58 protein-coding genes (1 of these 58 only partly in view) are annotated in these 57,671 nt (G+C 32.3%); 32 read left to right on the top strand and 26 right to left on the bottom strand.

Annotated features, from left to right (window positions below; translation table 11 throughout):
• Nucleotides 1-1,498, bottom strand: partial view of a tetratricopeptide repeat protein gene (locus FLACHUCJ7_RS15255; RefSeq protein ID WP_180909477.1) — the 5' end (the start) only. It extends 1,517 nt beyond the left edge of the window; the window shows 1,498 of its 3,015 coding nt (coding positions 1-1,498); it begins with the start codon at nucleotides 1,496-1,498; its stop codon lies off the left edge, out of view.
• Nucleotides 1,499-1,707: 209 nt separating this feature from the next.
• Here FLACHUCJ7_RS15255 and FLACHUCJ7_RS15250 point away from each other — a divergent pair, with 209 nt between their 5' ends.
• Both FLACHUCJ7_RS15250 and FLACHUCJ7_RS15245 read left to right on the top strand, forming a co-directional pair.
• Entirely contained in the window at nucleotides 1,708-1,863 is a 156-nt protein-coding gene (locus tag FLACHUCJ7_RS15250; RefSeq protein ID WP_180909476.1) for a hypothetical protein, read from the top strand.
• 59 nt (nucleotides 1,864-1,922) lie between these two features.
• Nucleotides 1,923-2,606 (top strand): cell division ATP-binding protein FtsE, encoded by a 684-nt coding sequence (locus tag FLACHUCJ7_RS15245; protein WP_078229933.1) that lies wholly within the window; start codon nucleotides 1,923-1,925, stop codon nucleotides 2,604-2,606.
• Between the two features lies 1 nt (nucleotide 2,607).
• Here FLACHUCJ7_RS15245 and FLACHUCJ7_RS15240 read toward each other — a convergent pair whose 3' ends face one another.
• Nucleotides 2,608-3,429: a 2OG-Fe(II) oxygenase gene (locus tag FLACHUCJ7_RS15240; RefSeq protein ID WP_180909475.1), complete on the bottom strand. Its 822-nt coding sequence runs from the start codon at nucleotides 3,427-3,429 to the stop codon at nucleotides 2,608-2,610.
• A gap of 52 nt (nucleotides 3,430-3,481) precedes the next feature.
• Here FLACHUCJ7_RS15240 and FLACHUCJ7_RS15235 point away from each other — a divergent pair, with 52 nt between their 5' ends.
• On the top strand, nucleotides 3,482-4,372 hold the full coding sequence (locus tag FLACHUCJ7_RS15235; protein ID WP_180909474.1) for a glycosyltransferase family 2 protein: 891 nt from the start codon (nucleotides 3,482-3,484) through the stop codon (nucleotides 4,370-4,372).
• On the opposite strand, the gene FLACHUCJ7_RS15230 is transcribed toward FLACHUCJ7_RS15235, so the two are convergent.
• From FLACHUCJ7_RS15230 to FLACHUCJ7_RS15220, 3 genes are read right to left on the bottom strand one after another with little or no spacing between them, the layout of a single operon-like run.
• On the bottom strand, nucleotides 4,367-5,464 hold the full coding sequence (locus FLACHUCJ7_RS15230; RefSeq protein ID WP_180909473.1) for a glycosyltransferase family 4 protein: 1,098 nt from the start codon (nucleotides 5,462-5,464) through the stop codon (nucleotides 4,367-4,369). The genes FLACHUCJ7_RS15235 and FLACHUCJ7_RS15230 overlap by 6 nt on opposite strands.
• Nucleotides 5,461-5,865, bottom strand: a complete 405-nt coding sequence (locus FLACHUCJ7_RS15225) for a sugar 3,4-ketoisomerase (protein WP_031456252.1) — start codon at nucleotides 5,863-5,865, stop codon at nucleotides 5,461-5,463. Before FLACHUCJ7_RS15225 ends, FLACHUCJ7_RS15230 begins: the two co-directional genes overlap by 4 nt.
• Nucleotides 5,862-6,980: a glycosyltransferase gene (locus tag FLACHUCJ7_RS15220; RefSeq protein ID WP_180909472.1), complete on the bottom strand. Its 1,119-nt coding sequence runs from the start codon at nucleotides 6,978-6,980 to the stop codon at nucleotides 5,862-5,864. The genes FLACHUCJ7_RS15225 and FLACHUCJ7_RS15220 overlap by 4 nt, the downstream gene beginning before the upstream one ends.
• Before the next feature lie 32 nt (nucleotides 6,981-7,012).
• On the opposite strand from FLACHUCJ7_RS15220, the gene FLACHUCJ7_RS15215 reads away from it, so the two are divergent.
• Nucleotides 7,013-8,149, top strand: coding sequence for a glycosyltransferase family protein (locus FLACHUCJ7_RS15215; RefSeq protein ID WP_180909471.1), 1,137 nt, complete (start codon nucleotides 7,013-7,015; stop codon nucleotides 8,147-8,149).
• 152 nt (nucleotides 8,150-8,301) lie between these two features.
• Here FLACHUCJ7_RS15215 and FLACHUCJ7_RS15210 read toward each other — a convergent pair whose 3' ends face one another.
• From FLACHUCJ7_RS15210 to FLACHUCJ7_RS15175, 8 genes are all read right to left on the bottom strand, one after another.
• On the bottom strand, nucleotides 8,302-9,741 hold the full coding sequence (locus tag FLACHUCJ7_RS15210; RefSeq protein WP_180909470.1) for a hypothetical protein: 1,440 nt from the start codon (nucleotides 9,739-9,741) through the stop codon (nucleotides 8,302-8,304).
• Nucleotide 9,742: 1 nt separating this feature from the next.
• A complete protein-coding gene (locus FLACHUCJ7_RS15205) occupies nucleotides 9,743-11,119 on the bottom strand; it encodes a class I SAM-dependent methyltransferase (protein ID WP_180909469.1) in 1,377 nt (458 codons plus the stop codon).
• Nucleotides 11,120-11,305 (bottom strand): hypothetical protein, encoded by a 186-nt coding sequence (locus FLACHUCJ7_RS15200; RefSeq protein ID WP_078229922.1) that lies wholly within the window; start codon nucleotides 11,303-11,305, stop codon nucleotides 11,120-11,122.
• A gap of 289 nt (nucleotides 11,306-11,594) precedes the next feature.
• Complete coding sequence (locus tag FLACHUCJ7_RS15195) at nucleotides 11,595-12,872, bottom strand: O-antigen translocase (RefSeq protein ID WP_230408844.1); 1,278 nt, start codon at nucleotides 12,870-12,872, stop codon at nucleotides 11,595-11,597.
• Between the two features lies 1 nt (nucleotide 12,873).
• Nucleotides 12,874-13,995 carry a DegT/DnrJ/EryC1/StrS family aminotransferase gene (locus FLACHUCJ7_RS15190; RefSeq protein ID WP_180909468.1) on the bottom strand — a complete coding sequence of 374 codons (1,122 nt, stop codon included), beginning with the start codon at nucleotides 13,993-13,995 and terminating at the stop codon, nucleotides 12,874-12,876.
• The gene (locus tag FLACHUCJ7_RS15185; protein WP_180909467.1) at nucleotides 13,992-14,969 is read right to left on the bottom strand and encodes a GNAT family N-acetyltransferase; all 978 of its coding nucleotides are present in this window, start codon (nucleotides 14,967-14,969) and stop codon (nucleotides 13,992-13,994) included. Before FLACHUCJ7_RS15185 ends, FLACHUCJ7_RS15190 begins: the two co-directional genes overlap by 4 nt.
• A gap of 9 nt (nucleotides 14,970-14,978) precedes the next feature.
• Nucleotides 14,979-15,581: a trimeric intracellular cation channel family protein gene (locus tag FLACHUCJ7_RS15180; protein WP_031453788.1), complete on the bottom strand. Its 603-nt coding sequence runs from the start codon at nucleotides 15,579-15,581 to the stop codon at nucleotides 14,979-14,981.
• Nucleotides 15,582-15,681: 100 nt separating this feature from the next.
• Nucleotides 15,682-16,416, bottom strand: a complete 735-nt coding sequence (locus FLACHUCJ7_RS15175) for an RDD family protein (protein WP_180909466.1) — start codon at nucleotides 16,414-16,416, stop codon at nucleotides 15,682-15,684.
• A 20-nt stretch (nucleotides 16,417-16,436) separates the two neighbouring features.
• Here FLACHUCJ7_RS15175 and FLACHUCJ7_RS15170 point away from each other — a divergent pair, with 20 nt between their 5' ends.
• The 15 genes from FLACHUCJ7_RS15170 (at nucleotide 16,437) to FLACHUCJ7_RS15100 (ending at nucleotide 32,158) form a co-directional block, all read left to right on the top strand.
• Nucleotides 16,437-17,417, top strand: a complete 981-nt coding sequence (locus tag FLACHUCJ7_RS15170; RefSeq protein ID WP_031453786.1) for a stage II sporulation protein M — start codon at nucleotides 16,437-16,439, stop codon at nucleotides 17,415-17,417.
• A gap of 12 nt (nucleotides 17,418-17,429) precedes the next feature.
• Nucleotides 17,430-18,203 (top strand): hypothetical protein, encoded by a 774-nt coding sequence (locus FLACHUCJ7_RS15165; protein ID WP_031453785.1) that lies wholly within the window; start codon nucleotides 17,430-17,432, stop codon nucleotides 18,201-18,203.
• On the top strand, nucleotides 18,196-19,404 hold the full coding sequence (locus tag FLACHUCJ7_RS15160; RefSeq protein ID WP_180909465.1) for a DUF4350 domain-containing protein: 1,209 nt from the start codon (nucleotides 18,196-18,198) through the stop codon (nucleotides 19,402-19,404). Before FLACHUCJ7_RS15165 ends, FLACHUCJ7_RS15160 begins: the two co-directional genes overlap by 8 nt.
• Nucleotides 19,405-19,447: 43 nt before the next feature.
• On the top strand, nucleotides 19,448-20,461 hold the full coding sequence (locus tag FLACHUCJ7_RS15155; RefSeq protein ID WP_031453783.1) for an AAA family ATPase: 1,014 nt from the start codon (nucleotides 19,448-19,450) through the stop codon (nucleotides 20,459-20,461).
• Nucleotides 20,462-20,506: 45 nt separating this feature from the next.
• Nucleotides 20,507-21,106 (top strand): hypothetical protein, encoded by a 600-nt coding sequence (locus FLACHUCJ7_RS15150; protein ID WP_180909464.1) that lies wholly within the window; start codon nucleotides 20,507-20,509, stop codon nucleotides 21,104-21,106.
• Nucleotides 21,107-21,139: 33 nt separating this feature from the next.
• On the top strand, nucleotides 21,140-22,471 hold the full coding sequence (locus FLACHUCJ7_RS15145; protein WP_031453781.1) for a DUF58 domain-containing protein: 1,332 nt from the start codon (nucleotides 21,140-21,142) through the stop codon (nucleotides 22,469-22,471).
• 26 nt (nucleotides 22,472-22,497) lie between these two features.
• Entirely contained in the window at nucleotides 22,498-23,442 is a 945-nt protein-coding gene (locus tag FLACHUCJ7_RS15140; RefSeq protein WP_180909463.1) for a hypothetical protein, read from the top strand.
• A gap of 140 nt (nucleotides 23,443-23,582) precedes the next feature.
• Complete coding sequence (locus tag FLACHUCJ7_RS15135; RefSeq protein ID WP_078227840.1) at nucleotides 23,583-24,371, top strand: TrmH family RNA methyltransferase; 789 nt, start codon at nucleotides 23,583-23,585, stop codon at nucleotides 24,369-24,371.
• A 234-nt stretch (nucleotides 24,372-24,605) separates the two neighbouring features.
• Nucleotides 24,606-26,825, top strand: a complete 2,220-nt coding sequence (locus tag FLACHUCJ7_RS15130; RefSeq protein WP_078227839.1) for a RelA/SpoT family protein — start codon at nucleotides 24,606-24,608, stop codon at nucleotides 26,823-26,825.
• Between the two features lie 88 nt (nucleotides 26,826-26,913).
• The gene (locus FLACHUCJ7_RS15125) at nucleotides 26,914-27,372 is read left to right on the top strand and encodes a Fur family transcriptional regulator (protein ID WP_031453777.1); all 459 of its coding nucleotides are present in this window, start codon (nucleotides 26,914-26,916) and stop codon (nucleotides 27,370-27,372) included.
• Between the two features lie 94 nt (nucleotides 27,373-27,466).
• The gene (locus tag FLACHUCJ7_RS15120) at nucleotides 27,467-28,738 is read left to right on the top strand and encodes an adenylosuccinate synthase (protein WP_078227838.1); all 1,272 of its coding nucleotides are present in this window, start codon (nucleotides 27,467-27,469) and stop codon (nucleotides 28,736-28,738) included.
• A gap of 56 nt (nucleotides 28,739-28,794) precedes the next feature.
• On the top strand, nucleotides 28,795-29,376 hold the full coding sequence (locus FLACHUCJ7_RS15115; protein ID WP_078227837.1) for an NUDIX domain-containing protein: 582 nt from the start codon (nucleotides 28,795-28,797) through the stop codon (nucleotides 29,374-29,376).
• A gap of 58 nt (nucleotides 29,377-29,434) precedes the next feature.
• Nucleotides 29,435-30,385 (top strand): alpha/beta hydrolase, encoded by a 951-nt coding sequence (locus FLACHUCJ7_RS15110; RefSeq protein ID WP_180909462.1) that lies wholly within the window; start codon nucleotides 29,435-29,437, stop codon nucleotides 30,383-30,385.
• Between the two features lie 270 nt (nucleotides 30,386-30,655).
• Entirely contained in the window at nucleotides 30,656-31,537 is an 882-nt protein-coding gene (locus FLACHUCJ7_RS15105; protein WP_078227835.1) for a L,D-transpeptidase, read from the top strand.
• A gap of 117 nt (nucleotides 31,538-31,654) precedes the next feature.
• The gene (locus tag FLACHUCJ7_RS15100; protein WP_180909461.1) at nucleotides 31,655-32,158 is read left to right on the top strand and encodes a hypothetical protein; all 504 of its coding nucleotides are present in this window, start codon (nucleotides 31,655-31,657) and stop codon (nucleotides 32,156-32,158) included.
• 56 nt (nucleotides 32,159-32,214) lie between these two features.
• On the opposite strand, the gene guaB is transcribed toward FLACHUCJ7_RS15100, so the two are convergent.
• On the bottom strand, nucleotides 32,215-33,687 hold the full coding sequence (guaB, locus tag FLACHUCJ7_RS15095) for an IMP dehydrogenase (RefSeq protein ID WP_031453771.1): 1,473 nt from the start codon (nucleotides 33,685-33,687) through the stop codon (nucleotides 32,215-32,217).
• A 263-nt stretch (nucleotides 33,688-33,950) separates the two neighbouring features.
• Entirely contained in the window at nucleotides 33,951-34,817 is an 867-nt protein-coding gene (locus tag FLACHUCJ7_RS15090) for a hydroxymethylglutaryl-CoA lyase (RefSeq protein ID WP_180909460.1), read from the bottom strand.
• 211 nt (nucleotides 34,818-35,028) lie between these two features.
• Between FLACHUCJ7_RS15090 and FLACHUCJ7_RS15085 the strand changes: the two genes are divergently transcribed.
• Both FLACHUCJ7_RS15085 and FLACHUCJ7_RS15080 read left to right on the top strand, forming a co-directional pair.
• Nucleotides 35,029-35,643 (top strand): SatD family protein, encoded by a 615-nt coding sequence (locus tag FLACHUCJ7_RS15085; RefSeq protein WP_180909459.1) that lies wholly within the window; start codon nucleotides 35,029-35,031, stop codon nucleotides 35,641-35,643.
• Nucleotides 35,640-36,353, top strand: coding sequence for a DUF3307 domain-containing protein (locus FLACHUCJ7_RS15080; protein WP_180909458.1), 714 nt, complete (start codon nucleotides 35,640-35,642; stop codon nucleotides 36,351-36,353). Before FLACHUCJ7_RS15085 ends, FLACHUCJ7_RS15080 begins: the two co-directional genes overlap by 4 nt.
• Here FLACHUCJ7_RS15080 and FLACHUCJ7_RS15075 read toward each other — a convergent pair.
• Nucleotides 36,339-37,373, bottom strand: coding sequence for a quinone-dependent dihydroorotate dehydrogenase (locus tag FLACHUCJ7_RS15075; RefSeq protein WP_180909457.1), 1,035 nt, complete (start codon nucleotides 37,371-37,373; stop codon nucleotides 36,339-36,341). The two genes, FLACHUCJ7_RS15080 and FLACHUCJ7_RS15075, sit on opposite strands and share 15 nt — an antisense overlap.
• 416 nt (nucleotides 37,374-37,789) lie before the next feature.
• Here FLACHUCJ7_RS15075 and FLACHUCJ7_RS15070 point away from each other — a divergent pair, with 416 nt between their 5' ends.
• The 3 genes from FLACHUCJ7_RS15070 to FLACHUCJ7_RS15060 all read left to right on the top strand — a co-directional run bounded on the left by FLACHUCJ7_RS15070 (nucleotide 37,790) and on the right by FLACHUCJ7_RS15060 (nucleotide 40,909).
• The gene (locus FLACHUCJ7_RS15070; RefSeq protein WP_180909456.1) at nucleotides 37,790-38,926 is read left to right on the top strand and encodes a formylglycine-generating enzyme family protein; all 1,137 of its coding nucleotides are present in this window, start codon (nucleotides 37,790-37,792) and stop codon (nucleotides 38,924-38,926) included.
• Nucleotides 38,927-39,043: 117 nt separating this feature from the next.
• Nucleotides 39,044-40,321, top strand: a complete 1,278-nt coding sequence (gene pepT, locus FLACHUCJ7_RS15065) for a peptidase T (RefSeq protein ID WP_180909455.1) — start codon at nucleotides 39,044-39,046, stop codon at nucleotides 40,319-40,321.
• Nucleotides 40,322-40,909 (top strand): YdeI/OmpD-associated family protein, encoded by a 588-nt coding sequence (locus FLACHUCJ7_RS15060; protein ID WP_180909454.1) that lies wholly within the window; start codon nucleotides 40,322-40,324, stop codon nucleotides 40,907-40,909.
• Nucleotides 40,910-41,228: 319 nt separating this feature from the next.
• On the opposite strand, the gene yajC is transcribed toward FLACHUCJ7_RS15060, so the two are convergent.
• From yajC to FLACHUCJ7_RS15045, 3 genes are all read right to left on the bottom strand, one after another.
• On the bottom strand, nucleotides 41,229-41,507 hold the full coding sequence (gene yajC / locus FLACHUCJ7_RS15055; RefSeq protein WP_180909453.1) for a preprotein translocase subunit YajC: 279 nt from the start codon (nucleotides 41,505-41,507) through the stop codon (nucleotides 41,229-41,231).
• A 41-nt stretch (nucleotides 41,508-41,548) separates the two neighbouring features.
• On the bottom strand, nucleotides 41,549-42,460 hold the full coding sequence (gene nusB / locus FLACHUCJ7_RS15050) for a transcription antitermination factor NusB (protein WP_180909452.1): 912 nt from the start codon (nucleotides 42,458-42,460) through the stop codon (nucleotides 41,549-41,551).
• A 224-nt stretch (nucleotides 42,461-42,684) separates the two neighbouring features.
• Complete coding sequence (locus FLACHUCJ7_RS15045) at nucleotides 42,685-43,791, bottom strand: Glu/Leu/Phe/Val family dehydrogenase (RefSeq protein WP_031453760.1); 1,107 nt, start codon at nucleotides 43,789-43,791, stop codon at nucleotides 42,685-42,687.
• Nucleotides 43,792-43,994: 203 nt separating this feature from the next.
• Here FLACHUCJ7_RS15045 and FLACHUCJ7_RS15040 point away from each other — a divergent pair, with 203 nt between their 5' ends.
• The 5 genes from FLACHUCJ7_RS15040 to FLACHUCJ7_RS15020 all read left to right on the top strand — a co-directional run bounded on the left by FLACHUCJ7_RS15040 (nucleotide 43,995) and on the right by FLACHUCJ7_RS15020 (nucleotide 49,972).
• On the top strand, nucleotides 43,995-45,773 hold the full coding sequence (locus FLACHUCJ7_RS15040; protein ID WP_031453759.1) for an ABC transporter ATP-binding protein: 1,779 nt from the start codon (nucleotides 43,995-43,997) through the stop codon (nucleotides 45,771-45,773).
• Nucleotides 45,774-45,842: 69 nt separating this feature from the next.
• Nucleotides 45,843-46,211, top strand: a complete 369-nt coding sequence (locus tag FLACHUCJ7_RS15035) for a PUR family DNA/RNA-binding protein (RefSeq protein WP_078227816.1) — start codon at nucleotides 45,843-45,845, stop codon at nucleotides 46,209-46,211.
• A gap of 87 nt (nucleotides 46,212-46,298) precedes the next feature.
• On the top strand, nucleotides 46,299-48,563 hold the full coding sequence (locus tag FLACHUCJ7_RS15030; RefSeq protein WP_230408843.1) for a glycoside hydrolase family 3 N-terminal domain-containing protein: 2,265 nt from the start codon (nucleotides 46,299-46,301) through the stop codon (nucleotides 48,561-48,563).
• A gap of 11 nt (nucleotides 48,564-48,574) precedes the next feature.
• Nucleotides 48,575-49,405: an alpha/beta hydrolase gene (locus tag FLACHUCJ7_RS15025; RefSeq protein WP_180909451.1), complete on the top strand. Its 831-nt coding sequence runs from the start codon at nucleotides 48,575-48,577 to the stop codon at nucleotides 49,403-49,405.
• Between the two features lie 21 nt (nucleotides 49,406-49,426).
• The gene (locus tag FLACHUCJ7_RS15020) at nucleotides 49,427-49,972 is read left to right on the top strand and encodes an RBBP9/YdeN family alpha/beta hydrolase (protein WP_180909450.1); all 546 of its coding nucleotides are present in this window, start codon (nucleotides 49,427-49,429) and stop codon (nucleotides 49,970-49,972) included.
• Between the two features lie 46 nt (nucleotides 49,973-50,018).
• On the opposite strand, the gene FLACHUCJ7_RS15015 is transcribed toward FLACHUCJ7_RS15020, so the two are convergent.
• On the bottom strand, nucleotides 50,019-50,354 hold the full coding sequence (locus tag FLACHUCJ7_RS15015) for a tRNA-binding protein (protein WP_180909449.1): 336 nt from the start codon (nucleotides 50,352-50,354) through the stop codon (nucleotides 50,019-50,021).
• Nucleotides 50,355-50,482: 128 nt separating this feature from the next.
• On the opposite strand from FLACHUCJ7_RS15015, the gene FLACHUCJ7_RS15010 reads away from it, so the two are divergent.
• The 3 genes from FLACHUCJ7_RS15010 (at nucleotide 50,483) to FLACHUCJ7_RS15000 (ending at nucleotide 52,805) form a co-directional block, all read left to right on the top strand.
• Nucleotides 50,483-51,376, top strand: coding sequence for an alpha/beta fold hydrolase (locus FLACHUCJ7_RS15010; RefSeq protein WP_180909448.1), 894 nt, complete (start codon nucleotides 50,483-50,485; stop codon nucleotides 51,374-51,376).
• A 123-nt stretch (nucleotides 51,377-51,499) separates the two neighbouring features.
• Complete coding sequence (locus tag FLACHUCJ7_RS15005; protein WP_180909447.1) at nucleotides 51,500-52,054, top strand: thioredoxin family protein; 555 nt, start codon at nucleotides 51,500-51,502, stop codon at nucleotides 52,052-52,054.
• A gap of 355 nt (nucleotides 52,055-52,409) precedes the next feature.
• Nucleotides 52,410-52,805, top strand: coding sequence for a GreA/GreB family elongation factor (locus FLACHUCJ7_RS15000; protein WP_180909446.1), 396 nt, complete (start codon nucleotides 52,410-52,412; stop codon nucleotides 52,803-52,805).
• A 103-nt stretch (nucleotides 52,806-52,908) separates the two neighbouring features.
• On the opposite strand, the gene FLACHUCJ7_RS14995 is transcribed toward FLACHUCJ7_RS15000, so the two are convergent.
• From FLACHUCJ7_RS14995 to FLACHUCJ7_RS14970, 6 genes are all read right to left on the bottom strand, one after another.
• Nucleotides 52,909-53,184: a cytochrome c gene (locus FLACHUCJ7_RS14995; protein ID WP_230408842.1), complete on the bottom strand. Its 276-nt coding sequence runs from the start codon at nucleotides 53,182-53,184 to the stop codon at nucleotides 52,909-52,911.
• Nucleotides 53,185-53,316: 132 nt separating this feature from the next.
• A complete protein-coding gene (locus tag FLACHUCJ7_RS14990) occupies nucleotides 53,317-54,249 on the bottom strand; it encodes a peptidylprolyl isomerase (RefSeq protein ID WP_180909445.1) in 933 nt (310 codons plus the stop codon).
• 46 nt (nucleotides 54,250-54,295) lie between these two features.
• A complete protein-coding gene (locus FLACHUCJ7_RS14985) occupies nucleotides 54,296-55,447 on the bottom strand; it encodes an MFS transporter (protein WP_230408841.1) in 1,152 nt (383 codons plus the stop codon).
• 132 nt (nucleotides 55,448-55,579) lie between these two features.
• A complete protein-coding gene (locus tag FLACHUCJ7_RS14980) occupies nucleotides 55,580-55,930 on the bottom strand; it encodes a cupin domain-containing protein (protein ID WP_078227807.1) in 351 nt (116 codons plus the stop codon).
• Nucleotides 55,931-56,019: 89 nt separating this feature from the next.
• Nucleotides 56,020-56,553 carry an NADPH-dependent FMN reductase gene (locus FLACHUCJ7_RS14975; protein ID WP_078227806.1) on the bottom strand — a complete coding sequence of 178 codons (534 nt, stop codon included), beginning with the start codon at nucleotides 56,551-56,553 and terminating at the stop codon, nucleotides 56,020-56,022.
• Nucleotides 56,554-56,641: 88 nt separating this feature from the next.
• Nucleotides 56,642-57,508 carry an archaemetzincin gene (locus FLACHUCJ7_RS14970; RefSeq protein WP_078227805.1) on the bottom strand — a complete coding sequence of 289 codons (867 nt, stop codon included), beginning with the start codon at nucleotides 57,506-57,508 and terminating at the stop codon, nucleotides 56,642-56,644.
• Nucleotides 57,509-57,671 lie beyond the last annotated feature (163 nt).

The following is a 57,671-nucleotide window of genomic DNA, read 5'->3' as shown; positions in this document are numbered from 1 at the left end:
ATTCGTCAGTTGTTTTTGCAGCAGCTAAACCTGCGAATTGTTTGTAACTCAATAATGCATTTCTAAAATCATCCGTTACGTATTCAGATTCTGCTTTCCAGAAAGTCGCACGGGCAGTAAATTCTGGGTTCTTTTGTTCTTTAACAGCACCATTGAACATTTTTAAAGCCTCAGCATAATTAGATTCGTTGTATAATTCTAAACCTCTGTAAAAAAGCACTTTTTGATAGGCCAATTTATTTTCCGGAGTTCTGTTTTTCTCCAGTAACACCAAAGCTTCTTTGTAATTTTTAGTCGAAATATAAGAATCAACCAATAGTTTTTCTACTTCAGAACGGCTAGAATTGTTTGGATATTTTTTTAAGAAATCAAGCAAAATACCAGGAACAGTTTGATACGCATTCCCAATTTCGTAACTTAATTTTGCATAATTTAAAGCAGCATCTTCCTGAATTTGGGCATTAAAATCCATTTCAGAAGCATTTTTAAACGCATTCAAAGCTTCTTGTTTTTTACCTGTGTTCAGATAAGCCAAGCCCAAATGATAATAGGCATTCTGCGCAACAAAATCTTTTCCTTCAATAATTTTATTGAATTGTGAAATCGCTTTTTCGTATTCTTTTTGTTCGTAATAAGCATAACCTAATTGGTAGAAATCGGTATTATTCCATTTTCCTTTTCGTCCTGCATATTGCTCTAAAAACGGAGTCGCTTTGCCGTATTGCTTTAAATTGAAATAACTTTCTCCGATAATTTTATTTAATTCTGATTTTTCAACAGCATTTGATTTAGCCATTGCAGCTTGTCCTAATTCAATTGCTTTTTGAAAATTCCCCAGTTTAAAATTCATATCAGCCTGAAAATACGAAAGCTTTTCCTTGTATTTTTCTTCGCCGGAAACCTCATCAAAATATTTGGTGGCTTCTTTGTAATCATCGCCTTCATAAGCCATAAAACCTAAATAATATTTGGCTTGCGAACCAAACTCTTCTGAATTTACTACTTTGTTAAAATACGTTGTGGCTTCTTTTTTCTTTTTGGCATTGAAATAACTATACCCTTTTTGGAAATTAAACTTATCCAAATCAGATTTACTCATGTAACTTTCGTCAACCTTGTCAAACCATTGTAATGCTTTTGGATAATCTCCCTGTTCGAAGAAATAATGAGCAACCTCAATATAAGCCTTATTTTGTTTGGTACTTGTTGGATAATCTTCAACAAATTTTTCCATTAATTCGTCAGCATTTGACTGATTGGTTCTTATGGCACAATTGGCAATATAATAAGCACAATCTGATTTAATTTCTTCTGTCGTGGCCTGATTTTTTACATATTCAAAAATATGTTGGGCCGAGGCATATTGTTTGTCATTATATAAAGTCAGTGCTTTATCAAAATCCTTTAAGTCGTAGGTATATATAGCTGATTTTTGTGCCGAAACCATAGCCGAAAAAAGGACTAATGGTATTAAAAAGAACCAGGAAAGTTTACGCATTTTTATTATGTTTAGTATTCAAATGTATCATTTTATACCGTTTATAACGAAACGTTTTGCGCTTTTATTATCAACAAAAATTCTAACTGATGTGATTTAACAGCTTCTTAAGACTTAAAATATTGGTTCTCAAAATTCTTTAAAAACAGAAACTGTATGATTCCCTTAAGGTTATTTATTACAATCCGATCTTTGAAAAACAAAATACGATGATTACCGGAGATCGCATTAAGGATGGAAGCGGCATCCTTTTTGCGGCTCCTTTAGCCGGAAAAAGATATAGCGGACAGCCTGACCCGCTTTTTCTGCGGGGAATGCCCAAAAATTCCAATAAGTTATCTTACCTTACATTTTCTAAGAAATGATTAAAATTTATTTTGAATCCAATCCTTAACTTATTACTTTTACATTCAAATCAATTATTATGTCACAAACCGTACTATCTCTTAAAGATGTCACTATATTTCAGGAAGGAAGAAAAATTTTATCACATATCAATTTAGAAGTTGAACATGGAGAATTTATCTATATAATTGGAAAAACCGGTTCCGGGAAAAGTAGTTTCATGAAAACTTTGTATGGTGATTTACCCCTTTCTGAAGGTGAAGGACATATTGTTGAATTTGATTTGTCTGCTTTAAAGGAAAGTGAGATTCCGTATTTGAGACGTAAAATAGGAATCGTGTTTCAGGATTTCAAATTACTTCCGGACAGAACTGTAAAAGACAACATGCTATTTGTACTTAAAGCAACAGGCTGGGTAGAAAAAGAAGCTATGCAGCATAAAATCGACGAAGTTCTGGATAAGGTTGGCATGAAAGATTTCCTGAACAAAATGCCACATCAGCTTTCCGGAGGTGAACAACAAAGAGTTGCCATTGCAAGAGCTTTGTTAAACGATCCTGAATTTATCCTTGCCGATGAACCAACAGGAAACCTTGATCCTCAAACAAGTTCTGAAGTTTTAGAAGTATTAAAAAAAATCAACTCCAACGGAAAAACCATTATCATGGCTACCCACGATTATGCATTACTGATGAAATTCCCATCTAAAACACTGAAATGTGAGGATGAGCGAATTTTTGAAGTTGTACAACGATCTGTTTAAATTATTTCTTGTAAACATGTGGATTTTCTTTAATGCCTTTTTTGAATATTCTCCTAATATTCATTCTTAAGAAAGTATCCATTTTCAAAAGTATATCGGTAAACTTGTGTTCAGGTCTTGCTCTAAAAGAAGTTACGTGAAATTTATCCGTTGCTAAAACCGGGGTTTTTGAAAAATAATAATTCGAGATACAGCATCTAAATCCATCATATACAACCGGTGAAACTGAATGTAACGATTTATTATGAGTAACCATTACCGCCAATCTGTTGAACTTACTATGAATTGTAATTTGTTTTTTTTGCAAACCATTAGGCCATAATTCAAGATTACCTCCATATTCTTCTTTCCAGTTGGGAGTTACATAATATAGTAAATTCAATACACGCCAGCGTTCACGGTCTTTATCATGTGAATTATCCAAATGCGGATTCAGGAATTGTTTGTTTCCCATCATAGAAAGCCCTCCTGCATAAAGAAATTCATCCGGAATTGGATCTTTAATTTGACAAATTTCACCAATTAGCTCTACAATTCTTCTATCCTGAAAAGCATAAATAATTTCTTCTAAAACAGGATTATATAAATTCATTTGAACCGCAACAAATTTATCTTCCTTAATGCTCTTTTTCAGAACCATTTGGTCCTGTTTAGGAAAAACTTTATGCAAGTCAGCTGCCATTTCTTCAGGAAGCAAATTATCCAGAAAAAAATAGCCTATCGCTTCTTTTGATTCTGCAAACTGCTTTGAAAGATGAACTTTTTCATCATTAACTCTTTTATAAATAATTTCAGCAAGCTCAATTCTATTTATAAATTCCATATTTTTGAATGTTTTATTGCGTTACAAATATATCACTAAATAGTTTTCATTAATGCTGTCTATTCTTATTCCGACCTATAATTACAATGTTTATAATCTGGTTTTAGAATTACACAAACAATGTATGGAATTAGGGATTACTTTTGAAATTATTGTAATTGATGACGGGTCAAATACAAGTATTTTAGAAAATGAAAAAATAAATACTTTACAATATTCTCGCTACGAAATGTTACACTCTAATATTGGGAGAAGTAAAATCCGGAATTTATTGGCTCAAAAAGGAAATTATCAATGGTTACTTTTTCTCGATGCAGATGTATTTCCTAAAAACAAAAACTTTATCTCAGCTTACATTCAATGTATAAATAATGAAGAGAAAACAGTTAATGGAGGTTTATTATATCCTGAAAAAAAACCAGAAAGAAACAAACTTTTTCGTTGGATCTATGGAAAGAGAAGAGAAGCATTACCCTTCGAAAAAAGAAAAAAAAATCCTTATTTAAGTTTCTTAACACTCAATTTTTTAATAAATAAATCTGTTTTTGAAAAGGTTTCGTTTAATGAAACTATTCCAAATTTACGACATGAAGACACTTTGTTTTCGTATAACCTGATGCAAAAAAACATTACAATTGAACATATTGGCAACCCTGTATACCATTATGGAATGGATGATTTTGAAATTGCCATCAGAAAGGAAAATGAATCCTTAACCGCTTTAAAATACTTAATCGATAATAAGCTGATATCAAAAGATTACGTTCGGATTTCTAAATTATTTTCGAAGATTAAGAAATTAAATCTAACTCCTATTCTTGTATTATTTCATAAATTGACCAAATACCTTTTTCTAAAAAACCTGGCCGGCAAAAATCCATCATTATATATTTTTGATTTATATCGTTTGGGATATATGTCTAAGCTTGAAAAAAAATTATGATGTTTTCTTTAAATCTTCAAAAAGAGCAATCCAGGTATTCATTATTAACTGAATTTCATATTGTTCTGTAGTTTTTTTTGCGTTTTTACCAAGTTCTAAACGCAGGTCTTCATCTTTGATTAAAAGTTCTAATTTCTCCACAAATAAATCAATATTGTCATCTTCAATTAGAAATCCGTTTTGGTTATTTTGGATAATTTCTCCAGGACCAGAATTACAATCATAAGCCAGACATGGTAAACCACAATTCATGGCTTCTAAAAGAACCATAGGAAATGCTTCTGAACGGGAAGTCATTAAAAAAACGGATGACTGCTTGTAGCAATTTTCAATATCAGCAACAGGAGAGATGAAATTTACATTATTAGAAATTTTTATTTTCTCAGCAATTTTTTGATACTTTAAATCCGCATCCCACTGCCCATATACATCAAGAATCCAGTCTGGATAATTTTTCAGTACTTCTTTCCAGATCAACAATAATCTGTCTAAGCCCTTTTCATAACTATGTCTGCAAACAGCTATTGCCTTTTTGTTTTGTAGACTTGCCTGACTTTCAGAAATAAAACTGACCGGATTTGGAATTACTTTAGAATTGTTAATCTTCCATTCCTTAGCTCCTTTTTCTGTTAGTACAATAAATTTGTCAAATTTTCTGGAGGTAATTCTTTTTAAGAATAAAATAATTTCAGATCTTACCTTATTTAAGAATCCTTTTTTCTGTATTTTTTTCAGATTAACAGAAACATGTGTTTCGAAAACTAATGGTGTTTTAGACTTTATTAGCCAAGGTATAAAAATCCACAAAACAGCATCACAAACAATCACGATATCGGGTTTTTGATCATAAATTGTTTTTTTGATTAACTGTAAATATCTCCACAAAAACAAGGCTTTATTTTTACTTTTATCAATCGTGAACCATTGTATTTTAGAGTCAAATTGATAAAAAAAATCTCCATTACAGTCATTTACAGTCAGAACATCAACCTTATAATTCAAAACTGAAACTAAATAATTCGCTTTTAAAGCAACAACCCTCGCAATTCCACCAGAGTTTTTGACATCTGGTGTTATATATAGAATTTTCATTTTTTAGACATTCGAAATTCATCAAAATCCCTTATGTAATCTTCTTCCTTAAATACATCTGAAGCAATAACTAAACATACTGCTCCTGAAGAAAAATTTTCTAATTCCCTCCAAATTCCTGTTGAAATATGCAATCCAATATTTGGTTTATTTAACAGAAATGATTTTTTAGAATTTCCGTCATTAACTGTAACTTCGAAACTACCGCTTAATGCAACTAAAATCTCCTCCTGATTGATATGTGAATGTCCTCCTCGAAAAGCATTACTGGGAACATCAAAAAGATAATAAATCCTTTTGATTTCAAATGGTAAAATATCATTTTGGATAAATGCTAAATTTCCTCTGGTATCTTCAACCACAGGAAATTTTATATGCTTTACATTGTTTAATATTGTCATTTTTTTAAATTAAGATCAATTTTCATTAAATCCAACCATTGTTTTCCTATATTGTCTAAAGAAAATTGCTGAATACTATCGAATGCGTTTTTTTTACAATAATTATATAATTTTTCGTTTTCTACAAACAAATTAATTGCTTCTGTTAATTTTTCAAGATTTTGATTTTCTACCAGTAATCCATTCTCATTATTTAAAATAATTTCTTTAGGCCCAGATAAACAATCAAATGCTATAACTGGTGTAGAACATGCTAATGATTCTAATAACACATTTGGAAATCCTTCGTTTTTACTTGACAAAACAGTAAAATAAGCATTCTTGTAATATGGAAATGGATTATCAATTTTACCTTTAAATATAATTAAATGTTCTAATTTAATTTCCCTGACATACTTTTCTAATTCACATCTGAAAACCCCTTCTCCTAAAATAATTAATTTTATATTTTTATTTACCAAATCTGATTTAGAATAACAATATATCAATTTATCAAACTGCTTGACCATATTTCCCATATTTCCAACAGCCAAAATGTATTGATCTGAAGAAAATATTTTACCATCAATCAATTTCCTGTTAATATAATCAAAATCAACAGGGTTATATATTGTTTTGACATTCTGATATTTATAGTCAAATTCTACTTTATTTTTAATTTTTTCAGATACGGTTACTATTTTATAACAATGCTTGTAAATGTATTTTGCCAGAAATTTAATATTTGGAAAATATAAATTAACCATATAACTATGAATGATCTGTATAAGAGGTGAAGAATATATATATTTAGAAATAAAAACCTCTTGAAAATTATGATTTTTGACTCTGGTGTCAATTATAAAATCAAATTTATTCTCTTTAAGGAACTTTTTCAATATATAAAATCTTTTAATTTTATTAAAAAAATCATTTCTTTTATTCTTTAGCTTTCCAAGATTGATAAGTTTTCCCGAAAATTCATATTCGACCTTATCTACAACAATAATATGATAAACATTTATATTATTTCTTTCAAAGAAAACAGAAAGCAATGCCGAACAACGTTCAGCTCCTCCACCTGCGAGCTGGTCAGAAACAATGCAAATACGTCTTTGCTTAGTTAATTTGTTCATTTATTACTATTTTAGCAACAAATATAATGATAATGAATATTTTACTTGTTGGAGAATATAGTTTATTACATAATTCCTTAAAAAGTGCATTAATTGAGTTAGGACATAATGTAACTTTAATTGGAAATAGCAACGGCTACAGATCATATCCTGTTGATTATGATCACGAAGCTAAATTTCTAACAAAAAAAATCTTTATAATTCCGCGAAAAATATTTTTCCGTTTATTTAAGTTTGAATTATTAGGTATCGAATATGGAATTCGCTTTTATCTTCATTTATCAAAATTGAAAAATTTTGATGTTGTTCAATTTGTTAATGAAGCCCCAATTAAAACTTCTAAATCTTTAGAATATTTTTTTATCAGAAAGATTTTTAATTCGAATAAAAAATGTTTTGTATTATCTGCAGGCATTGATTATTTGACTTTAAAATTTTACATGGAAAATAAAAATTACAAATCACTTATGATTCCTTTTTTTCAGAATCCAAAACTAAAGGAACATCTACAGTTTTTTGATTATTTCAGCAAAGGTCATATTAAGATCCACAATTTTATCACAACTAATTTTAACGGGTTGATACCAACTGATTTTGACTATGTCGAAGCAAACAGAAATAGTCCTATTTATAAAGGTTTTATACCCTATCCTGTTAATATAAAGAAACTGAAATTCGAAAAATTATTCATTGAAAATAAAATTGTGATTTTTCTTGGAATAGGCCGGTATAGTTACCACCAGAAAGGAATAATTTACTTTGAAAAGGCTTTGGAATTGATTAAAAAAAAATATGCTGAAAGAGTCGAGATAATTATCGTAAATACTATTCCGTATCCAGAATATATAAATCTTTATAACAAATCACATATTCTTTTAGATCAATGCACCTCTCGTGATCAGGGATATAATGCACTCGAAGCAATGGCTAAGGGAAAGGTAGTTTTTACAGGAGCTGAAACAGAATTTACGCAATATTATAATTTATCAGAAAGAGTTTGTGTCAATGCTATTCCTAATGTTGACTATCTGGTCAATGAATTGTCTTTTTTAATAGAAAATCCACAAGAAATAGTAGCTATGGGGATACGCGCCCGATCATTTGTTGAAAAAGAACATGACTATATAAAAATTGCCCAGAAGTATTTAAAAATCTGGGAAAATAATTAAATTTTAACAACTTTACTTCTCTTAAAGAGACGAACTTGATAAATATTTCCTTCTCCAGAATTACCTGTTTTTTGAAAAAAACAATAAAAAAGGTAATTATTATTCTTTAAGAAAATCATATGGAGTTCACAATAAACTAAAGAAATCTAAAATCATTCTATTGCTATATAAATTTTAGAGAAGTCATTAGGCTGATATAAATTATAACTTTTATCTGGCTGAAGATTTTTAAGCAATTCCTTGTCCTCACTCAAAAACGAAAATAAGACCCTGAATAAATTTACGGATGATTTTAATTTTGAATCATATTCTATATATTGGGAAGTATTCCATTTTATCGCGAGTTTAGCGCCAAAAATTGATTTTAAAAGAACTTTATCTGATATTTTTTTTGAAGCTTCTAAAGTATGGGAAAATCCAACAAAACCACCATGATCTGCTCCTATGATTATAATAGCATTTGAATCATTTTTTTCAATAAAAGAAACTGTTTCTTTTAACCACTTATTTGCTTCTCGCAATCTTTTTATATAAGATATTCTTTCTTTTTCAATACCCAAAGATTGTTGTTTATAAACTGATATATGATTAGGTGCAAATTTTTCAATAAAGAAAAAATTATTAGTACCTCTATTTTTTAATATTTGATGTTTTAAATCACTTAAAAGATTTCGTTTTGACTCAAAAACATTAAAATAAGGAACTTCGTCTGAATTAAAATTACAATAGTCATACTCAACATTTGGGCTATTAGCAAGTAAATAAGGACTTTCTGTTAAAAAAAATGTTTTATAAGTATTCTTTTTAAATATTTTTAAAACCGGATTTTTTCCTGTAATTAAATCTCTGGAATATTTAAAATTCGAATTTATATTATAATAATGATGCTTCATGAAAAAGCAAGAACTGTTTGACGTTAAAGTCGATTCATAATTACTTCTAAAATCATTATATAATGTAAATTTTTTTTCTTTTAACCATTCATCAAACTCTGAATTATCAAAACGATATAAAATACCTTTAAGGTTTTCGTTACTTGCATATCCATCTGGCTCAATGTAATATACATTAGGCTTCTTTTTAAAACTGGTATTAAGAATATAATCAGGCTGTTGCTGCCATGAAGCAGAATTTCTAAGATTGCCCCAAATTATTTCAGAAACTTTTAAAACTGGAATTACTGAAAGTAATAAAATAAAAACTATAATTTTTTTGTAATGCTTATAAAGCTTTAAAGAAATAAAGCAAACAAAAACTAACAATCCTAATAAAAGCTTTTTCTTAATTGTTAAAAAATATACTTGTGAAAAATAAGCAGCCGTTAATTCAACAACTACAACAAATAAAAAGTGTTTTCTGTAAAGCTGTAACTTTTTGAAGCGGATGAATAAATGATATAATAAAAATATACTGATTGATGGCAATATCAAAAACAAAAAAGAAAAGTAAACCACATGTCTTAATGAATTAATATCTTCAAAGTTATTTGAATAAAAAAAAACTAATGGATAAAAGCCCGATAAAAAACCAACCAAAAATGGGTAATCTTTATCATTATTTATAAAACCATCAAATTTCTCTTTTATATTCATTTTATAAATTGCGGGTTTTCAAACTATATAAAATTCTTTCAGAAGACTCAATTTTCTCTTTCTTTATGATTTCAAAATAAACAGTATATTCTTTTTCGAAATTTTCTTCGTTATAAAAGTCAAAATGACCTGCAAATTCTCTTTTACTGTCCAATAAAAACTGAACCCACGAATCTGTTCTTGTAGGGAATTCAATCAAAAGGTTCGAAGCCATTTTCGAGAAAAACTGAGCCGAAAATGAAAATGGAATATTTCCGGATAAAGTAATATGATGGATTACGGCCAAAACGAGGCAAGCATCAAGATTTTGCGCTTTCACTCTATCAACAAAAGAAAAACGCTCTGCGTTATTAAAACCATAATTTGCTACCGGATTTAATACATCTGCAACGAGCGGTAATATGCTTTTTTCTTTATTTTTTAGTACCTGCCTGTAATTTTGTTCTACTGCATTAGCGTCAACGTCTGCTACAATTAATAACTCAGCCTGCTCTTTTAACTCGCGCGAAAAGGTACCATCATTGCCTCCAATATCAATTAAAGATTTTCCTTTTATAGATAAAAACCAATCTTTGACAAACTCTTTTTTAAATTGATACGCAACATCATTATAATTGATCTGATTGTAATAATGATCCCATTCTGTTTTTTCGTTAACCGATAAATTTAGAATGTAATCATACAAACCGTCAATTAGTTTAATTTGAGAAGCTTTAGATAGATTATTGTTAACTGTTGTCTTGTCAGATTCGTATTTCTTGTCATATTTGGCTAACAAGTGAATATTCGTCAATAATGTAGGACTAAAATAACTTTTGACAGGTAGTAACAGTGACAGTTTTTGTAACGAAAGACCATCAAGGTTTTGAGACAGCATTTTTAAATGCTCCTGTCCAAAATATTTCGCCAATACTAAAGGGCCTAAAAAGTGCATTATAAACTGTTTGTAGGCCAGCCAGGGATTGTTTTCTTTATAAAAATCAAAAGACAGGGTGTCTATAAAAACAGGTTTTCCTTCATGAAAAGTGATGTTAAACGCTGAAGCATCTTTTAAAGTAAAATTATTTTCCAGAGACAGCTTTTGGATTTTCAAAGTCAGCAGAGCTGCATGTTTGTATTGTAAAAAACTCCATTCGTAAGGATAAGTTACAAAGAGAATTTTTTGTGCTTCTATAATGATCTGATTTTGATTTTCCTGAACTGTTTTGTGCGGAATTAAATATTTTTTTTCAAAAAGAGTATCATAGAAACCACTTTCCGTTAAAGATTTGTATTGACTGAAATAAACCGGTTTTATTATCCTTTTAATGCTTCCGTCTTCTATAAACACATATCCGGACGGATCCCTAAATGAAGAGGTCGTTCTTGTGTTTTCCATTTATTGCTGATCTTCCTTAGTATCGGTATCGTCCATTAAATCATCTTCTGCTTTGTTTTTAATTCCAAAAACAGATTTTATTTTATGTACAACTGTTCTGTAAAACAATAATACTCCTGCTACAGCAGCCGCTAAAAACTGAACAATCAAAGCGCCCGTTCCCGGATCAAAATATAATGGAATCATATTTACGTATTTTTTTTCAAAAATACCTAAATTTAAGTAAATTCATAATGTATATGCCTACAAATTAACTTATACTATTCTTTTTATTTTTTATATTTAATTAAAGCTAATTATTATTGGCATCTTATTTTATCCTGCCAATACCTGATAAATCTTCTTAGTATCAGAATTATTAAAAAGTTAATCTGCTAAAAAAGAAAATGTAATTTTCATGCACTATCTATGCTTTATCCATAAAGCTGTCTCGTCATAAAAGTGTGTTTTACTATTTACTGATAAATCTAAAAAACTATCCAAACAAACTTTTCCTAAAATAAACAGCTAACCCCAGCAGATAAATAAAGTTATCCAAAGCCTGTGCCATAATGATCCCTTTTATACCGAATATTACAACAAAATAATGACTCAAAAAATACAAAACAGCAAGTGAAGCTATTTCTGAAAGAATAAAAGCCTTTGTCATTTTTTTTGCAAAAAACTGAAATCCCAAAACCAATGCAGCAGATTTTAGAATATCGCCCGTTAATTGCCAAAAAAACAAGGTCGTAACTGGCAAAAAATCAGGAGTAAAGAGCAATTTTATAATAAAAAATCGAGCAAAGTAAATAACAGTTACCGCAAGTACAAATAGTGGCAAAATATTTTTATAAAAAGTCCGGAAAATATTTTGTGTCTCTTTGTTATTTTTGGCTATTGACAATTTTGGAAAAAAATAAACACTTAAAATTGTGGTAATAAACATCATATAATAAGTTGAAATCCTGGTCATCGTTTCCCAAAAACCGGCTTGCTCCAATCCTACCACTTCAATTATATTTTTTCGAATGACCAAATAAACTAATGGCCCTAACACAGAGGAAACCAAAGCCATAAGTGAATAAGATGATAACTTTTTTATAGTTTCAAAATCAAAATTTCGAAATTTAATTATTGATGAAAGACTAAGCTCTTTACTGATGAAATAAAACGTAACAAAAAACAATAATGAAGGTGAAATTACTATCGAAAGCAAAGCTCCCAAGGTTTTATAATTCCAAATCATGTAAAATGAAACCAACAAACCTATTGCATTCCCTGTGATATTTGTCCAAATTACTTCCTTAAACTTTCCCAGGCCATTAATAACCGAAAGCAAAAAAGCCGAAATTGCATACCAGGGTAATACTAAAGCTATCGCTTTAAAAATTATTTGATAATCAAAATTATTTCCAAAAATTTGTGTGTTCCAAAACACTGCTAAGAAGAACAAAATAAAGCTTGAAACAACAGCAACAAATAATAAGCTGATAAATGCCGTAGCAATTATTTTTTGAAGTTGCAACTTATCATTTTTGTGTTCAGCTACATATTTCACAACCCCATTTTGAAATCCAAGAGTAGTAATACTTTCTAATGATGATGAAAAATTTCGAAGATTACCGACTAAAGCCATTCCACTGGGACCAACAAAAACAGCCAGTAATTTTGAGGTAATCAATCCTATTCCAATCTTTAATAATACACTCAGACTATTTAAAGAAGTAATTTTAAACAGATCGGTTTGTATTATTTTCTTTATAAAGTTCAATTTAATATCGATTTAAAATTTCAATAACAAAACTCACCTCATCATTTCTCATTACCGGACTAATTGGCAAACTCAAAACCTCATTGTGTATTTTTTCAGTAACCGGAAAAGATAACTTATTCCAGTCTGAAAACGCTTTTTGTTTATGTGTTGGAATTGGGTAGTGAATCATTGTCTGAATTCCGTTTTCTAACAAATATTTTTGCAATTCATCCCTGTTTTCAGTTCGGATAACAAACAAATGAAACACATGATTTTCAGATAAGTTCCAAAAAGGCAATATTATTTTATCATTTTTAATTTCAGCCAAATAACGACTGGCAACTTCACGGCGTTTCTGATTATCTTGATTTAAATCAGGTAATTTCAAATTTAAAAAAGCAGCCTGCAATTCGTCTAATCTTGAATTAACACCAACCAATTCGTTATGATATTTTTTTTGAGAACCATAATTTCGAAGCGAATAAAGTACTTTTGCCAACTGCGCATCATTTGTAGTAATTGCTCCTCCATCTCCCAAAGCACCTAAATTTTTTCCAGGGTAAAAGCTAAAAGCAGCAGCATTAGACAAATTTCCTGATTTTTTACTTTCGCCTTTTAACATTCCACTTTCAACTAAAAGGGCTCCATGTGCCTGAGCTGCATCTTCAATTACCAATAAGTTATTTTGATTTGCAATCTCATTAATAATTCTCATTTCAGCTAATTGACCGTAAAGATGAACTGCTAAAATAGCCTTTGTTTTAGGTGTGATTTTTTTTAAAATTAAACCAGGGTTAATATTGTAGCTCTCTAAGTCAGGCTCAGCTAAAACAGGGATCAAATCAGCATGCAAAATAGCCAGGACACTAGCAATATATGTATTTGCGGGAACAATTACTTCGTCTCCTTTTTGCAGTTTCCCTAATTGAATGTATGCTTTAAAAATCAAAACCAAAGCATCAAAACCATTGCCGACACCTACACAATATTTTGTTCCACAATAGTTAGCAAAATCGCTTTCAAATGCCTTGACTTCATTGCCCAAAATATACCAGCCATTTTCTAAAACCAATTTCATTTTTTCATGAAAATCGGCTTCGTAAGACTCATTTATTTTTTTTAAATCGAGAAATTTAATCATAACAAAACTGTATCTAATACATCATAATTAGAAGCTTGCACTTCATAAAAGTCCTGAACAATAATATTTGCCCCAAAACTTTCTTTCCAATACGACAATCCATCGTTCAGGTTTTTACCCTGATTTTCATTGGAGATTCCGAAATCAAAGAAACGCTTATTTTTAAAGACCTCAGAAATCAATTTATAAAATAATAAATCAAGCCCTCCAAGTTCGTTTTTGTCTTCTTTACCAGAAATATATTGACTATGCGCGACTTTTGAACTTTCAAAAATAGTGGTTCCCGCAACTATACTGCCATTTTCATAGACATTAAATTGACGGATTTTTTGGGGAAATAAGGCCTTTAATCTTGTTATTTCTTCTAAGGTATGTACCGGTTTAGCCTGATGTTTTAGTAATAAATTTGGAATTAATATTTCATTCCAAAAATCATTAAAATCATCAACTTCTTTAATAACCAAACCATTGTTTATTCCGGATTTGACACCTCTCTTTCTAATTTTAGACAATGTATAAGCTTCAGATAAATCAATAACAGCCAAAGTATCTCTTCTGACTAATTGTGCTTTTAATAAAAACAATATATAATTCAGTTCTTCAGCGGGTTTTTGATGATAAATGGAAGGAATTAATTTTAATTGCAATTTTTGAATATTATTGTCATTCAAAAATTGCAAAACGGCTTTGAATATTTGAATAACTAAGGCCAATTTTATTTTATCCCCATAAGCCACTCCCCCGTAAGTTAATCCCTGATGAGAATACAAAATTCCTTCTGACTTGTTAGCCGGCAAGACGGCAACCAATTTTTCTCCTTCAAAAACCATTAGAGAATAATCTTCAAATCGATCTTTATGGTATTCCATAAAATCCCGGTGAAACAGAAACGTAGCATTTTTGGCCTGGACAATAAAGTCATTCCATATTTTATAATCGTTCTCGGTATATTTTTTTACGGTATATTTATTCAATTTTACTTTTTATTTATGATCGAATGCCGGCAAATACCATTTGAATTTTACTGCCATTAAACGTACCGAAATTATAACAATTGAAGTTGTCAAATACAATATATCATCATTTAATTCTAAACTTCTTAAAGCAAAAAACACAATTCCTCCAAAAATACAAATCGTAGCATAAATTTCCCTTCTGAAAATGGTTGGGATTTCTGTACACAAAATATCACGAATAACTCCGCCAAAACAGGCTGTCATTGTTCCTAAAGCGATACAAATTACAGGATGCAGTCCAATAGAAATCCCTTTTTCAAGACCAATTAAAGTAAAAACCCCTAAACCAATCGTATCAAACAGAAATAATGAGGTACGAAGCTTATCGAACTTTTTCCTAAAGAGAATTGCAAATCCAAAACCTAAAATAATCACATAAACATATTGCAGATCCAGCATCCATCCTACCGGAGTTCTTCCAATCAGAACATCACGCAGCGTCCCGCCTCCAACTGCAGTAACAAAAGCAATTATAAAAACACCAAAAGGATCCAGTTTTTTATGCATGGCTGTTAAAGCACCTGACATAGCAAATGCCATTGTACCGATAATATCTAAAAGATGAAACATTTTTTTAGGTTCTAAGGTTCTGAATCATTAAGTTTATAAGATTCAAAAACTATCTTTTTTTATTGAATTTGACATTGTCATTGATATTGACTTTTACACCCTACATGTTTTGTGTATAGAAATTATAATCTTTTAAAACGGTACGAATAAAATCTGCAGGGTCTCCTATAGATTGATTTTTAATTCCTGCAACCTTTTCTATTTTATGAACCAGTTTATAAATAATTTCGTAATCGTTTTTTTCTTCTGCCATTAAAAAAGTTTCCTTAATAATACGCATATCATTGTCTGATAATTTTATAACCAAAGGATAAGTGGGTACATATGCATCTCCTATTTCTTCTAATATGGTATGGCTGATATCAATTTTGTTTTTTAAAGTAATTACTGCTGTTCCTGCTACCATATCTCCTAATCGTTGGCTCTTTTTACTTGAAATCATTGTTATTAAACCAATAATTGAAGTATCTAATAATCTAAAAAACCATCGCATAAGATAATCTCCAAATCCAGCCTGATAACCGTCTATTTTTACAACCTTAATTTTGACCAATTTTTTTCCTATTGTTTGTCCCTCAAAAATACTTTCTAATGTAATAGTGTATACAATAATTGGAAGAGATATTATAATAAAGACAGCTCTTATTGACCATTCATCCAATGTATCAATTATTTTATCCAATCTTAACCAATAAAAAAACACCAGTCCAATTACTATCAAATAGGCTATTTTTATGATCAAATCGAGTAAATAGGCTCCTATTCGCTCACCTGCAGAAGCCGCTTTAAAATTTATTTTAACATTTTGTGTTGTAGTTATAGATAATTCTGACATATTTTATATTTTAGCCCTCGATGAGAGAAGTTGCATTCATAAAACAAAATAAAGAAAAATGGCTGGAATTTGAACTGGCTATTTTTGGTAAAGCTAAAAAAAATCCTGATGAGTTAGCTAATTTGTACATTCAAATGATGAATGACCTGTCGTATGCCCAAACGTATTACCCAAAAAGTAAAACTGTTATTTACTTAAATCACCTTGCATCGCAGATTTATCAAAAGATTTACAAAACCAAACGAACCGAAAAAAACAGGTTACTTGAATTTTTCAAAACAGAAGTCCCCCTTCTGGTTTACAATTACAGAAGATATTTGCTGTATGCATTTGTACTGTTTTTTGTATCTGTAGGCATTGGCGTTATTTCTGCAAGATATGATCCTGATTTTTCTCGATTAATATTGAGCGATGGCTATGTAAACATGACACTGGAAAACATCAAAAAAGGAAACCCAATGGCTGTTTATGGTTCAGGAAGCGACTGGGGAAGCTTTATTAGCATTACAAAAAACAATTTAGAAGTTGGAGCCAAATGCTACATTTATGGCATTTTTGCCGGAATCGGAACTTTTATCTTTTTTCTGCAAAACTGTATCATGATAGGTACTTTTCAATATTTTTTTTATGAACAAAATGTTTTCTGGAAGAGTGTTCGCGGCATTTGGATTCATGGATCTATGGAAATTTTTGCTATGGTAATAGAAGCTGCCTGCGGATTTATTTTAGGCGCTTCCATGCTGTTTCCGAAAACTTTTTCAAGGATAAATTCTTTTAAAATGGGCTTTAAAAACAGTTTTAAAATATTCTTAAGCACTCTGCCTTTTACAATTAGTGCAGGATTCCTTGAAGGTTTTATTACCCGCTACTCCATAGATATGCCAAACTGGCTTAGTATTTTTATCATCCTTTTTACTTTATGTGCTATTTCCTTTTATTATTTGGTTTATCCTTTTATTGTTCACAAAAAAATACAACAAGCATCTGCTAAATTGAATTAACGAAAACCAATAATGAATAAATTTTTACTTGTTTTATATTCTCTTTTTTGCTTTGGAGTTTCCACTGCCCAGGATACTTTGGTAAACCAGGAGCCTCCAAAAGTTAATACTATTAAATATTCCGAAGCTGATATTTATGTAGATTCTGATACTATTAAAAACCAGACATTTCAGAAAAATTTCAAAAAAAAATATTCGGACAACGATTTTGTATATGAACCAAAAGCTCCTGAAAAAAATTGGTGGGATCATTTCAAAGAATGGCTGGCAAGCTTATTTAGAAGAATGTTCACTTTTAAGGATCCACAGGCTTCGCTTAATTTTGTTGCTGTTTTATTAAAAGTAATAGCAGTCCTGATTATTATTTTCGTTATTTATCTAATCGTCAAAGCACTGATTAACAGAGAAGGCCAATGGATTTTCGGTAAAGATGCCAAACAAAAAACAATTCATTATTCAGATATTGAAAAAAACATTCATCTTCTGGATTTCGAAAAACTTATTAAAGAAAGCATTCAGGCCGGAGAAAAGCGAATTGCGATTCGGTACTATTATCTTTGGTTATTAAAGATTATGGCGAGAAATCGTTACATCGAATGGGATATTGAAAAAACTAATTCAGATTATTTGTACGAACTTAAAAAACCTGCTCACAAAGAAGAATTTACCTATTTATCATACTTGTATAATTACATCTGGTATGGAGAATTTGAAATTGATGAAGCTGCTTTTATTAAAGCCGAAAACCAATTCAAGAAATCCTTAAAAACCTTTAGCCATGAATAAATCCATCAAAATTTACATCGCTATCCTGGTTTTTATTTTTGCCTTAATTTTGATTGCCGGTAATGATACTTCTAAAGAAATTGACTGGACTCCCACCTATTCTGTAAATGATAAAATTCCGCTTGGGTTACATGTTTTCGATAAGGAAATCAACGGGCTTTTAAAAAACCAAAAAATAGAAAGAATATCAGCATTAACACCGTATGAATTTCTTGATTCTAAATATGTACCTGATACCATTGTAGGCACTTACAAAATAAAAGGAACTTTTTTAAATATCACAGAATTTGCTTCGATTGACGATCAGTCCATGAAAGAGCTTTTTTATTTTGTATCTCATGGAAATAGTGTTTTTTTAAGTATGAAGACTTTTCCACAGCCGCTTTTAGACAGCTTAAAAATTGATTTCAGAACCGATTTTCAGTATTCTGACAGTACTTCAATCTGGATGGCCAATAAAAATATAAGCTCAAAAAAATTCCAGCTTGTTGAAGGAATGGGAAATTATTATTTCTCTAAAATTGATACTGCAAGTACTACTGTTTTGGGGTATCAGGCAAATGCAAAAAATAAAAAACATATCAATTTTATAAAAGTCCCCTATTCAAACGGTTACTTTTATTTGCATACTCAGCCTGCTGCTTTTTCTAACTTTCACTTATTAAAAGACAATCATTATCAATATGCTGAAAAGGTTCTTTCTTATGTTCCAAAAGGAAATGTTTATTGGTATACAAAAGGGCAAAACAGCGAATCAATTTCAGATTCACCTTTGCGCTATATTTTAAGTCAGCCGGCATTAAAATGGGCTTTATATTTATCTTTAATCGGGATATTGATTTTTATCCTTTTTAATGCCAAACGAAAACAGAGAATAGTTCCCATATTAACTCCATTGCCTAACTTAACTGTTGAATTTACCAAAACTATTGGAAATTTATACTTTCAGGAAGGAGATCATGATAATATTATTGACAAAAAAATTATTTATTTTCTGGAAAAAATCAGAAATGAATATTTAATCGATACTACAAATCTCAATGATGACTTTATTAAAAAATTACATAACAAATCCGGAAAAGATGAAAATGATATTCGGGACCTTATATTTTTAATTAATGAACATCGAAAAAGTTATCACGGAAGCCTCGAAGAAGATTTAATCCGAATTAATAATGCGATCGAGAAAATTTTACACTAATATTTTTTAACAGAAATTCATTCAAAAGAAAAACATACCAAACATGGACGATATCAATACAACAGAAAGCGAAATCACAAACGAGAATGTAAATTTTGAAACCAGACTTAATCTGGCACCGCTTTTAGAACACGTTAACAGCATTAAAAAAGAACTGGAAACAGTAATTGTAGGTCAGCATAAAATGATCGATCAGCTTTTAGTTGCTATTTTATCAAACGGACACGTTTTATTGGAAGGTGTTCCCGGAGTTGCCAAAACCATTACAGCCAAATTATTATCGAAAACGCTTAACATTGGATTTAGTCGAATTCAGTTTACACCTGATTTAATGCCTTCGGATATTTTAGGAACATCGATTTTTAATTTAAAAAGTTCCGAATTCGAATTCAAGCAAGGCCCGATTTTCTCGAATTTGATTTTAATTGATGAAATTAACCGTGCTCCTGCCAAAACACAAGCTGCACTTTTTGAAGTAATGGAAGAACGCCAAATAACAATTGACGGTTCAGCCTTTCAGCTTGAAACTCCATTTTTAGTTATCGCTACACAAAACCCAATTGAACAGGAAGGAACTTATCGTTTACCTGAAGCACAATTAGACCGTTTTTTATTCAAGATATCTATTGATTATCCAAAATTAGACGAAGAAATCCTGATTATCCAGAGAGAACATGTATTGCAGGACCACGGAAAGCTGGAAGCCATTAAAACGATACTATCATCTGAAGAGATAAAAGCATATCAGACTTTGATCAAACAAATCAGGGTAGAGCAAAATTTATTGGAATACATTGCCCGAATTGTGGTGAATACCCGCGAAAATGCTTTTTTATATTTAGGAGCTTCTCCTCGTGCATCAATCGCAATTCTAAATGCAGCCAAAGGTTTCGCCGCAATTAAAGGCCGCGATTTTGTAACTCCTGAAGATATTAAGGAAGCTGCTGTACCGGTTTTACAACACCGTGTAATTGTTGCTCCTGAACGTGAAATGGAAGGAATTACAAGCTCAGAAATCATTAAACAGATAATTGAAGCAGTAGAAATTCCGCGATAATAAAGGGTTGATAATTCATTGTTAATTCGAAATACTAAATTTTAAATGAGATTATTTAAACTGCTCTTTGGGTTCTTTATTGGAATTTCGTTGGTTAGTTTTATCCCAATCGAAAATGCAAATACGACTATTAATTTTGATGGCGATAAGCAGCGGCTCGAAACGTTGATAAGAAAAGCTTATGAATGGATTGAGACTAAAAAAACGCACTCTGACTTTGATGTTATTGCAAACAAAAAAGGTGATAAATATGTTGGATTAAATTTGAAAACGCACAATAAAATAGTAGAAGAACTTAAAAAGTCTAACTTTTTTTCGAAACAATTTATTGAGAATTACAATAAAATAGGATTGAAAATTGGTGACAATCTTAAAACGAACAAAGCTGAATACTTTGTGGGAGAGCTTCCTCCATATGGTAATGACAGCAACCCTTGGTGCAATTGTCAGGACTTTCCGGATGCGTTTTGGAAAACCATGAAAATAAACAACCTGAAAATTGAAAATGACAAGCCAACTTTTTACTGGGCATGGACAGAATGGAAAGAAAGTCCAAAATATAAAGTAAAAACAGTGAAAGAAAATGGAATATGGAAAATAGCTATTTTAGATGGCTTTGATTATAAAAGCTTTACTAAAATATAGTAAAAATACCTTTAACCTTAATTCTTAATTAAATTGAAATTCATAAAAAGTCTATATCTCAATAATTTCTTTTTCTACGTGCTTTTGGGTATCGTCGGACTATTTGTTTGTGCTTTCATTTTCCCGAATTTATACAACGGAGTATGGTTTGTTATTTTAATACTGATCACTTTTCTCGCATTGGATATCTTAATTTTATATATCACCCAAACCGGAATTGAAGCTTCAAGAGATATGCCTGAAAAACTTTCGAATGGCGATTTAAATCCGATAAGCATTTCGATAAAAAATCATTATACTTTCCCAATTTTAATTAAGGTTATTGACGAGATTCCGTTTCAGTTTCAGGTACGTGATTTTAAAATAGTGAAAACCATTAAAGCTTCTGCACAGGATAAAATTGGGTACGATTTGCGTCCAACAGAGCGTGGTGAATATTATTTTGGAAACTTAAATATTTACGTTTCATCACCCTTAAAATTAATTTCGAGAAGATTTACTTTTGATAAAGATAAAATGGTACCAACGTATCCTTCTTATATTCAATTGAGAAAATATGATTTACTGGCTTTTTCAAATAATCTATTTCAATACGGAATCAAGAAAATCCGCCGAATTGGCCATACGATGGAATTTGAGCAAATTAAAGAATATGTTCAGGGCGATGATCTTCGAACTTTAAACTGGAAAGCTACAGCAAAGAAAAATGCATTAATGGTTAACCAGTTTCAGGACGAAAAATCACAATCAGTATATTTAGCAATTGACAAAGGCCGTGTAATGCAAATGCCTTTTAATGGCTTGAGTCTGCTGGATTATGCCATTAATTCGACTTTGGTTTTAGCCAATGTCATTTTGAAAAAACAGGACAAAGCCGGAATTTTTGCCTTCTCTAAAAAAGTAGAAAACCGTGTTTTTGCAGAAAAGAGAGGTTCGCAAATGCAAAAAATTCTCGAAACTTTATACAACATCAAAACTGACTTTTTTGAAAGCGATTACAGCCGTTTGTATGTAGATGTTAAGAAAAATATCAACCAGCGCAGCCTGATTATTTTGTACACCAATTTTGAAACCATGGACGGGTTAAAAAGACAATTACCTTATTTAAAAGGAATTGCAAAAAGTCATTTATTAGTGGTTGTTTTCTTCAGCAACACAGAACTGAACGAAATTATAAATAAAAAAACCGACACCATTCAGGAAGTTTATGACAAAGTAATTGCCGAAAAATTCATGTTCGAAAAACGTTTGATTGCCAATGAGCTGAAAAAATACGGAATCCATTCGGTTCTGACTCAGCCTGAGAATCTGACTTTGGATGCCATTAATAAATATTTGGAGATTAAATCCAGGGGGATTTTGTAGAATTATATTAACGAATCAATTTAAAAATGGAAAATTTTTTTTTAACCCTATTTCTTCTTACAGGCTTTTTATTTCGTGCACAAAAAACTGAGACCATAACAATTCCAAAAGGAGTGGTTTATAATTATTCTAGCCCTAAGGTTGTTGAAAAAGCAAAAAAAATAATAAGTGATAACCTATCTGACAACAATGATTATAAAATACTACAAAACAATCTTATTATTGGCCCCGAATTGTGGAAAAGGTTCAAGGAAAATGAAAAAATCCAAAATATAAAGCAAGGGAAAGTACAATTTCATGTTGATAATTTAATCCTGGACGGGAAAATGAGTCAGGATATTAATGATTCTAAAATAATATGGGATGAATTTAAGAATGAAGTTTCTCATGATTACAAAATTAGAAAAGCTAATGAAGATGAATTGAAATATTATTGGTCTGTAATATCATTTGACATTGATGAACCTTTGTTAATAGTTGAGACTAAAGAACATAATTATATTTTAAACTTATTAAAAAAAGATTTAAAATTACTTTGGCTAGACGAAGCACCAAAACCAGATAATAACATCCAAAAAAATGATATCAAGAAATATCAAAATGGAAAAGAAATTGATTCTGTTTCTAAAGGAATAAAAGAAACTGCTCTGGAAAAGGTTATTCTTTTAAGTTCTAATGAGGAATTAAACGCAAACAGCTCTTTTGAAGATATTGAACTGATAATAAAAAAAACAAATAAAATATTTAATGAGCTGTTTAAAAATTCCATACGATCTGGCAAAATAATGATTGAATTTGAGTTGAAAAAGAAAAAAAACGAAATAACATATGCTGTTAAAGATGATCTGGATCTTGATATTATGAAAGTATTTGAGCAAAGGGTTAATAGTGAGAAATATCCAAGTTCAAAAAAAGATTCTGTAAAAATTCGCTTAATTTATAAAGTAAATTCTTTTAATGATACAGAATAACTAAAGAAATCATTAATTGTATTTCTTTAAAATTAAAAAAAACTTGCGGGTTTATAGGCAACTCTGCTGCTCTTAATCTTTATACCTTTTTCAAAAAATCTCAGTAACTTAGCGCCTCAAAAACTTAGTCGCTCAAAACAATGAAACAAATTACTTCAGTCCAGAATCCGTTTATAAAATCGCTTGTTTTATTGCAGGAAAAAGCAAAAGCCCGCAAACAAAGTGGCACCTTTTTGATTGAAGGATTACGTGAAATTTCATTAGCTCAAAAAGGAGGTTACGAAATAGAAACTGTTTTGTTTTTACCTGAATTGGTTACTGAAAATCAAATTGGTAAACTGGTTTCATCATCGGTTCAGTTAATCGAAATCAACAAAGAAGTATATCAAAAACTGGCTTATCGGGATACGACAGAAGGAATTCTGGCTGTAGCCAAAGCCAAATCGTTGCAATTATCAGATTTAAAGTTATCCGAAAATCCGTTGATTCTAGTGGCAGAAGCTCCTGAAAAACCCGGAAATATCGGTGCTCTTTTGCGTACTGCCGATGCCGCCAATCTGGATGCTGTTTTAATTGCCAATCCAAAAAGCGATTTATACAACCCTAATATTGTGCGTTCCAGCGTTGGCTGCTTGTTTACCAATCAGATTGCAACGGGAACTACCTTAGAAATTATTACTTTTTTAAAAGAGAAAAAAATCGATTTTTATTGTGCTACATTACAAAATTCAACCTCCTATCATACACAGGATTTTACCACTCCAACTGCTTTGGTTGTAGGTACAGAAGCCACAGGACTAACTCAGGAATGGCGTGATGCTGCAACTCAAAATATCATCATCCCGATGCAGGGAGAAATTGACAGTATGAATGTTTCGGTAGCTGCTGCTATTTTAATTTTTGAAGCTAAAAGACAGAGAGGGTTTTAGTTGTTAGTTTGAAAATTAAAAGTCCGCGACTTTTTTTTGCTGTTTCCAAATAATTTTCATTATCTTTTTATAAACTTTCAGAATAAAAATAAGCGAAATTTACATCACTGCCTCAGCTCGATTTACATCTATAATTACCTTCCAAAACTTAAAGTTTAAAATCTAAAATCAGCAATGCATTCCCTTGCGTATATTCAAAGTAATCCTTATTTTTAAGAATTGAACCATGCCGTTATGACAGAAATAGATATTGAAAAAGAAAACAAAGCAATTGCACAAGAGTACAAAGAATTACTTCGAATCAGTTATCAGACTTTAACCCCTACAGATAAAAAGTTAATTCGAAAAGCTTTTGACGTAGCCGTTGATGCCCATAAAGAACAAAGACGTAAATCAGGTGAAGCATATATCTTTCATCCTATTGCAGTTGCAAAAATTGTAGCCTCAGAAATTGGTCTGGGAGCCACTTCTATTGCTGCGGCCTTATTGCACGATGTTGTCGAAGATACGCCAATAACAGTTGAAGACATTGAACGTTTATTCAACCCGAAAGTAGCACAATTAGTCGAAGGACTAACCAAAATTTCGATGGTTCAAAAAGATCTGAATGCATCGATGCAGGCAGAAAATTTCAGAAAAATGATTCTGACCCTGAACGATGATGTACGTGTTATTTTGATTAAACTGGCCGATCGTCTTCACAACATGCAGACTATGGAGTCAATGGTTGAGTACAAACAGACCAAAATTGCTTCTGAAACTTTATACATTTATGCCCCTCTCGCACATCGTTTGGGACTTTATAATATTAAAACCAAACTTGAAGATTTAGGTTTAAAATATACTGAACCTGCTGTTTACGAAGATATCGTAAGTAAAATAAGAGAAACTAAAGAAGAACAAGATGCCTATATTAAAGATATTTCGGATGTCTTAAAAAAATCTTTGGATGCAGAAAATATCGATTATATTATAAAAGGAAGGCCAAAATCAATTTATTCGATTCGTCGTAAAATGCGTTCTCAAAATGTGAGTTTTGATGAAGTTTATGACAAGTTTGCACTTAGAATTGTCTATAAATGTGATTCTCACGACGAAAAATTTATTGCCTGGAAAATCTATTCCATCGTAACAGATCATTACAGACCCAGCCCGAGTCGTTTACGTGACTGGATATCATCACCAAAATCAACCGGTTACGAAGCTTTGCACATTACCGTTATGGGGCCAAAAGGCCGGTGGGTTGAAGTTCAGGTACGAAGTGAACGTATGGATGAAATTGCCGAAAAAGGATATGCTGCACATTACAAATACAAAAACGGTGCATCTGAAGAAAGCGGCCTGGATGTCTGGCTGAATTTACTTCGTGAAGCTTTGGAAAATCCCGAAACTAATGCAGTAGATTTTGTGGAGGATTTTAAAATGAACCTGTATTCACAGGAAATTTTTGTCTTTACCCCCAAAGGAGAAATCAAATCATTACCCAAAGGAGCAACTTCTCTGGATTTTGCTTTTAGCATCCACTCTGAAATTGGAATCAAAACAAGAGGAACCCGTGTAAATGGCCGTTTAGTTCCTTTAAATCACGAACTAAAAAGTGGTGATCAGGTTGAAGTCATTACTTCAGCAAATCAAAAACCAACTATAAACTGGTTAGATTATGTAACAACTTCAAGAGCGAAGAATAAAATTAAAAACGTTCTAAACGAGAATACGAAAAAAATTGCCGAAGAAGGAAAAGAATTACTTACCCGAAAACTAAAGCACTTAAAAATCACTCTTAACGAACAGGTTACAAACGAATTAGTTAATTTTTTCAGACTTAAAACAAGCTTAGATTTATTTTATCGTGTTGGAATTGGTGCCATTGAAAATCAACAGTTAAAAGATTACGCGGCACAAAAGAGTAATACGATTATCAATTTCTTTAAAAATAAAATCAAAAGAAATAAAGATACGGCTGCCGAAGATATTCATAAGCCAGTCATTAGCAGTAATTATGACATGCTGGTTTTTGGAACCGAACATGACAAACTAGACTACAAACTTTCGCAATGCTGTAACCCAATTCCCGGCGATGATGTTTTTGGTTTTGTAACGATAAATGAAGGAATCAAAGTACATAAAAAAGATTGCCCAAATGCTATCGGAATGCAGTCAAATTATGCTTATCGGATCATGAGCGCAAAATGGATAGACTCTTCTCAGGAAGAATTTAAAGCCATTATCAATATTACAGGTATGGATGTTTTGGGTTTAACCAATCAGCTTACTAAAGTAATTTCGAATAATATGAGCGTGAATATTCAGAGTATTTCGCTTAGTACTGATGCCGGAATTTTTCATGGCCAGGTTGCTGTAATTGTAAAAAACAATACTATTTTGAAGAAAATGATCAGTGCAATTAAGAAAATTGACGGTGTAGATAAAGTAACCAGAGAATACAGAACCTAACTTTTTAACCTATCTCTAAGGGTTTTGTAACGAAACTTTAAACCCGAAACTTTTATTCATTAAAAATAAAAAATTATCTTTGCAGGATATGACACTCATTTCAACTGACAACACTAAGAATCAAGAAATTGTAAAAAATGTTTTTACAATGTATCTTGAACAAAAAGGGCATCGAAAAACTCCTGAGCGTTATGCTATACTTCAGGAAATTTACGACAGCGAAGAGCATTTTGATATAGAAAACCTTTATATCAAAATGAAAAATAAAAACTATCGTGTAAGTAGAGCAACTTTGTACAACACGATTGAGCTATTACTAGACTGCGCTTTGGTTAGAAAACATCAATTTGGGCAAAATCAGGCTTATTACGAGAAATCTTATTTCGACAAACAGCACGATCACATTATCATGACTGATTCCGGAGAAGTAATTGAATTTTGTGATCCAAGAATTCAAACCATCAAAAAAACAATCGAAGAAATATTTGACATTGAGATTACTAATCACTCATTGTATTTCTACGGAAACAAAAAACAAAATCAATAATCCGGAAAGGGAATTATTCAAAAAATAAAAAAAGAAAATTAACTACATTAATCAGTAGGACGACTCAGCTTGTCCCAACGCAAATTAAAAAAGAATGACCGTAGATTTATTACTAGGATTACAATGGGGAGATGAAGGTAAAGGAAAAATTGTTGATGTACTTACCTCAAATTATGATATTATCGCACGTTTTCAAGGAGGACCAAACGCAGGACATACATTAGAATTTGACGGAATTAAACACGTACTTAGAACCATTCCTTCAGGAATTTTTCATAAAGATTCAGTAAATATCATCGGAAATGGAGTTGTAATTGACCCGGTAGTTTTTCAAAAAGAAATTGAAGGTTTAGAGAAATTCAACCTTGATATCAAAAGTAAATTAATTATTTCAAGAAAAGCACATTTAATTTTACCAACACACCGTTTACTTGACGCAGCTTCTGAAGCTTCTAAAGGTAAAGCAAAAATTGGTTCTACCCTTAAAGGAATTGGACCAACTTACATGGACAAAACAGGTAGAAACGGTTTAAGAGTTGGAGATATTGAACTTGAAGATTTTAAAGAACGTTACAGGGCTTTGGCAGACAAACATGAAGCAATGATTGCTTTTTACGATGTTGCTATTCAATATAATTTAGCTGAATTAGAAAAAGAATTCTTTGAAGCTATTGAAGAACTTAAAAAATTAGATTTCATCGACAGTGAAGAATACATGCACCAGGCTCAAAAAGCTGGTAAATCTATTCTTTGCGAAGGCGCTCAGGGATCATTGTTAGATGTAGATTTTGGAACTTATCCATTCGTAACTTCATCAAACACAACGGCTGCAGGAGCTTGTACAGGTTTAGGAATTGCTCCTAACAAAATCAAAGAAGTTTACGGAATTTTCAAAGCTTATGTTACACGTGTTGGCAGCGGACCTTTCCCAACTGAACTTTTTGACGAAGTTGGTGCTACAATGGCAAGAGTTGGTAACGAATTTGGTTCTGTTACAGGAAGACAAAGACGTTGTGGATGGTTAGACTTAGTCGCATTAAAATATGCTGTTCAGGTTAACGGAGTTACGCAGTTAATGATGATGAAAGGCGATGTACTTTCTGGTTTTGAAACTCTTAAAGTTTGTACAGAATACAACTATAAAGGACAAAATATTTCTCACTTCCCTTATAATATTGAACCGGAAAATGTTACTCCGGTTTACAAAGAATTTAAAGGATGGAAAGCTGACCTAACAGGATTGACAACTTACGATCAATTGCCTGTTGAGCTAAAAGAATACATTGAGTTTATTGAAAAAGAAATTGAAGTGCCAATCAAAATTGTATCTGTTGGACCAGACAGAAAGCAAACAATAACAAAATAATATTTTAAACGCTCTGATAATCAGAGCGTTTTTTTATACAACAAATTATTTCATTTATGAAAAATCCAGAAGTTCAAATTAAAGAAACTAAATTACTCTCAGACAATTGGTACATCTTAAATCGGGTTACTTTTGACTACAAAAAAGAAAACGGAGTACATGAAATACATACGCGAGAGGTTTATGACCGTGGGAATGGCGCTGGAATTTTATTATATAATTCGACAAAAAAAACAGTCATTTTAACTCGTCAGTTTCGTTTACCTACTTTCCTTAACGGAAATAAGGACGGTATGATGATCGAGGTATGTGCCGGACTTTTGGATCAGGATAATCCCGAAAATGCAATTATTCGTGAGACAGAAGAAGAAACAGGTTATCGTATTTCTAAAGTTCAAAAAGTTTTAGAAACCTACATGTCTCCAGGCGCTGTTACAGAAATTCTATATCTTTTTGTTGGTGAATATGATGAAAGCATGAAAGTAAGCGAAGGTGGCGGTTTAGATGCTGAACAGGAAAATATTGAAGTCTTTGAATATACGTTTGAAGAAGCTTATGCGATGATTGAATCTGGTGAGATTTCAGATGCAAAAACTATTATGTTATTACAGTATGCAAAAATAAAAGGATTGATTTAAACTTTTTGATTTAGAATATATTATTTTTAGATAACACAAATTAAGATAAAAATTCTAAATGAAATTACCTAAATACGTAACTAAAATTCTTAAAATACTATTCGCTATTTTTATAATAATAAATAGTATTGCTTTTTTTCATGCTTATAAATTTACTCACTTTTCGAACAGCCAGGCTGAAAAAACGAAGAGCCCAGAAGAACTGTCTTCACTTGACAAAGCTAAAGTTGTATTTTTTGGGGTTAATAATCCAAAACCCAAGAATAAAAAATTTCCATCCCAAAATTACCAAACTATAAAGCTAAAAAGTAACAAGGAGATTGAATGCTGGTTAATTAAAATTGAAAACTCAAAAGGAACAGTCATGTTATTTCACGGTTATGGCGGCGAAAAATCGCAACTGATTGAAAAATCAGATGAATTTATAAAATTAGGTTTTAGTACAATGCTGGTTGACTTTATGGGAAGCGGAAATTCCGAAGGAAACCAAACCACAATTGGTTATAAAGAATCAGAACAAGTTAAAACTGCCTTTGATTATATAAAACAAGCCGGAGAAAAAAACATTTTCTTGTTTGGTACTTCTATGGGAGCTGTCGCTATAATGAAATCTATTAATGATGACCGGATAAAACCAAAAGGAATCATACTCGAATGTCCATTTGGCTCGATGTACAAAACTGTCCTTGCGAGATTTAAGAGAGTAAACGCACCAACTTTCCTTATACCCAGAATATTACTTTTTTGGGGAGGTTTACAAAATGGATTTTGGGGGTTTGCACACAATCCAACAACGTATGCAAAAAGCATCACTTGCCCAACCTTATTATTGTATGGGGAAAAAGATAAAAGCGTAAGCCGAAAAGAAATAGATGAAATTTACACCAACCTAAAAGGCTCTAAAAAGCTCACTATTTACAAAAATACAGGACATGAAAATTATTTGATTAAAAATAAAGTTGAGTGGATACAAAATATCAACGAATTTTTAAAAAAAACGATAAATTAATTATTCAACACTATAAAAACGAAGCGATTCAAATTGATTTTATCTTTATTCTGAATATTTTATACTGCAAAAATTTAAATTGATTAAAGCTATATTAAGCTTAATATTAATGATGATCCTTTATTTATGGAAAACTTCTGTACCGGAAGTTCTTTCCCGTAAAATTTGAAATAACAGAATAATAATGAAAATCAAATAAACTATCCTAAAAATTATGTAAGCTGCATTCCGGTCTGTATTTGTAATTTTAATTATCTAAAATTACGACCTATGAAAAAATTATATTACGCAGCAAATGCCCTATTATTATTGTTAACTTTATTGGTTTCTTGCAAAAAAAGTGACACAGTCACAATTACAGAAAATAAAAAACCCAAAAAAACAATTGAATACAAGAAACCAAAATCTGTTTCTTACCTACTTCAAAACACAAAAGAATGGCTTAAAAACAATGAAGCCGACAGTAGTAAAATGAATATTCTGTATGCTTTAAACAGAACTGACAAAACTAATTTTAAAAAATTAGATTCTGTAGTGGTTCCGGTAGATTTTAGTGGCGATTTGGTTTACTATCTTCCATTCCCCTTACATGTTAAGGCTCTGGAAGGAATTTCTAAAATTATTATTTTTTCATATCCTACGCAAACTTTTGCAGCTTATGCAAATGGTGAATTAGTACATACAGGCCCAACAAATATGGGAAGAAAAAATGATCCTACTCCAACCGGATTATTTTTTACCAATTGGAAAGCCGAGCAAACAACCAGCACCTTCAATGACGAATGGGACTTAAAATGGAATTTCAATATCGAAAACAAACTTGGCGTTGGTTTTCACCAATACGAATTACCGGGTTATCCAGCCTCGCATTCATGCTTGAGATTACTGGAAAAAGATGCCAAATATCTTTATAAATTCGCTGATGAATGGATTTTAAAAGACAAAGAGAACGTAAAAGTAAAAGGAACTCCTGTAATTGTTTTCGGAAGTTATAATTTTGGCAGCCCAAAACCTTGGCTGCAATTAGCATCTGATCCAAAAGCTTTAAATATTTCAGAAGCTGAAATTGAAATTCATACGAAACCATTCATCACAAAGATTTTAGAAAACCAAACGTTAAGGGAAACGGAAAAGAAAACAACTTCTCTTTAGATGTTTTTTATTAAAAAGATTCCCTTTAGAAAAGTAACCATTACTATTTATTTGTATTTTCACTGAGTTATTTTAATTTGCTATTCTCGTTTAATAATCTAAAATTTTAAATATAAAATGTCTCAAAAATTAATCTTTCTATTTCTAATGTCAAGCGTTTTTTCATTTGGACAAACTAAAACAAATTCAAAAACAGAAACTTATACCAGCCGAAAAGAACTTTATCAAATAAAATACAATCCTGATCATTGGATAAAAAATCCTGAATCTCAAAATTGGGATGTAGAATTTCATGATAAATACAACTTGATAAATGCCTATTTTATTGAATATGATTATTTTATTTCTGACAACAAACTTAAAAGTACAATTGAAGATGAGTATAAAGAGTTCGGAAAAATCAAAAATTTAAAAATTTATAAAAAAACAATAAATAATCTTGAAGTAAATTATTTTACCTGTGAATTAAACTACAACAGTTATTTATATAAATACCAAGGTTTTATTTACAATGGAAAAGGCGGTTCAGTACAAATCCAATATGGAGCTCAGGCTGAAGCAATAGAGAAAAATCAAAGTATTATTGATGAATTAAATAATGGGATTTCTGCAATCAACTAAAGAAAAAGGCATAAGAATTAAAATCTTATGCCTTTTTTAATATGAAAAAGTAAAAATTATCTTGAATAATTTGGAGCTTCTTTTGTAATGGTAACGTTGTGCGGGTGACTTTCTGTAATTCCGCTTGACGTAATTCTAACAAAACGTCCTGTTTCTTGTAAAGTAGGAATATCTTTAGAGCCGCAATATCCCATTCCGGCACGAAGACCTCCTATAAACTGAAGCATACTTTCGTTTAACTCACCTTTATAAGGAACGCGACCTACAATTCCTTCCGGAACTAATTTTTTTACATCATCTTCAACATCCTGAAAATAACGATCTTTAGAACCAGTCTGCATGGCTTCAACAGACCCCATTCCACGGTAAGATTTGAATTTTCTTCCCTCGAAAATAATCGTTTCCCCCGGTGATTCTTTTGTTCCTGCTAACAATGAACCTAACATTACACAGTCAGCACCTGCAGCAATTGCTTTAGGAATATCTCCTGTGTAACGAATTCCACCATCTGCAATAACCGGAACTCCTGTGCCTTTTATTGCCGCTGCAACTTCAAGAACAGCTGAAAATTGAGGAAAACCAACACCTGCAACGATACGGGTAGTACAAATAGAACCTGGTCCGATTCCTACTTTTACACCGTCTGCGCCATTTTCTACCAGATATTTAGCAGCTTCAGGGGTTGCGATGTTTCCAACAATAACATCTATCTGTGGAAATTTTGCTTTTATTTCTTTCAATGTATTTACCACACCTTCAGTATGTCCGTGGGCAGTATCTATAATAATAGCATCTACTCCTGCAGCAACTAATGCTTCAGCTCTTTGAACCGCATCACCTGTAACTCCAATAGCTGCAGCCACTCTTAAACGCCCAAAAACATCTTTGTTAGCAATTGGTTTTTGAGTCAGTTTCGTAATATCTCTAAAAGTAATTAAACCAACTAATTCATTTTTAGCGTTTACAACTGGTAATTTTTCGATTTTGTGACCTTGCAAAACAACTTCAGCCTGCTCTAACGAAGTTCCTTCGGCAACAGTAACAAGGTTCGAACTTGTCATCACCTCAGCGATTGGCCTTGCACCATTTTTTTCGAAACGTAAATCCCGATTTGTAACAATTCCTTTTAAGATTCTGTTTTCGTCTACTATTGGAATCCCCCCAATGCCAAATTCTTTCATAGCAGCTTTTGCATCGGCAATTGTAGAAGTCATTGGCAATGTTACCGGATCTAAAATCATTCCGGCCTCAGCACGCTTCACTTTTCTAACCTTCGCCGCTTGCTGTTCGATGGTCATATTTTTATGTAAAACTCCAATTCCACCCTCTTGTGCCATAGCAATTGCCATTGCACTTTCGGTCACTGTATCCATAGCAGCAGATACGATTGGAACGTTTAATGTTATGTTTCTTGAGAATTTTGATTTGATACTCACTTCGCGTGGAAGCACATTCGAGTAGTTTGGTACTAATAATACATCATCGTAAGTTAAACCTTCGCCGATGATCTTGGAGTTGTGTGCTATCATGTTGCAATTTGTAGTTGAATTGCGTGCAAATATAGTGAATAAATTAGAAACTTGTTCATTAACTTATTCAGATTTTTTTTGACTCTAAAAGAAATCATTACCTTACTGCCCCAGCCCGGATCGAAATGGAAAGCCACGAAAGGTAAAAGCACTTTTTTTTCCTGGCTTTAAAAAGCGACCGGCGGAAGCTCTTTTAAGGACTTTGGAAAAAAGTGTTTTTGCCCGAGTGCTTGAAATGGAGAGCCGGAAATAGCTTCAAAATCTTAATGAAATTTACCGAATAGTTTAGAAGCTTCGTTATAAGCACTTTCAAAACTTAAAGAATTTAAATCGGTCGTTTTTTTATTAGCCGTAAAATATGAAATGAGTTTTTCTGTTGGCATATTACCCGTTAGTTTATCAGTTGCCATCGGACAGCCACCAAAACCCTGAATAGCACCATCAAATCGCGTACAGCCTGCTTTATGTGCGGCATCAATTTTTTCAAACCAGCTATTAGGTGTTGTATGCAGATGTGCTCCAAACTCTATTTGAGGATATTTCGGAATTAAATGAGAGAAAAGATAAGTGATAACCTCTGGCGTTGAGCTTCCGACAGTATCTGAAAGAGACAGGATTTTCACACCCATTTTCGCTAATTTTTCTGTCCATTCGCCTACGATTTCAATATTCCAGGGATCTCCGTATGGATTTCCGAACCCCATGGACAGATAGGTCACTACTTCCTTATTTTTTTTATCGGCAATTTCAAAAATTTCTTCAAGTGTCACTAAAGATTGTGCAATAGTTTTATGTGTATTTCGCATCTGAAAATTCTCTGAAATCGAAAAAGGAAATCCTAAATACCGAATGGCTTCATGCTCAGAAGCAGCTGATGCACCCTGTGTATTGGCAATAATCGCCAAAAGCTTACTTGTTGTCTGAGATAAATCAAGCTGAGCCAAAACCTCAGCAGTATCCTGCATTTGAGGTATCGCTTTGGAAGACACAAAACTTCCAAAATCTATTGTATCAAAACCTACCCTGAGCAAAGCCTGGATATAAGAAACTTTATTTTGGGTAGGAATAAATGTTTTGATACCTTGCATGGCATCACGTGGACATTCGATAATTTTGATTTCTTTACTCAAAGCTTACTCTTTTGTAAAGGCTAAGTTAGGCTCTTTTTTAAAGAAATAAAAGTTATAATTTTCTTTATTTGAATATTCCTTTTTAAGGTAATAATTAAAAATATTACCGAAAAACGTAATAAAACAAAATATTACACAAAAGCGTAATAATTTAAAATATTCCTTATATTTGTAATATTAACTTTATTTATTTTTAATTATATTTGATGTTATGACTAGCATAATTACAGGTGATATAATTGGCTCAAGACAACAAAAATCAAGACATTGGGTCGAAGACTTAAAAAAAATTCTAATTCAGTTTGGAGAAACACCGAGTCAATGGGAGGTTTACAGGGGCGACGAATTTCAAATTGAAGTTAAAAACCCGGAAGATGCTTTATTAACTGCTATTCTGTTAAAGGCTCATTTGAGAGCCATTAAATCTGATGCCAGAATGAGTATTGGTTTTGGAGATAAAACGCATAATGCCGAAAAAATATCCGAAAGCAACGGGGGCGCTTTTATACACTCGGGAGAACTTTTTGAAACTTTAAAAAAACAGAAAGTAACTCTGGCCATACGAACAGGTAATGTGGATATTGATGAAAAATTAAATCTAATGATACAATTGGCGTTGACTTTTATGGATAACTGGCTTGTACAATCAGCAGAATTTGTTGCTGCTGCAATAGAAAACCCAACGCTATCACAAGAAGAACTGGGGCAAAAATTGAACATTAATCAAGCTGCTGTCAGCAGGAGACAAAAACGCGCTCAATTTGATTTGGTTATGAATTTAGACCGTTATTTCAGAACTCAGATAAAACAACTTACAATCTCATGATTTTATTTATAAAACTACTTTTAGCACATTTATTAGGGGATTTTATATGGCAGCCCAATTCATGGGTGACAGACAAGGAAACTAAGAAGTATAAAAGTAAATTTTTATACTTTCATATTTTATTGCACGGGACTTTAGCAGCAATTTTGGCTGGAGAAATTCAGTTTATTCCATACGCTATTTTAATTGCAGTCACACATGGAATTATTGATTTAATCAAATTAAGTTTTCAAAAAAATAACACAAAACGCACTTGGTTTGTCACGGACCAAATTTTACACATATTGATTCTTATTTCGATTGTACTTTTATATGAGAACAAAAGCATTATCTTTTTTTGGAAGGAAAATAATTTTTGGATTTTGGCAACCGGAATATTATTGTTAACCAAACCTACTTCTATCTTTATTAAAACTATTATTTCTATTTGGAGTCCAGAAAGTCAGAACAGCAATCAGGATAATTCGCTTGCCAATGCAGGAAATTACATTGGCATACTAGAACGTTTATTTGTATTCGGATTTATTTTAACTGGGCATTTTGAAGCCATCGGGTTTTTATTGGCTGCCAAATCTATTTTCAGGTTTGGAGATTTAAAAGAAGCCAAAGACCGAAAACTTACTGAATATGTAATGATTGGGACTCTAATAAGTTTTGGGATTGCAACAATCGTGGGATTGATTATTCAGGCACTTTTACAATTGCCTTAAAACTTTTTTATTAATCGCTTTTATCAAAGCAGGTCCTTCATAAATAAATCCTGTATATAATTGTACTAAACTGGCTCCTGCATTTAGTTTTTCAACCGCATCATCGGCAGAATGAATTCCTCCCACTCCAATAATCGGGAATGCTTTGTTGCTTTTTTCAGAAAGAAAACGAATTACTTCTGTAGAACGTTTCGTTAATGGCTTTCCGGACAAGCCTCCCATTTCAGATTGATTTTGTGATTGTAATCCGTCTCTTGAAATTGTTGTATTAGTAGCAATTACACCAGCAATCTGTGTAATCTTTACAATATCAATAATATCTAATAACTGCTCGTCTGTTAAATCCGGAGCAATTTTTAAAAGAATTGGTTTAACTTTTTGACTGCTTGTTTTTTGCTTTTCAACATTTCTGTTTTGCAATGTCTGAAGCAAAGCTGTCAAGGGTTCTTTATCCTGTAAAGCTCTTAAATTTGGGGTATTTGGAGAACTTACATTCACCACAAAATAATCTACATGATCAAACAAAGCATCAAAACAAATGATATAATCGTCAACAGCATTTTCGTTTGGAGTTACTTTATTTTTTCCGATGTTTCCACCAATTAAAACTCCTGAATTCTTTTTTAAACGTTCAACTGCTTCCAAAACACCGCCGTTATTAAACCCCATTCGGTTAATAATTGCCTGATCTTCTTTTAATCTGAATAAACGCTTTTTTGGATTTCCTTCCTGACCCACAGGAGTTACAGTTCCTATTTCTATAAAACCAAAACCAAAATCCCCAAGTTCTTTATAAAGTTTCGCATCTTTATCAAATCCTGCTGCAAGTCCAACCGGATTTTTGAATTTAATACCAAAAACTTCCCTTTCTAATCGGGTATCTTTTACTTCATAAATTGATTTGATAATCGATGTAACTCCCGGAATTTTTGAAATGAATTTGACAAATGAAAAAGTAAAGTAATGAACTTCTTCAGGATCAAAACAAAAAAGTATCGGGCGGATTATCAATTTATACATAAGAGTGTGTTATTATTTTTTTGGATGCAAATTTAGATATTAAACTTTAAAATGACTTCTTTTATACAAAACAAATTAGTTCAATTTTGTTGCCTCTCTTACCAAAAGTATCTGAAATTATATTAAACAACAGAACCTGAATCACAAAATCACATTAAAAACAAAAATCGAAAATATAAATTAAAGCTTTTCTCAAAATAAAATTTCACTTAACTTAACAACTCCTACACTCATAAAAATTAACACTATACACTAAATAATGAAAACATAAATAAATATCACATGTCAGACAATTTGGTTATTATCAAAAGAATAAATAAAAATATTACTAACCCTATAGAATAAATAGAATATTTTTATAACTTTGATTATTTTATGTATTCAATTTATACTTTTCCAATTCAAAGACTACCCTAATGAAAACTAAAACCTATTGGATTTTTGCTTTGCTAACAATATCTGTTATTTCTATTGCATATAGCTTCACAAAAACAATAATTCCTAAACCAAAATCCGCAGCAATGGAGTGTTCCGAAACACCACACATATCTGCAGAATCATTATTTAAACCAACCATTGAAAACAAAAACAAACCAACCGGCAAAACACCAAAAGGGATGGCCTGGATTCCGGGAGGAGAATTTTCTATGGGCAGCAATGTAGAAGACGAAAGTTTATGCAGTATAAAAGGTGTTACCAAAGATGCTTCACCCATACACAGAGTATATGTTGATGGGTTTTATATGGATAAAACAGAAGTAACTAACGAACAATTTGAAGCATTCGTAAAAGCGACAGGATATGTAACATTAGCTGAAAAAGCGCCTACTCATGAAGAATATCCTGATGCCCCTTTAGAAAATTTAATTGCCGGATCTGCAGTGTTTACTCCAACTCCTGCAAAAGTTGATTTAAATAATTATATGCAATGGTGGACTTATGTTAAAGGAGCAGATTGGAGACATCCTGAAGGCACCGGAAGCTCAATAAAAGGAAGAGAGAAATACCCTGTCGTTCAGGTTTCTTATGCCGATGCGGCTGCTTATGCAAAATGGGCAGGCAAAAGATTACCCACAGAAGCAGAATGGGAATTTGCAGCACGAGGAGGAAAAACCGGAGAACTTTATGCCTGGGGAAACACGTTAAAACCAAAAGGAAAATTTCAGGCCAATATCTATCAGGGAAATTTCCCTGTAGAAAAAGGAGATAAAGGAGAAGATGGCTACATAGGCATAGCTCCAACAGCGCAATTCGAACCAAATGGATATGGATTATATGATATTGGCGGAAATGTTTGGGAATGGACAAACGACTGGTATACGACTGACTATTATTCTATTTTAAGTGAAAGCGGGCAAACAATCAAAAATCCTCAGGGACCTGAAAAATCTTATGACCCTGCAGAACCAGATTTACCTAAAAAAGTACAACGCGGAGGATCCTTTTTATGCACAGACCAATATTGCACACGTTACATGGTAGGAACCAGAGGAAAAGGAGATTATCAGTCTCCCACAAATCATATTGGATTCAGATGTGTTCAAAACAATTAATAACACCATTTTAATAAGAAAGGATTCTATTGGTGAGAATAGAATCCTTTCTTATTACTGATTATCAAACTCAATAATCCATCTTAAAAATTCTATCTTTGCTAAAAAATTAAAAAAATGCAACATATCATAGATCGCTTTATCAGTTATGTAACTATTGATACTGAATCAGACCCAAATTCACAAACTACACCAAGTACAGAAAAACAATGGAATCTTGCCAATAAATTAGTTGAAGAACTAAAAACAATTGGCTTACAGGATATCACTATAGATGACAAAGCTTATATCATGGCGACTCTGCCAGGCAATGTTGATCATGAAGTTCCAACCATTGGATTTGTTTCGCATTTTGATACTTCTCCTGATTTTAGCGGAGCGAATGTAAAACCGCAGATTATTGAAAATTACGACGGAAAAGATATTGTTTTGAATGCTGAAAAAAACATCATTTTATCTCCAGATTACTTCAAGGATTTATTACAATATAAAGGACAGACTATCATCACAACTGACGGAACCACTTTGCTGGGTGCCGATGATAAAGCCGGAATTACAGAAATTGTATCAGCAATGGAATATCTGATTCAGCATCCGGAAATTAAACATGGAAAAATCAGAATCGGGTTTACACCTGATGAAGAAATAGGTCGTGGGGCTCATCATTTTGATGTAGAGAAATTCGGAGCGCAATGGGCATATACAATGGACGGAAGCCAAATTGGTGAATTGGAATATGAAAACTTTAACGCTGCGGGAGCCAAAATTACTTTTAAAGGAAAAAGCGTTCATCCCGGTTATGCGAAAGGAAAAATGATCAATTCGATGCTGATTGCGAATGATTTTATCAATGAACTTCCAAAAGGAGAAACACCACAGGAAACTAAAGGTTATGAAGGTTTTTTCCATGTTCATCATATAAAAGGAAATATTGAAGAAACTATTTTAGAGTTAATTATCCGTGATCATAACAAGAAAAAGTTCGAAAAGCGAAAAGAATTAATTGAGAAGATTACCAAAAAATTCAATAAAAAATTCGCTAAACAATATGGAGAAGACATTGTAACTGCTGAAATTAAAGATCAGTATTACAATATGAAAGAAAAAGTGCTTCCGGTAAAACATATTGTAGATATTGCCGAGAAAGCAATGCGCGAACTGCATATAAAACCAATCATTAAACCTATTCGTGGCGGTACAGACGGATCTCAATTGTCATTTATGGGATTACCCTGCCCTAATATTTTTGCAGGCGGTCATAACTTTCACGGAAAATACGAATATGTTCCGGCAGAAAGTATGCAAAAAGCAACTGATGTTATTGTAAAAATTGCCGAGTTAACTGCTTTTCAGGGAATTTTTGATACAAAAGAAAAATCGAAATTGAAAAAATAATTGAAACAAGCTTCCGAAAATAAAGGCATTTGGAAATATAAAGATAAATGGGAAGAACAATTACTTCTTCTCAAATCTATTCTTGATAAAACAGAACTGACCGAAACCAAAAAGTGGGGCGGTCCGGTTTATGTTTATGAGAAAAAAAATGTGATTGGCCTGGGAGGTTTTAAAGATTATTTTGCGATTTGGTTTTTTAATGGTGTTTTCCTAAAAGACAATAAAAAGAAATTGATTAATGCTCAGGAAGATGTAACAAAGTCCCTTCGTCAATGGCGTTTTACTTCAAAAGAAGAAATAAACGAAAAAGAAATTTTAGAATATATTCTGGAAGCTATTGAAAATGAAAAGCAAGGAAAAATCATTAAACCTTCAAAAAAAGAAACTATAGTTTCTGAGCTTCTGGAAAAAGAAATGGTTCAAAATCCAACATTAGCAGAAGCTTTTCAGAAATTCAGTCCGTACAAGCAATATGAATTTTTGGAATATATTGAAACCGCAAAACAAGAAAAAACCAAACTTTCGAGAATTGAGAAAGTGATTCCGATGATATTAGAGAATATTGGTCTGAATGATAAATACAGGTAACTAAAATTAAATTCCAAATTTAGAATTCCAAATTCCAAAAAATTATAATGTCATTCTGAGCGAAGCCAAAGAGCTTTCAAAGTATACGAGACCTTTGTTAAAGTTTAAAACTTGAGAAAGGTTTTTTCTTTTTTTGTCAATTTCGACAGAGGAGAAATCACACTAGTAATTCGACAAAGATTGGCGACATACCTTACTGAGTTTCTTGTGTGATTTTTCCTTGCGTCGAAATGACATGATTGATTAAAAATTAGAACAAAAAAATCCCAAACTCCATTTTTGGAATTTGGGATTTATATTTTATTGGAATTTTAAAAACTTAAGCTTTTTTATTCAAAGCTGCACTCATTTCCATAGAAATAGCCGAGCGTTCTAATTTTAATTTTCCAGACATAGTTTCAATTATAACTGTCGTTTCAGCAAGCTCAGCCACTTTACCGTGAATACCACTTTTAGTAATTATTCTATCACCAACTTTTAGGCTGCTTTCAAATTCTTTTTCGTTTTTTGCTCTTTTTTGTTGTGGTCTGATCATAAAGAAATATAGTACTACAAAAATTAGTAAGTAAGGAGCAATTTTAATTAATTCTTCTGGCATGGTTTAAATTTTTATTTTTGTTATTAAATTTTTGTTTGATTTTACATTAACCCTCTTCCTACTTTAACCATTTTTTTATTGGCTGTAAGTTCTTTTACAAGGTTATCTAAAATTCCGTTGATAAAAATACTGCTTTTTGGCGTAGAATACTCTTTAGCAATTTCTAAATATTCATTCAGCGTTACTTTTACCGGAATCGAAGGGAATTTTAAAAATTCGCAAATTGCCATTTTCAAAATGATTGTATCAATTTCTGCAATTCTTTCACTGTCCCAATTTGGCGTTTTGTCATCGTATTCTTTTGCTAAAACAGCTTCGTTTAAAACCGTTCTTCTGAACAAATCTTTGGCAAAATCTTTATCTTCAACATCTTTATACAATTTTGGCACTCTAAAATCGTCCGGATCTTCTGTTTTAATTGCTTTCAATTGCTTGATAATATGTGTATTTACAACCGGAATATCATCAACCCAAGTTAATTTATCGTCTTCTAAATACTCATATAATTTTTCATTCGGAACAATCACTTCAGCAAACAAATCAATTATAAACTGCCTGTCTTCTTCAAATGTATTGGTTGAATTGCTCATATATTTTGCATACAAATCGCTTGCTTTTATATCATTTAAAAGCAACAAAATATAATCATCATTTAATGACCAGTTGTTGATTTTACGATTTTCTAAAGCGATACTAAGGGAATTACTTTCGGCAAGAAGCTGAAAAATTTTGTTTTTGATAAATTTTTCATTCGGATTGCGTTCTGCAGCTGTTGCAAGATGTTTTTTACTTGAAAGATGTAAAAAAACAGATTCTTTTTTGCAAATTTCAATCAATGAAGAAAGCATTATAAGATATAAATCCTGAATATTATCAATACTGTAAAAAAGAAATTTTTCTTCTTTTTCCAGATTATCAGAACCACTTTGATGCATTGCATAAATGGATTGCATGACTTTAACGCGTAAGTGTCTTCTATTTACCACCTTGTAAGAACATTTAAAAATTAGTCTGCAAAAATAAGAATTAAAGAGTTTAAATTAAAATTTAATTCGATAAAAAAAGCCCTGAGAAACCAATTAAGTTTCAGCCTAAAAAAAATCCCAGTTTCCAGTAACAGCTGCTATAGCAAACTGAAACTAAAAACTGAGACAGAGAATCAAACTATTGTTTAAAATTATTTTTTACTGTTTTCGATTTTTCTTTGATCGATACGGTTTTGAGCAATTGTGAGCGCTGCTTTATGGGTTGTTAAACCGTTTTTGGCTGCAAAGTCGATAATTTCTAAAGTTGTATTATAGATATTTTCGGTTTTGCTCATGATTTCTGCTTTTCCATAATGCGCCAATTCGGCATAAACATTGATGATTCCGCCAGCATTGATTAAGAAATCCGGAGCATATAAAATCCCTCTTTCCTGCAATCTAGCACCGTGAACATTTTCATCTGCCAACTGATTGTTTGCTGCACCGGCAATTACTTTTGCTTTAATTTTTTCTATCGTAGCATCATTGATTGTTGCTCCCATTGCGCATGGTGCATAGATATCAACATCAGCAGTATATAAATCTTCGCCTGTATAAATAGATGCGTTATATTTTTGAGCAACCTGATATAATTTTTCTTCATTTATATCAGTAACTGTTACCTGCGCTCCTTCTTTTGTTAAATATTCAACTAAAGTTTCACCTACGTGTCCGATTCCCTGAACCAAAACTTTTTTACCGGCTAAAACATCAGAACCAAACTGACTTTTAGCAGCTGCTTTCATCCCTAAATAAACTCCGTAAGCTGTAACAGGTGAAGGATTTCCTGATCCGCCTCTTTCTTCAGAAATACCCGTAACATAAGGTGTTACATCTCTAACAGTGTCCATGTCTTTTGTTTCCATTCCAACATCTTCAGCTGTAATATATCTTCCGCTTAGAGAATGAACAAACTCACCAAACTTACGCATTAGTTCAGGCGTTTTCTGCGTTTTAGCATCACCAATAATAACCGCTTTACCTCCTCCAATATTAAGTCCGGTAATCGCAGATTTATAAGTCATCCCTCTTGAAAGACGCAAAACATCGTTTAGAGCTTCCCATTCAGTGTTGTAATTCCACATTCTGGTACCTCCCAAAGCTGGTCCCATAACCGAATTATGAATACCAATAATTGCTTTTAAACCTGTATCTTTGTCATTGCAAAATACAATTTGTTCGTGATCGTTAAAAGATAACTGACCAAAAACGGGATCCATTTTTTGAAGTTCCTTTCCAGTTGCGAAAGTTGCATCCATAGCGCTAGTATTATTTAGTTAAAATTATGAATTCGTCAAAAAGACAACTCAAACATACATAAAAAATACACATGTGCTAATTTTTAAACTTTAAATTAATAATTTTACAATATTATTGTTTTGATTAAATTGCAATTTATTATACTTTTAATTCATAATAATTCAAAAATTTAAATCAATACAACATCACATTTCTTAAAAAAATGAAAGAATTAAGCTATTTAAACAAATATTTCATTAAGTACAAATACAGTTTTTCTTTTGGAATTTTAATCACTATAATCGCACAAATATTTTTCTTATTTACTCCAAAACTGGTGAGTAAGTCTTTTGATACTATTGAAAAATTCTTAAAATTATCTGAAAGTGATCGGCAATCTTCGATTATTATCGGATATTATAAACAGGATTTAATACATAACGTTCTGTTAATCATAGGAAGTGCAATTGTTGCAGGATTTTTAACTTTTTTAATGCGCCAGACCTTAATTGTAATGTCGCGTCATATTGAATTTGATCTAAAAAATGAGGTTTTCAGTCAATATCAGAACCTCTCTCAAAATTTCTACAAACAAAACCGAACAGGAGATTTAATGAACCGTATCAGCGAAGACGTTTCAAAAGTTCGTATGTATGTTGGACCTGCAGTTATGTATACGATCAACACATTTATACGTTTTGCTATTGTTATACTATATATGTATAATGTTTCTCCGTTATTGACTTTATATACACTTCTCCCCCTGCCTCTTCTGTCGTATTGTATTTTTAAGCTGAGTTCTGAAATCAATAAACGCAGTACTACTTTTCAGCAGTATTTATCGAAAGTTTCGAGTTTTACTCAGGAAATATTTTCAGGCATCCGGGTTATTAAGGCATATTCATTAGAAAATCAGCACCAGAACAATATGATTGCTCTGTCTGACGAAAGCAAAAGCAAAAGTTTAAGCCTTGCGAGAGTTCAATCTTTGTTTGGTCCATTAATGATTGCTCTTATCGGAATCAGTAATCTGGTGGTAATTTATTTTGGAGGTATTATGTACATCAACGGAACAATTCCGAATATTGGAACTATTGCCGAATTTATTTTATATGTCAATATGCTGACCTGGCCTGTTGCTTCTTTAGGATGGGTTTCATCAATGGTTCAGGAGGCAGAGGCTTCTCAAAAACGTCTAAATGAGTTTTTGAAAATTGAGCCTGAAATCAAAAACAACAATCCTAATTCGTCAGATATTCAGGGTTCAATTACTTTTGAAAATGTAAGTTTTACTTATCAGGACACTAATATTGAGGCTTTAGAAAATGTAACGTTCACTGTTAAAAAAGGTGAAACACTGGCTATTTTGGGGAAGACGGGCTCAGGAAAATCCACTATCTTATCCTTAATTTCACGTTTGTACGATGTTACCGAAGGAAAAATTACGATTGATGGTAATGAAATCAGGACTTTAAATTTAAATGATTTACGAAACAACATCGGGATTGTACCTCAGGATGCCTTTTTATTTTCGGACACCATTAAAAACAATATCAAATTTGGCAATCAAAATGCAACTGATGAAGAAGTAATTGAAGCTGCAAAAAATGCTGTGGTTCACGATAATATCATAGCTTTCAATAAACAATACGAAACCATTTTAGGAGAAAGAGGTATTACGCTTTCCGGCGGACAAAAGCAGCGTGTTTCTATTGCACGTGCCATTATTAAAGACCCTGCTATTTTGCTCTTTGACGACTGCCTTTCTGCAGTTGATACTGAAACCGAAGAAACAATTTTGAACAATTTATTTGAAATTTGTAAAGACAAAACCACCATTATAGTTAGCCATCGTGTCTCTTCAGCCAAAAATGCTGACAAAATAATCATTCTGGAAGATGGCAAAATCATACAACAAGGTTCTCATAATCAATTAATAAATCAAGAGGGCTATTATGCATCGTTATATTTAAAACAACTTTCGGAAAAAGAATTACTTTAATTGTTGCGTAATAGATAATTTTTTATGATTTTTGATTACTATTAATTCCAAAAAATGATAGAACGTATTATGAGAGAAAATGACATGTTAGAAAAAGAAGAGATTTTTTCTAAAGTATTACGCGCCGGAAGAAGAACTTATTTCTTTGATGTGAGAGCAACAAAAGCTGACGATTATTATATTACAATTACCGAAAGCAAAAAATTTACTGAAGAAGACGGTTCTTTTCATTTTAAAAAACACAAAATTTACTTATATAAAGAAGATTTTAGTGCTTTTGCCGAAATACTGGAAGAAATGACTTCATATGTTTTGAACCACAAAGGCGAAGAAGTAATATCTGAAAGACACCAAAAAGATTTCAAAAAAGAATACAGCTCTGATAAACCTGAAGGGCAAAGATCGAGTTTTACAGATATTGATTTTGACGATATTTAATCCAATATAACTTTTTTAAAAAGTACGAGTCCAATTTGTTCTGCATTTTGGACTTTTTTTATATATTTAAATCAAAAACATCTCATCTTGAAAACATTAACCGCAAAACTACTTTATTGTTTATTATTTTCTCTCTGGGTAAGTTCAATATCGTACAGCCAAAAATCAGATTTAAATATTGAAAAAAAAATAGACAAGGTCATCAAAAATATGACTTTGGAACAAAAAATTGGTCAATTATGCCTGAAAGGAACCTCTAGCCGAAGCAAAGGATTATCTGAAGAATTAAAAAATGAAGTTCGGCTGGGACTGGTTGGAGCGATTCTAAATCTGACAGAGCCTAATCTTGTTCTTGAAATACAAAAAATTGCAGTAGAAGAAAGTCCAACACATATCCCTCTCTTGTTTGGCAGGGATGTCATTCACGGATATAAAACTATTTTCCCGATTCCATTAGGATTAGCAGCTTCCTGGGATATGGAATTGGTTGAAAAAACATCAAAAATCGCAGCTAACGAGTCCTATTCAAGATGCATAAACTGGACATACGCCCCAATGGTTGATATTGCAAGAGATGCACGATGGGGAAGGATAGCAGAATCTCCGGGTGAAGATCCTTTATTAGCATCGAGATTGGGAGTTGCTTACATAAAAGGTTTTCAGGGCAATAATCCTTCTGTTCCCGGTCAAATTTTAGCCTGTGCAAAACATTTTGCAGCGTATGGTGCCGCTGAGGGAGGAAGGGATTACAATACGGTAAGCATCTCAGAATCCTTACTTCGAAATGTATATTTAAAACCTTTTGAGGCTGCAGCAAAATCAGGAGCTGCAACTTTTATGAGTTCTTTTAATGACCTTAATGGAATTCCGGCTTCGGGGAACCGTTTTTTACTCCAGAAAATTTTACGCGAAGAATGGAAATATGATGGTTTTGTTCTGAGTGACTGGAATTCGGTTACTGAAATGATTCCTCATGGTTATGCCGCCGATGAAAAAGAGGCGGCACTTAAATCTGCATCAGCCGGACTTGACATGGAAATGACCAGTTTGTCCTATGCAAATCATTTAAAAACGCTAATTGCTGAAAAAAAAATCTCTGAAAAGCAATTGGACGAAATGGTTCGTAATATTCTTCGAATAAAATTCAGAGCCGGAGTTTTTGAAAATCCGTATTTTAAAGACCGCGAAAAATTCTCCTTACTAAATGCCGATGCTTTACAAACTGCCAGAATTGCAGCCAGTAAAAGCTGTGTTTTATTAAAGAATGAAAATCAAATTTTACCTTTAAAAAACAATCAAAAAATAGCTATAATTGGTCCATTGGCAGACGCGCCAAGAGAACAATTAGGTACTTGGATTTTTGATGGCAACAAAGAAGATTCTCAGACTCCGCTGAAAGCTTTTCAAAATAGTTTTGGACAAGATAATGTGTTTTATGCATCAGGGCTTTCGCATAGTCGATCGTTATCTGAAAACGGATTTGCATCAGCAATAGCAGAAGCTAAAAAATCAGATGTTATTTTATTTTTTGCAGGAGAAGAAGCTATTCTTTCGGGCGAAGCACATTCACGGGCCAATATTAATTTACCTGGTTTACAGGAAAAATTAATAGCTGAATTACAAAAAACAGGAAAACCAATTGTACTAATATTGCTGGCAGGAAGACCTATAACCTTAGGAGCTGTTTTACCAAAAGTTAATGCCGTAATTATGGCATGGCATCCAGGAACTATGGCGGGTCCTGCAATTTCTGACATATTGTTAGGATTAGCAAATCCTTCAGGAAAGTTGCCTGTAACCTGGCCAAAAGAAGTTGGTCAGATTCCGATTTATTACAATCATCCTAATACAGGAAGACCTGCAGATCCTACAACTTTTGTAGCTATTCAGAACATTCCTGTAGAAGCCTGGCAAAGTTCTTTAGGCAATAATTCTCACTATCTGGATGCGGGATATGAGCCACAGTTTCCTTTTGGATTTGGATTGAGTTACACCACTTTCTCCTATGATAATTTAAAAATCGGAAAAGCAATCCTAAAAAACAATAACATCGAAAAATTAAACGTTTCTGCTGTTATTACCAATACCGGAAATACTCCCGGAATAGAAACAGTTCAATTATATATCCGTGATATTACGGGAAGTATTGTAAGGCCTATCAGGGAACTTAAAGATTTTTTACAAATCGAATTAAAACCTAAAGAATCTAAAACTGTACAATTTTCAATTCCTGTTTCAGATCTTGCTTTTTATAATGATAAAATGGAACTCAAAGCAGAACCAGGCGATTTTAAAGTCTGGATCGCGTCTCATGCTGAAAATGGACTGGAAGGTGATTTTAAAATTGAATAAATAATTATATTATGAAGAAAATAGCACTTTTGCTTTGTTTGTTTACTATTGGGTTTGCCTCTTTTGCTCAAAAAACGGAATACGAAACCAAGACCAATATTCAATATTACAATCCAGCCAACAATAAATCTGACTCGTATATTAACGAAAGATGTGTTTTAGATATTTATTATCCAAAAAATACTAAAAACTTCGCTACCATAGTTTGGTTTCATGGCGGTGGATTAACCGGTGGAAGCAAAGAAATTCCCGACGCATTAAAAAATAAAGGTTTTGCAATTATTGGTGTTAATTATAGATTATCTCCAAAAGTAAAAGCAGCAAAATGTATTGAAGATGCTGCAGGTGCTATAGCCTGGGCTTTTAATAACATTGAAACTTATGGAGGCGATACTGCCCAAATTTTTGTTTCAGGACATTCAGCAGGCGCTTATCTGGCTTTGATGAATGGTTTAGATAAAAAATGGCTGCAAAAAGAAGGCATTGATGCCAATAAAATTGCTGGAATTATTCCGCTTAGTGCTCAATGCATTACACATTTTGAAATCAGAAGAGAAAGCGGTATTCCCGAAAAACAGCCAACAATTGATGCTTTTGCACCTTTATTTCATGTTCGTGCAGATGCTCCTCCTCTTTTATTGATTACCGGAGATCGGGAACTTGAAATGTTAGGCAGATATGAAGAAAACGCCTATATGGAACGAATGATGAAGCTTGTGGGACATATGCAAACGAAACTTTTTGAACTGGATGGATATGGTCATGGCATGACTGAACCAGGATTTCCATTACTTGTTAACGAAGTAAACCGCATCACAAAAGAAAAACAACCAAAAAAATAATTATTTAAAAAATCCACGGCAATGGAGACACAACTATTAATTTTACCAGGACTTGGAAATTCTGGAGAGAAACACTGGCAAACCTTTTGGCACGAAAAATTCAAAAATTCAATTCGTTTGGTTCAGGACAATTGGGATGAGCCAGTTCCGAAAGATTGGATTGAACGTTTAAACGAAGAAGTTTCAAAACTTAAAAATCCGACAATTTTAGTTGCGCATAGTCTCGCCGTTTCTTTGGTTTTACATTGGGCTAAAAATAATTCTAATAAAAATATAATCGGCGCTTTATTGGTCGCTCCGGCAGATGTAGATTCACCAGAACATACACCGGATATTATTAGAAATTTTTCACCAATGCCACTTTATCAGTTGCCCTTTCCATCTATTGTAATTGCAAGCGAGAATGATCCTTACGCTTCTTTTGAAAGAAAACAGTATTTTGCAAAAATGTGGGGCAGCGATTTTGTAAATGTTGGACAACAAGGCCACATCAACTCAGATTCTGATTTAAAATATTGGGAAGAAGGGCAATTGGTTTTACATCAGTTAATAGAAAAAACAAAGTAATTTTAAGGGTTTTCAGTCTCAGTTTACATACTGTGCCTGAAAACTACTATCCAATTCGTAACCCATTTTCTATTTTAAAATCGGGAGCTAATAAAATTACGTCTCCCTCTTCTCCTACAGCCCCTAGTACCAAACATTCACTCATGAATTTCCCTATTTGTTTTTTAGGAAAATTGACAACAGCTACAATTTGACGATTTAATAAATCTTCTTTTTGATAACGTTTCGTAATTTGTGCTGATGATTTTCGAATGCCAATTGCTGCACCAAAATCGATCGTAAGCTGGTAAGCCGGTTTTCTTGCTTCAGGAAAATCATTTATATCGATTATGGTTCCAACACGCATGTCGGTTCTTTCAAATTCATTCCAGGTTAAATCCATTCTTTTCAATTAGTTTATTTACAAACGTATTAATTTTGTAATTGTTATTCCTAATTGTATAACCCTTTTTTTTGTAGTCCTTTTAATTTTACAAATCAAATTATTAAGCTAACATAAAAAATATAAAAATGGAAAATAGTCTAATAAACTCCAATACATCTCTTAGAGATTCAGATTTTGATATTCAGCTGCAAAACACAGATAAATACATTGAAACTGCTCAAAATGTAAAACTTTATGTGAGAGATTACGGAAAAGGAAAGCCGGTAGTTCTAATTCATGGATGGCCCCTTTCTAATGAAATGTGGGAATATCAAATTGAATTTTTAGTTCAGAATAACTTTAGGGTAATTGCTTATGACCGACGCGGTTTTGGTAAATCCTCTCAGCCTTGGGACGGCTATGATTACGATACTTTGACAGACGATTTAAGTGAAATTATTGAACAGCTACAATTAGAAAATGTCACACTTGTCGGTTTTTCTATGGGAGGTGGTGAAGTAGTACGTTATTTTAGCCGTCATGGTGGAAAAGGCGTTACAAAAGCAGCCTTAATTTCCTCAATTATTCCTTTTTTAGCCAAAACTGAAGACAATCCAGAAGGACGTCCAAAAGAAAAAGGGGAAGCAACTGCAGCTGCGATTAGAGAAGACAGAATAGGATTTCTTGAGAATTTTGGTAAAACATTTTTTGGTGTCAACATCATAAATAAGCCTTTAAGTACTCCTTTACTTGAATATTATAGAAATTTATGTTCATTAGCATCACCAAGAGCAACCCTAAAATGTGCTGAATCTTTATCGAATACAGATTTTAGAGATGAACTCCACACCATTAAAGTTCCAACTTTAATTATTCATGGTGATGATGATAAAAATGTTCCAATCGAATTGAGTTCAGAAAAAACAGCTGCATCCATAGCCAACAATACTTTTATTGTTTATGAGGGAGCGCCACACGGACTTTTTTATACTGAAAAAGATAAATTAAATCAGGATTTACTTGACTTTTTAAATTCATAAATACATATTGATATCCAAAGAAAATATACTTGACTGTAAAATTTTCTTTGGATATTTTTTATACGTGTACACTCTATTTAGAGAATTAAAAGTTATTTTTGAATAACTAATTCTTTAGAAAAAATGGCACGAACTCCTTCAAATATGATTCGACTTGGGACTATTGCTCCAAACTTCAATCTAAAAGATACCAATTCGAATAATGAATATTGTTTTGAAGATTTAAAAGGATCAAAAGGTACACTTGTCATTTTTATGTGTAATCATTGTCCTTTTGTACTTCATGTTCTTAAAGAAATTATCATGATTTCGAATGATTATCGCGTGCAGGGAATTGGCATTATCGCTATTTCCAGTAATGATATTGAAAAATTTCCTCAAGACTCACCTGAAATGATGACAGATTTTGCCTTTGAAAACAAAATAGATTTTCCGTATTTATTTGATGAAACCCAGGAAGTGGCCAAAGGGTATGATGCAGCCTGTACACCTGATTTTTATTTATTTGATAACCAAGACCGTTTATTTTATCGTGGTCAATTAGATGATTCAAGACCAGGAAACGGAATCCCGTTAAGCGGAAGCGATCTGCGAAGTGCAATTGACGCCTTAATCTACAACCGATCTTTAAACGACATACAAAAGCCTAGCATAGGCTGTAATATTAAATGGAAATAATCAGTACAACCATTTAAAAGTTTAACTATCTTAGCAAATCAAAATAAATTATACCATTGTGATTACTCTATTTTTTACAGCCTGTACTTTGTTGTTTTCTTTCAATAGAAAACCACTTGCGACTGTATTAATTTCACATAGTAAGGCCTTTATCAATTAGGCCTCCGTCTATTTCATTTCTTCTTTAAGACGGAGGATTTCACCAGTTTCCAACATAAATTTATTTGAAAGATTTTCTTCTTTCAAATTAATAACTTTTATACAGAAATTTAAAAATGACCAAATTTTAAATTTCAATTTGGCACTTAGTTAATGTGGAATCGGACAACTTTATCAAACATTTAATCAATAGAATATGAAACCAACACCTATTTTCTGTAAAACAGATTATCATTTCTTACGGGAATTGATATTAAAAAGTAAAAATTCGACAAATGCTAAAGAAATTGGACAACTTTCGCAGGAATTAGACCGAGCAAAAATTATAAAAGAAAATGAATTAGATCATTCAATTATCAGAATCAATTCTTATGTTATGATTGAAGATGTAAAGGCTGAAAAACAAATGAAAATTCAAATTGTTCTGCCATCAATGGCTGACATTAAACAGAACAAAATTTCTATACTTGCCCCTTTGAGTGTTGCCATTATTGGATTTAAAGAAAACGACCAGGTTGACTGGGAGTTACCGGCAGGATTAAAAACTTTAAAAATAATTGCAGTTGACAATTCAGATTTAGCTAATTCTTAATTTTTAAACACCTCATTCTTTGAAGGTGTTTTTTTATATGCAAAAAAAACTATTCAATAAAAATTACTGAATAGTTTTTCTGTCATTTATAAAATATAAATTTCTATAATTGTGAATGAATGTAATTTGTGACAGAAGCCATTTTAACATCGTCTAACTTTGCTTTTTTCTGCATTCTCTCCAAAATTGGCTTCCATTTTTCCTGAGTAAACTTCTTTGGCTCGTATAGTTTGTGACATCTGGCACAACTATTTTCATATAAGCTTTTACCCTCTGCAAGTTCAGGTGTTAATTCGGTTGCCTTCACGGTTTCAGTAACTGCGGGACTAGGCGGAGCAACAGCTGCTTTTGGGGCTCCACACGAAACTAGTAAGATCAATACAGCTAAAGTTAAAATTTTTGATTTCATTGCTTTGGATTTGTTTTTATTTGAAGTAAATATAAAAAAAATCCCATTCGGCTATCGAATGGGATTACTATTTAAAACAATACTAAATTGCTTTATAAATTCTTATTTAACATCCATTAATTCAACGTCAAAAATCAAAGTTGCATGTGGCGGAATCACTCCTCCTGCACCTGATGGACCGTATGCCAAATCAGACGGGATTACAAAACGAGCTTTGTCTCCTACCTGTAATAAAGCGATACCTTCATCCCATCCTTCGATCACCTGACCTTGGCCTAATCTGAACTCGATTGGTTTTTTTCTTGGGTAAGAAGAATCAAAAACTTTTCCGTTTTCTAAAGAACCTTCATAGTGAACAGAAACTGTTTTTCCAGCCTCAGCTTTTTTTCCCTCTCCTTTTTGAATCATTTTGTAACGTAAACCACTTTCTGTTTTATCAAAACCAGCAGCTAATTGTTCCATTTTTGCTTCAGATTCAGCTTTTAAAGCAGCATCTCTTTTTAAACGAGCTCCTTTTAATTCAATAAAAGCTTCAATTGCATTCCATTTTTGAGCTTCTTCACCCACTCTGATGATTTCTACAGCATCCAGATTATCACCTTGAGCAACTGCATCAACCACATCCTGACCTTCGATAACGTGACCAAAAACAGTATGTTTATTATCTAACCATGAAGTAGGAACGTGAGTAATATAAAACTGAGAACCGTTACTTGCAGGTCCTGAATTTGCCATTGCCAAAACTCCAGGACGATCGTGTTTTAAACTTGGGTGAAACTCATCATCAAATTTGTATCCCGGATCTCCTGTCCCAGTTCCTTTTGGACAACCACCCTGAATCATAAAATCAGGAATAACTCTGTGAAATGTTAAACCATCATAGAATTTTTGTCCCTGAGGTTTTACTTTATTTTCCATATTTCCTTCTGCAAGAGCTACAAAATTCCCTACAGTTCCTGGTACTAATTCGTGTGCTAATTTTACTAAAATCGAACCTTTACCAGTATTGAATTTAGCGTATATTCCGTTTTCCATTGTTGTTATTTTTTAATTGAACGCAAATTTACAAATTAATTTTATATCAATTTGTGCTTTCTATTTTTTTAGATTTTGATTTATAAGTAAGACCGTAAACAGTAAATGCCAATATTGATAAAGCTACACAGCCAATTGTTACAGCATGCCAGCCTCCTAATTTCCATAGTAACAATCCATAAGCTGATCCGGCAGCTGTTCCTAAAAAACTAAATGACATAAAAACGGTATTCAATCTGTTTCTGGCTTCCGGAAGTAAGGAATACACACGGGTTTGATTAGAAATATGTACCCCCTGAATTCCTATGTCAATAAATACAATTCCAATCGCAATTCCGATAACGCTTTCAATTGATAAATAGAAGACCAAAAAACTAATCAATATCAACAGACAACCGTAACCAACCGCAACTCTTGAATTTCCCTTATCGCCCATTTTCCCAACTAACGGTGCTGCCAAGGCTCCTGAAGCTCCAACAATTCCGAATAAACCAATTGTAGCACTGTTAAAATTGAAAGGTTGTCCGGAAAGCAATAAAACCATTGTTGTCCAGAAAGCGCCAAACTGGGCAAAACTAAATACATTGATTAAAGTTGCTTCACGCAAAATTGGCTGTGTTTTTATAAGTGTAAATAAAGACTGAATTAATTGTCCATAAGTTCCCTGAAATTGAGGTTTATTGACTGGAAATTTATTCTGAATGACAAAAAAGATTAAAAGACAAATTGCGGCAGCAATATAAAACATCGATCTCCACCCTAAAATTTCTCCAATAAAACCGCTTAAAGTTCGCGAAAGTAAAATTCCGACCAAAAGACCGCTCATAATAGTCCCTATAACTTTTCCTCTTTGTTCGTGACTGCTTAATGATGCTGCGAGAGGTAAAATAAGCTGCGGTACTATAGACGTAATTCCGATAAGTAAAGACGCAATTTGTAAAATAAGAAAGCTTTTTGCCGTAGCTGCAATGATTAATGCAATAACTGAGGCAAAAGTCGTCATTAAAATTTGCCTTTTACGTTCGATTTTATCTCCCAGCGGAACCATAAAAAACAATCCGATGGCATAACCTGCCTGTGTAAGATACGTTATGGTTCCAGCACTGGCTTGGGGGATTTTAAATTCGTTGGCAATTAAGACAATTAAAGGCTGGCAGTAATACAGATTTGCAACTATAAGACCAGTGCAAACTGCCATAAACAGGACATTCGTTTTAGATAAATTCATGCTGCAAAAATACCAATCTAATCTGTAGTAAAATTTTAAAAAATGTATAATTTTTTTAAAATTTCAATCAAATCAACTCTATATTTTATGGATTATGCCGATTTAGTACTTCATGAAATCTTCACGCATCGGACTAAAAACATCTGTCAGCATTCCTTCTTCAACGCACAAAACACCATGAATGGCATGGGGTGGAATATAAAAACTATCCCCTTCTTTCAATAATTTTGTCACTCCGTTTATCGTAACATCAAATTTGCCTTTTGCAACGTAGGTTACCTGCGTATGATAATGCTCGTGTAAAGCTCCAACAGCGCCTGTTTCAAAATATACATTAACCAGCATAACGCGGCTGTCGAATGCCAGAATTTTACGTTTGACACCTTCTCCAACTACTTCCCACTGAATTTCTTCTCCGAAAAGGAATTCATTACTTGTAACAGAACTTTCCATAGTTATTTATTTATTTCATTTATTATGCAAAAATAAAGCATTTATGATGAGTTAATATTTCGTTGGGAATGTTTTTACACTATTCAATTTTAAAATTGATTCTCAAAATCTTTTATAAAAAGCGCAAGTACTTCTAAAGTTTGTGAATTAATGACCATGCCTGCTTCATCAATTTTACCGCGAATACCCTGAATTAAAAGCTGGTTATGTTCTTCGAATTTGGCTTCTAATGTTTTCATTATTAACAAAAGCTGTTGATGTGCCATTTCACCGGATGCTGATGCAGTTATTAATCCTGTCTTTTTATTTGAAAAAATGGTGGTAGAAACACACCATTCCAGAGCATTTTTTAAACTTCCGGGCAAACTAAATACGTATTCAGGAGTACAAATCAACACTCCGTCTGCCCTGATGATTTTGTTTCTGAAAAAAATAACCTTTTCAGGAGGAAACTCATCATCCAAATCCGGATTGAAATGTGGAATTCCTTCTAAATCTTCAAATATTTCAATCTCAAACTGATCGTTTATATTCTCCGAAATAAATTTCAGAATTTTAAAATTACTCGAATTCTTTCTTGTACTTCCTGTTATGGCAAAGATTTTTATTTTTTTAATTGACATTTTAATTCTTTAAACAAATATTTCCAAACTGTTTGATTTGTAAATATAATAAACACAAATAGCTTAAAATGATTGCTGCAAGAGTATTTTACTGAATGACAGCAATATCTTTTTTTATTAACAGAAGTTCTTCAGCCAAATGATTCTTTTCAAAATATCTTTCTAAATCTGTTAGTCTTTTAATATTATCGTACTTTATACCCGAATTTAGTTTTCTCTGGCAAACGGAACATAATCTTATAGAACTTTTGTCTGTTTCACTCATACTATTGGTTCCATTCATTACACAGTCTGCAGTAATACAATGATGCAAACCAAACATATGACCTATTTCATGAGAGCCTATTTTCAACAGTCGAGACAAACAGAGATTAAAATTATCAGTAGTCAGTTTTCCGTCCTGTAGTCTGTAAATCGAACTTACACCAACCTTATCCCGATAAGATGCTAATCCAAAAACAAAATTCCATTCCGGCTTGGGGTATAAATCAACTTCTGTCAGACCCATCAGAGCAATTCTGTTTAAAGGTTTGTCTTTTTTTAAAACATTGTCTAAAATATACCCTGCTAAAAACTGTTGGTTATTTTCATGTCCAACTCTTTGTGCAGACTCAGGAATTACATCATTTGAAACAGTTTCTAATGTTTTTGTTTTTAATTGAAAGTAAATTTCAAGATATTCCCGAAGTAATTCTATTTGCTTGTTTTGCAGAGAATTAAAATGACCGATTGGTCTGATATAAATAATATTGGATTCATTGGTTGGAACAATATGTTTCGAATTTATGAATTGCTCAAAACTCTGTCCTTTTTCTTTATGGGTAAACAACCATTCACCTTCAACAGGTTTTGTTAATTTAACATCATTTTTTTCAATCTGGTCGAAATATTCATTTTCACTTTGTGCAATGCATGAACACAAAAGTATAATAATCAGAAGTGTAACTTTTTTCATATATAATTGGGGCTTATGGCGCCAAAAATAAATAATCAAAATCTAAAATCGTAATAATTTTATAGAATTTTTCTTATAACAAAGAAAAAAAAATGCTTTCCGGTTAAAACTTTATTTACAAAACCAAAACAGTAATAATGTATACTAACATAATGACTGTGGT

The organism is Flavobacterium salmonis, from assembly GCF_903819435.1.
In the GTDB taxonomy this organism is placed as follows: Bacteria; Bacteroidota; Bacteroidia; order Flavobacteriales; family Flavobacteriaceae; genus Flavobacterium; species Flavobacterium chungangense.
The sequence above is the reverse complement of the archived record's forward strand: the minus strand, read 5'-3'. Positions and strand labels throughout refer to the sequence as shown.

Excerpts from the sequence above, each read along its gene's own strand:
- FLACHUCJ7_RS15120 (WP_078227838.1), top strand. The coding sequence starts at position 27,467 with ATGACCGTAGATTTATTACTAGGATTACAATGGGGAGATGAAGGTAAA.
- guaB (WP_031453771.1), bottom strand. The coding sequence starts at position 33,687 with ATGATAGCACACAACTCCAAGATCATCGGCGAAGGTTTAACTTACGAT.
- FLACHUCJ7_RS15005 (WP_180909447.1), top strand. The coding sequence starts at position 51,500 with ATGGCACGAACTCCTTCAAATATGATTCGACTTGGGACTATTGCTCCA.
- FLACHUCJ7_RS15025 (WP_180909451.1), top strand. The coding sequence starts at position 48,575 with ATGAAGAAAATAGCACTTTTGCTTTGTTTGTTTACTATTGGGTTTGCC.
- FLACHUCJ7_RS15250 (WP_180909476.1), top strand. The coding sequence starts at position 1,708 with ATGATTACCGGAGATCGCATTAAGGATGGAAGCGGCATCCTTTTTGCG.
- FLACHUCJ7_RS15235 (WP_180909474.1), top strand. The coding sequence starts at position 3,482 with ATGCTGTCTATTCTTATTCCGACCTATAATTACAATGTTTATAATCTG.
- FLACHUCJ7_RS14990 (WP_180909445.1), bottom strand. The coding sequence starts at position 54,249 with ATGGAAAACGGAATATACGCTAAATTCAATACTGGTAAAGGTTCGATT.
- FLACHUCJ7_RS15245 (WP_078229933.1), top strand. The coding sequence starts at position 1,923 with ATGTCACAAACCGTACTATCTCTTAAAGATGTCACTATATTTCAGGAA.
- FLACHUCJ7_RS15180 (WP_031453788.1), bottom strand. The coding sequence starts at position 15,581 with ATGTTTCATCTTTTAGATATTATCGGTACAATGGCATTTGCTATGTCA.
- FLACHUCJ7_RS15035 (WP_078227816.1), top strand. The coding sequence starts at position 45,843 with ATGAGAGAAAATGACATGTTAGAAAAAGAAGAGATTTTTTCTAAAGTA.
- FLACHUCJ7_RS15220 (WP_180909472.1), bottom strand. The coding sequence starts at position 6,980 with ATGAACAAATTAACTAAGCAAAGACGTATTTGCATTGTTTCTGACCAG.
- FLACHUCJ7_RS15240 (WP_180909475.1), bottom strand. The coding sequence starts at position 3,429 with ATGGAATTTATAAATAGAATTGAGCTTGCTGAAATTATTTATAAAAGA.
- FLACHUCJ7_RS15115 (WP_078227837.1), top strand. The coding sequence starts at position 28,795 with ATGAAAAATCCAGAAGTTCAAATTAAAGAAACTAAATTACTCTCAGAC.
- FLACHUCJ7_RS14980 (WP_078227807.1), bottom strand. The coding sequence starts at position 55,930 with ATGGAAAGTTCTGTTACAAGTAATGAATTCCTTTTCGGAGAAGAAATT.
- FLACHUCJ7_RS15150 (WP_180909464.1), top strand. The coding sequence starts at position 20,507 with ATGAGATTATTTAAACTGCTCTTTGGGTTCTTTATTGGAATTTCGTTG.
- FLACHUCJ7_RS15045 (WP_031453760.1), bottom strand. The coding sequence starts at position 43,791 with ATGGATGCAACTTTCGCAACTGGAAAGGAACTTCAAAAAATGGATCCC.
- FLACHUCJ7_RS15170 (WP_031453786.1), top strand. The coding sequence starts at position 16,437 with ATGAGAGAAGTTGCATTCATAAAACAAAATAAAGAAAAATGGCTGGAA.
- FLACHUCJ7_RS14975 (WP_078227806.1), bottom strand. The coding sequence starts at position 56,553 with ATGTCAATTAAAAAAATAAAAATCTTTGCCATAACAGGAAGTACAAGA.
- FLACHUCJ7_RS15215 (WP_180909471.1), top strand. The coding sequence starts at position 7,013 with ATGAATATTTTACTTGTTGGAGAATATAGTTTATTACATAATTCCTTA.
- FLACHUCJ7_RS15080 (WP_180909458.1), top strand. The coding sequence starts at position 35,640 with ATGATTTTATTTATAAAACTACTTTTAGCACATTTATTAGGGGATTTT.
- FLACHUCJ7_RS15210 (WP_180909470.1), bottom strand. The coding sequence starts at position 9,741 with ATGAATATAAAAGAGAAATTTGATGGTTTTATAAATAATGATAAAGAT.
- FLACHUCJ7_RS15130 (WP_078227839.1), top strand. The coding sequence starts at position 24,606 with ATGACAGAAATAGATATTGAAAAAGAAAACAAAGCAATTGCACAAGAG.
- FLACHUCJ7_RS15175 (WP_180909466.1), bottom strand. The coding sequence starts at position 16,416 with ATGTCAGAATTATCTATAACTACAACACAAAATGTTAAAATAAATTTT.
- FLACHUCJ7_RS15020 (WP_180909450.1), top strand. The coding sequence starts at position 49,427 with ATGGAGACACAACTATTAATTTTACCAGGACTTGGAAATTCTGGAGAG.
- FLACHUCJ7_RS15190 (WP_180909468.1), bottom strand. The coding sequence starts at position 13,995 with ATGATTAAATTTCTCGATTTAAAAAAAATAAATGAGTCTTACGAAGCC.
- FLACHUCJ7_RS15075 (WP_180909457.1), bottom strand. The coding sequence starts at position 37,373 with ATGTATAAATTGATAATCCGCCCGATACTTTTTTGTTTTGATCCTGAA.
- FLACHUCJ7_RS15100 (WP_180909461.1), top strand. The coding sequence starts at position 31,655 with ATGTCTCAAAAATTAATCTTTCTATTTCTAATGTCAAGCGTTTTTTCA.
- FLACHUCJ7_RS15125 (WP_031453777.1), top strand. The coding sequence starts at position 26,914 with ATGACACTCATTTCAACTGACAACACTAAGAATCAAGAAATTGTAAAA.
- nusB (WP_180909452.1), bottom strand. The coding sequence starts at position 42,460 with ATGCAATCCATTTATGCAATGCATCAAAGTGGTTCTGATAATCTGGAA.
- pepT (WP_180909455.1), top strand. The coding sequence starts at position 39,044 with ATGCAACATATCATAGATCGCTTTATCAGTTATGTAACTATTGATACT.
- FLACHUCJ7_RS15165 (WP_031453785.1), top strand. The coding sequence starts at position 17,430 with ATGAATAAATTTTTACTTGTTTTATATTCTCTTTTTTGCTTTGGAGTT.
- FLACHUCJ7_RS14970 (WP_078227805.1), bottom strand. The coding sequence starts at position 57,508 with ATGAAAAAAGTTACACTTCTGATTATTATACTTTTGTGTTCATGCATT.
- FLACHUCJ7_RS15085 (WP_180909459.1), top strand. The coding sequence starts at position 35,029 with ATGACTAGCATAATTACAGGTGATATAATTGGCTCAAGACAACAAAAA.
- FLACHUCJ7_RS15205 (WP_180909469.1), bottom strand. The coding sequence starts at position 11,119 with ATGGAAAACACAAGAACGACCTCTTCATTTAGGGATCCGTCCGGATAT.
- FLACHUCJ7_RS15015 (WP_180909449.1), bottom strand. The coding sequence starts at position 50,354 with ATGGATTTAACCTGGAATGAATTTGAAAGAACCGACATGCGTGTTGGA.
- FLACHUCJ7_RS15200 (WP_078229922.1), bottom strand. The coding sequence starts at position 11,305 with ATGATTCCATTATATTTTGATCCGGGAACGGGCGCTTTGATTGTTCAG.
- FLACHUCJ7_RS15010 (WP_180909448.1), top strand. The coding sequence starts at position 50,483 with ATGGAAAATAGTCTAATAAACTCCAATACATCTCTTAGAGATTCAGAT.
- FLACHUCJ7_RS15105 (WP_078227835.1), top strand. The coding sequence starts at position 30,656 with ATGAAAAAATTATATTACGCAGCAAATGCCCTATTATTATTGTTAACT.
- FLACHUCJ7_RS15110 (WP_180909462.1), top strand. The coding sequence starts at position 29,435 with ATGAAATTACCTAAATACGTAACTAAAATTCTTAAAATACTATTCGCT.
- FLACHUCJ7_RS15160 (WP_180909465.1), top strand. The coding sequence starts at position 18,196 with ATGAATAAATCCATCAAAATTTACATCGCTATCCTGGTTTTTATTTTT.
- FLACHUCJ7_RS15070 (WP_180909456.1), top strand. The coding sequence starts at position 37,790 with ATGAAAACTAAAACCTATTGGATTTTTGCTTTGCTAACAATATCTGTT.
- FLACHUCJ7_RS15135 (WP_078227840.1), top strand. The coding sequence starts at position 23,583 with ATGAAACAAATTACTTCAGTCCAGAATCCGTTTATAAAATCGCTTGTT.
- FLACHUCJ7_RS15230 (WP_180909473.1), bottom strand. The coding sequence starts at position 5,464 with ATGAAAATTCTATATATAACACCAGATGTCAAAAACTCTGGTGGAATT.
- FLACHUCJ7_RS15040 (WP_031453759.1), top strand. The coding sequence starts at position 43,995 with ATGAAAGAATTAAGCTATTTAAACAAATATTTCATTAAGTACAAATAC.
- FLACHUCJ7_RS15155 (WP_031453783.1), top strand. The coding sequence starts at position 19,448 with ATGGACGATATCAATACAACAGAAAGCGAAATCACAAACGAGAATGTA.
- FLACHUCJ7_RS15000 (WP_180909446.1), top strand. The coding sequence starts at position 52,410 with ATGAAACCAACACCTATTTTCTGTAAAACAGATTATCATTTCTTACGG.
- FLACHUCJ7_RS14985 (WP_230408841.1), bottom strand. The coding sequence starts at position 55,447 with ATGGCAGTTTGCACTGGTCTTATAGTTGCAAATCTGTATTACTGCCAG.
- FLACHUCJ7_RS15140 (WP_180909463.1), top strand. The coding sequence starts at position 22,498 with ATGGAAAATTTTTTTTTAACCCTATTTCTTCTTACAGGCTTTTTATTT.
- yajC (WP_180909453.1), bottom strand. The coding sequence starts at position 41,507 with ATGCCAGAAGAATTAATTAAAATTGCTCCTTACTTACTAATTTTTGTA.
- FLACHUCJ7_RS15225 (WP_031456252.1), bottom strand. The coding sequence starts at position 5,865 with ATGACAATATTAAACAATGTAAAGCATATAAAATTTCCTGTGGTTGAA.